The 57,265-nt window shown below is 69.7% G+C and carries 51 protein-coding genes, 1 tRNA gene, 1 other RNA gene and 1 riboswitch (2 of these 54 running past the window's edge); of the genes, 32 read left to right on the plus strand and 21 right to left on the minus strand.

What is annotated here, in order from left to right:
• The 4 genes from ACIRJR_RS01575 to ACIRJR_RS01590 form a co-directional block, all read left to right on the plus strand.
• Positions 1–628 carry the 3' portion of an amino acid ABC transporter ATP-binding protein gene (locus ACIRJR_RS01575; protein WP_365887535.1) on the plus strand. It extends 158 nt beyond the left edge of the window, so the window shows 628 of its 786 coding nt (coding positions 159–786); its start codon lies off the left edge, out of view; its stop codon occupies positions 626–628.
• A gap of 62 nt (positions 629–690) precedes the next feature.
• Positions 691–1,533 carry a glutamate ABC transporter substrate-binding protein gene (locus ACIRJR_RS01580; protein ID WP_403772156.1) on the plus strand — a complete coding sequence of 281 codons (843 nt, stop codon included), beginning with the start codon at positions 691–693 and terminating at the stop codon, positions 1,531–1,533.
• A 98-nt stretch (positions 1,534–1,631) separates the two neighbouring features.
• The gene (locus ACIRJR_RS01585) at positions 1,632–2,300 is read left to right on the plus strand and encodes an amino acid ABC transporter permease (protein WP_403772158.1); all 669 of its coding nucleotides are present in this window, start codon (positions 1,632–1,634) and stop codon (positions 2,298–2,300) included.
• On the plus strand, positions 2,297–3,211 hold the full coding sequence (locus tag ACIRJR_RS01590; RefSeq protein WP_403772161.1) for an amino acid ABC transporter permease: 915 nt from the start codon (positions 2,297–2,299) through the stop codon (positions 3,209–3,211). Before ACIRJR_RS01585 ends, ACIRJR_RS01590 begins: the two co-directional genes overlap by 4 nt.
• Positions 3,212–4,149: 938 nt before the next feature.
• On the opposite strand, the gene purD is transcribed toward ACIRJR_RS01590, so the two are convergent.
• The 3 genes from purD to ffs form a co-directional block, all read right to left on the minus strand.
• Positions 4,150–5,403: a phosphoribosylamine--glycine ligase gene (gene purD / locus ACIRJR_RS01595; protein ID WP_403772164.1), complete on the minus strand. Its 1,254-nt coding sequence runs from the start codon at positions 5,401–5,403 to the stop codon at positions 4,150–4,152.
• Between the two features lie 138 nt (positions 5,404–5,541).
• Positions 5,542–7,794 carry a DNA polymerase III subunit gamma and tau gene (locus ACIRJR_RS01600; protein WP_403772167.1) on the minus strand — a complete coding sequence of 751 codons (2,253 nt, stop codon included), beginning with the start codon at positions 7,792–7,794 and terminating at the stop codon, positions 5,542–5,544.
• Between the two features lie 78 nt (positions 7,795–7,872).
• An RNA gene (ffs, locus tag ACIRJR_RS01605) (signal recognition particle sRNA small type) lies at positions 7,873–7,969 on the minus strand.
• A gap of 131 nt (positions 7,970–8,100) precedes the next feature.
• On the opposite strand from ffs, the gene ACIRJR_RS01610 reads away from it, so the two are divergent.
• From ACIRJR_RS01610 to ACIRJR_RS01620, 3 genes are all read left to right on the plus strand, one after another.
• Positions 8,101–8,188: transfer RNA gene (locus tag ACIRJR_RS01610), tRNA-Ser, on the plus strand.
• 506 nt (positions 8,189–8,694) lie between these two features.
• The gene (locus ACIRJR_RS01615) at positions 8,695–10,326 is read left to right on the plus strand and encodes an Eco57I restriction-modification methylase domain-containing protein (protein ID WP_403772169.1); all 1,632 of its coding nucleotides are present in this window, start codon (positions 8,695–8,697) and stop codon (positions 10,324–10,326) included.
• Positions 10,327–10,352: 26 nt separating this feature from the next.
• Entirely contained in the window at positions 10,353–11,102 is a 750-nt protein-coding gene (locus ACIRJR_RS01620; RefSeq protein WP_403772172.1) for a PaeR7I family type II restriction endonuclease, read from the plus strand.
• A 26-nt stretch (positions 11,103–11,128) separates the two neighbouring features.
• On the opposite strand, the gene ACIRJR_RS01625 is transcribed toward ACIRJR_RS01620, so the two are convergent.
• The 7 genes from ACIRJR_RS01625 to ACIRJR_RS01655 form a co-directional block, all read right to left on the minus strand.
• Positions 11,129–11,719, minus strand: coding sequence for a hypothetical protein (locus ACIRJR_RS01625; RefSeq protein WP_403772175.1), 591 nt, complete (start codon positions 11,717–11,719; stop codon positions 11,129–11,131).
• Positions 11,712–12,185, minus strand: a complete 474-nt coding sequence (locus ACIRJR_RS01630) for a hypothetical protein (protein WP_403772178.1) — start codon at positions 12,183–12,185, stop codon at positions 11,712–11,714. Before ACIRJR_RS01630 ends, ACIRJR_RS01625 begins: the two co-directional genes overlap by 8 nt.
• Positions 12,175–13,227, minus strand: a complete 1,053-nt coding sequence (locus ACIRJR_RS01635; protein WP_403772181.1) for a hypothetical protein — start codon at positions 13,225–13,227, stop codon at positions 12,175–12,177. Before ACIRJR_RS01635 ends, ACIRJR_RS01630 begins: the two co-directional genes overlap by 11 nt.
• Before the next feature lie 182 nt (positions 13,228–13,409).
• Positions 13,410–13,922, minus strand: a complete 513-nt coding sequence (locus ACIRJR_RS01640) for a hypothetical protein (protein ID WP_403772184.1) — start codon at positions 13,920–13,922, stop codon at positions 13,410–13,412.
• A gap of 55 nt (positions 13,923–13,977) precedes the next feature.
• Positions 13,978–15,744, minus strand: coding sequence for a tyrosine-type recombinase/integrase (locus ACIRJR_RS01645; RefSeq protein WP_403772187.1), 1,767 nt, complete (start codon positions 15,742–15,744; stop codon positions 13,978–13,980).
• Positions 15,741–16,037 carry a helix-turn-helix domain-containing protein gene (locus ACIRJR_RS01650; protein ID WP_403772190.1) on the minus strand — a complete coding sequence of 99 codons (297 nt, stop codon included), beginning with the start codon at positions 16,035–16,037 and terminating at the stop codon, positions 15,741–15,743. Before ACIRJR_RS01650 ends, ACIRJR_RS01645 begins: the two co-directional genes overlap by 4 nt.
• 171 nt (positions 16,038–16,208) lie before the next feature.
• Positions 16,209–16,703, minus strand: a complete 495-nt coding sequence (locus tag ACIRJR_RS01655) for a helix-turn-helix domain-containing protein (RefSeq protein ID WP_403773744.1) — start codon at positions 16,701–16,703, stop codon at positions 16,209–16,211.
• A gap of 321 nt (positions 16,704–17,024) precedes the next feature.
• Here ACIRJR_RS01655 and ACIRJR_RS01660 point away from each other — a divergent pair, with 321 nt between their 5' ends.
• From ACIRJR_RS01660 to ACIRJR_RS01675, 4 genes are all read left to right on the plus strand, one after another.
• Positions 17,025–18,542: a DnaB-like helicase N-terminal domain-containing protein gene (locus ACIRJR_RS01660; protein WP_403772193.1), complete on the plus strand. Its 1,518-nt coding sequence runs from the start codon at positions 17,025–17,027 to the stop codon at positions 18,540–18,542.
• Between the two features lie 252 nt (positions 18,543–18,794).
• Complete coding sequence (locus ACIRJR_RS01665; RefSeq protein ID WP_403772196.1) at positions 18,795–20,123, plus strand: hypothetical protein; 1,329 nt, start codon at positions 18,795–18,797, stop codon at positions 20,121–20,123.
• A gap of 165 nt (positions 20,124–20,288) precedes the next feature.
• Positions 20,289–20,783, plus strand: coding sequence for a plasmid mobilization relaxosome protein MobC (mobC, locus tag ACIRJR_RS01670; RefSeq protein ID WP_403772199.1), 495 nt, complete (start codon positions 20,289–20,291; stop codon positions 20,781–20,783).
• Positions 20,784–22,433, plus strand: coding sequence for a relaxase/mobilization nuclease domain-containing protein (locus ACIRJR_RS01675; RefSeq protein WP_403772202.1), 1,650 nt, complete (start codon positions 20,784–20,786; stop codon positions 22,431–22,433). It begins immediately after the preceding gene.
• Positions 22,434–22,590: 157 nt separating this feature from the next.
• On the opposite strand, the gene ACIRJR_RS01680 is transcribed toward ACIRJR_RS01675, so the two are convergent.
• Positions 22,591–22,716, minus strand: a complete 126-nt coding sequence (locus tag ACIRJR_RS01680; RefSeq protein ID WP_382986971.1) for a hypothetical protein — start codon at positions 22,714–22,716, stop codon at positions 22,591–22,593.
• A gap of 82 nt (positions 22,717–22,798) precedes the next feature.
• On the opposite strand from ACIRJR_RS01680, the gene ACIRJR_RS01685 reads away from it, so the two are divergent.
• Positions 22,799–24,871, plus strand: a complete 2,073-nt coding sequence (locus ACIRJR_RS01685; protein ID WP_403772206.1) for a PaeR7I family type II restriction endonuclease — start codon at positions 22,799–22,801, stop codon at positions 24,869–24,871.
• Between the two features lie 73 nt (positions 24,872–24,944).
• Here ACIRJR_RS01685 and ACIRJR_RS01690 read toward each other — a convergent pair whose 3' ends face one another.
• The 3 genes from ACIRJR_RS01690 to ACIRJR_RS01700 are packed head-to-tail and all read right to left on the minus strand — an operon-like array spanning position 24,945 to position 27,589.
• Complete coding sequence (locus ACIRJR_RS01690; RefSeq protein ID WP_403772209.1) at positions 24,945–25,859, minus strand: FAD-dependent oxidoreductase; 915 nt, start codon at positions 25,857–25,859, stop codon at positions 24,945–24,947.
• A gap of 4 nt (positions 25,860–25,863) precedes the next feature.
• Positions 25,864–26,433, minus strand: coding sequence for an isochorismatase family cysteine hydrolase (locus ACIRJR_RS01695; protein WP_403772212.1), 570 nt, complete (start codon positions 26,431–26,433; stop codon positions 25,864–25,866).
• 22 nt (positions 26,434–26,455) lie between these two features.
• The gene (locus ACIRJR_RS01700; protein WP_403772215.1) at positions 26,456–27,589 is read right to left on the minus strand and encodes a helix-turn-helix domain-containing protein; all 1,134 of its coding nucleotides are present in this window, start codon (positions 27,587–27,589) and stop codon (positions 26,456–26,458) included.
• A 210-nt stretch (positions 27,590–27,799) separates the two neighbouring features.
• Here ACIRJR_RS01700 and ACIRJR_RS01705 point away from each other — a divergent pair, with 210 nt between their 5' ends.
• Genes ACIRJR_RS01705 through ACIRJR_RS01740 form a run of 8 tightly spaced genes read left to right on the plus strand, consistent with a single transcriptional unit; the run spans position 27,800 to position 34,959 of the window.
• Positions 27,800–28,267, plus strand: coding sequence for an NUDIX domain-containing protein (locus tag ACIRJR_RS01705; RefSeq protein WP_403772218.1), 468 nt, complete (start codon positions 27,800–27,802; stop codon positions 28,265–28,267).
• Positions 28,268–28,270: 3 nt separating this feature from the next.
• Positions 28,271–28,918: a hypothetical protein gene (locus tag ACIRJR_RS01710; protein ID WP_403772221.1), complete on the plus strand. Its 648-nt coding sequence runs from the start codon at positions 28,271–28,273 to the stop codon at positions 28,916–28,918.
• Positions 28,915–30,714, plus strand: coding sequence for a DUF4254 domain-containing protein (locus ACIRJR_RS01715; protein ID WP_403772223.1), 1,800 nt, complete (start codon positions 28,915–28,917; stop codon positions 30,712–30,714). Before ACIRJR_RS01710 ends, ACIRJR_RS01715 begins: the two co-directional genes overlap by 4 nt.
• Positions 30,715–30,761: 47 nt before the next feature.
• Positions 30,762–31,337 (plus strand): phosphoribosyltransferase domain-containing protein, encoded by a 576-nt coding sequence (locus ACIRJR_RS01720; RefSeq protein ID WP_403772225.1) that lies wholly within the window; start codon positions 30,762–30,764, stop codon positions 31,335–31,337.
• The gene (locus ACIRJR_RS01725; RefSeq protein WP_403772228.1) at positions 31,334–32,494 is read left to right on the plus strand and encodes a glycosyltransferase family 9 protein; all 1,161 of its coding nucleotides are present in this window, start codon (positions 31,334–31,336) and stop codon (positions 32,492–32,494) included. Before ACIRJR_RS01720 ends, ACIRJR_RS01725 begins: the two co-directional genes overlap by 4 nt.
• Positions 32,491–33,627 carry a hypothetical protein gene (locus ACIRJR_RS01730; RefSeq protein WP_403772231.1) on the plus strand — a complete coding sequence of 379 codons (1,137 nt, stop codon included), beginning with the start codon at positions 32,491–32,493 and terminating at the stop codon, positions 33,625–33,627. Before ACIRJR_RS01725 ends, ACIRJR_RS01730 begins: the two co-directional genes overlap by 4 nt.
• The gene (locus ACIRJR_RS01735; RefSeq protein ID WP_403772234.1) at positions 33,612–34,373 is read left to right on the plus strand and encodes an SDR family NAD(P)-dependent oxidoreductase; all 762 of its coding nucleotides are present in this window, start codon (positions 33,612–33,614) and stop codon (positions 34,371–34,373) included. Before ACIRJR_RS01730 ends, ACIRJR_RS01735 begins: the two co-directional genes overlap by 16 nt.
• Positions 34,366–34,959, plus strand: a complete 594-nt coding sequence (locus tag ACIRJR_RS01740; protein ID WP_403772237.1) for a histidine phosphatase family protein — start codon at positions 34,366–34,368, stop codon at positions 34,957–34,959. The genes ACIRJR_RS01735 and ACIRJR_RS01740 overlap by 8 nt, the downstream gene beginning before the upstream one ends.
• Positions 34,960–34,999: 40 nt before the next feature.
• Here the strand turns inward: ACIRJR_RS01740 and ACIRJR_RS01745 are convergent, their stop codons facing one another.
• The gene (locus tag ACIRJR_RS01745) at positions 35,000–35,704 is read right to left on the minus strand and encodes a restriction endonuclease (protein WP_403772240.1); all 705 of its coding nucleotides are present in this window, start codon (positions 35,702–35,704) and stop codon (positions 35,000–35,002) included.
• Positions 35,705–36,344: 640 nt separating this feature from the next.
• Here ACIRJR_RS01745 and ACIRJR_RS01750 point away from each other — a divergent pair.
• From ACIRJR_RS01750 to ACIRJR_RS01790, 9 genes are all read left to right on the plus strand, one after another.
• A complete protein-coding gene (locus tag ACIRJR_RS01750; protein WP_403772243.1) occupies positions 36,345–38,624 on the plus strand; it encodes an NACHT domain-containing protein in 2,280 nt (759 codons plus the stop codon).
• A gap of 726 nt (positions 38,625–39,350) precedes the next feature.
• On the plus strand, positions 39,351–39,566 hold the full coding sequence (locus ACIRJR_RS01755; RefSeq protein ID WP_403772246.1) for a type II toxin-antitoxin system VapB family antitoxin: 216 nt from the start codon (positions 39,351–39,353) through the stop codon (positions 39,564–39,566).
• A complete protein-coding gene (locus tag ACIRJR_RS01760) occupies positions 39,563–39,985 on the plus strand; it encodes a PIN domain nuclease (protein ID WP_403772249.1) in 423 nt (140 codons plus the stop codon). The genes ACIRJR_RS01755 and ACIRJR_RS01760 overlap by 4 nt, the downstream gene beginning before the upstream one ends.
• 419 nt (positions 39,986–40,404) lie before the next feature.
• Positions 40,405–42,756: a helicase-associated domain-containing protein gene (locus ACIRJR_RS01765; RefSeq protein WP_403772252.1), complete on the plus strand. Its 2,352-nt coding sequence runs from the start codon at positions 40,405–40,407 to the stop codon at positions 42,754–42,756.
• Between the two features lie 94 nt (positions 42,757–42,850).
• Positions 42,851–43,756 carry a phosphorothioated DNA-binding restriction endonuclease gene (locus ACIRJR_RS01770; RefSeq protein WP_403772255.1) on the plus strand — a complete coding sequence of 302 codons (906 nt, stop codon included), beginning with the start codon at positions 42,851–42,853 and terminating at the stop codon, positions 43,754–43,756.
• A gap of 64 nt (positions 43,757–43,820) precedes the next feature.
• Entirely contained in the window at positions 43,821–44,099 is a 279-nt protein-coding gene (locus tag ACIRJR_RS01775) for a CopG family transcriptional regulator (protein ID WP_306103807.1), read from the plus strand.
• Positions 44,096–44,521, plus strand: coding sequence for a PIN domain-containing protein (locus tag ACIRJR_RS01780; RefSeq protein WP_403772258.1), 426 nt, complete (start codon positions 44,096–44,098; stop codon positions 44,519–44,521). The genes ACIRJR_RS01775 and ACIRJR_RS01780 overlap by 4 nt, the downstream gene beginning before the upstream one ends.
• A gap of 96 nt (positions 44,522–44,617) precedes the next feature.
• Positions 44,618–44,791, plus strand: coding sequence for a hypothetical protein (locus ACIRJR_RS01785; protein ID WP_403772261.1), 174 nt, complete (start codon positions 44,618–44,620; stop codon positions 44,789–44,791).
• 598 nt (positions 44,792–45,389) lie between these two features.
• The gene (locus ACIRJR_RS01790; protein ID WP_403773747.1) at positions 45,390–46,622 is read left to right on the plus strand and encodes a metallophosphoesterase; all 1,233 of its coding nucleotides are present in this window, start codon (positions 45,390–45,392) and stop codon (positions 46,620–46,622) included.
• Positions 46,623–46,797: 175 nt separating this feature from the next.
• Here ACIRJR_RS01790 and ACIRJR_RS01795 read toward each other — a convergent pair whose 3' ends face one another.
• Positions 46,798–47,298 (minus strand): DUF4234 domain-containing protein, encoded by a 501-nt coding sequence (locus ACIRJR_RS01795; protein ID WP_403772264.1) that lies wholly within the window; start codon positions 47,296–47,298, stop codon positions 46,798–46,800.
• A gap of 293 nt (positions 47,299–47,591) precedes the next feature.
• Here ACIRJR_RS01795 and ACIRJR_RS01800 point away from each other — a divergent pair, with 293 nt between their 5' ends.
• Complete coding sequence (locus ACIRJR_RS01800) at positions 47,592–48,716, plus strand: hypothetical protein (RefSeq protein ID WP_403772267.1); 1,125 nt, start codon at positions 47,592–47,594, stop codon at positions 48,714–48,716.
• 198 nt (positions 48,717–48,914) lie between these two features.
• On the opposite strand, the gene ACIRJR_RS01805 is transcribed toward ACIRJR_RS01800, so the two are convergent.
• The 5 genes from ACIRJR_RS01805 to cobN all read right to left on the minus strand — a co-directional run bounded on the left by ACIRJR_RS01805 (position 48,915) and on the right by cobN (position 55,154).
• Positions 48,915–49,325: a VOC family protein gene (locus tag ACIRJR_RS01805; protein WP_403772270.1), complete on the minus strand. Its 411-nt coding sequence runs from the start codon at positions 49,323–49,325 to the stop codon at positions 48,915–48,917.
• 5 nt (positions 49,326–49,330) lie between these two features.
• Positions 49,331–49,780: a helix-turn-helix transcriptional regulator gene (locus ACIRJR_RS01810; RefSeq protein WP_403772273.1), complete on the minus strand. Its 450-nt coding sequence runs from the start codon at positions 49,778–49,780 to the stop codon at positions 49,331–49,333.
• 73 nt (positions 49,781–49,853) lie between these two features.
• Positions 49,854–50,468 (minus strand): glyoxalase, encoded by a 615-nt coding sequence (locus tag ACIRJR_RS01815; protein WP_403772276.1) that lies wholly within the window; start codon positions 50,466–50,468, stop codon positions 49,854–49,856.
• 259 nt (positions 50,469–50,727) lie between these two features.
• Positions 50,728–51,471, minus strand: coding sequence for an IclR family transcriptional regulator (locus ACIRJR_RS01820; RefSeq protein ID WP_403772279.1), 744 nt, complete (start codon positions 51,469–51,471; stop codon positions 50,728–50,730).
• Between the two features lie 83 nt (positions 51,472–51,554).
• Positions 51,555–55,154, minus strand: a complete 3,600-nt coding sequence (gene cobN, locus ACIRJR_RS01825; protein WP_403772282.1) for a cobaltochelatase subunit CobN — start codon at positions 55,152–55,154, stop codon at positions 51,555–51,557.
• 54 nt (positions 55,155–55,208) lie between these two features.
• Positions 55,209–55,282: riboswitch (cobalamin riboswitch) on the minus strand.
• A 156-nt stretch (positions 55,283–55,438) separates the two neighbouring features.
• Here cobN and ACIRJR_RS01830 point away from each other — a divergent pair.
• A complete protein-coding gene (locus tag ACIRJR_RS01830) occupies positions 55,439–56,755 on the plus strand; it encodes a cobalamin biosynthesis protein CobG (RefSeq protein WP_403772285.1) in 1,317 nt (438 codons plus the stop codon).
• Positions 56,756–56,815: 60 nt separating this feature from the next.
• A protein-coding gene (locus tag ACIRJR_RS01835; protein ID WP_403772288.1) for a precorrin-8X methylmutase crosses the window boundary here: on the plus strand, positions 56,816–57,265 show its 5' portion. It continues 177 nt past the right edge of the window; the window shows 450 of its 627 coding nt (coding positions 1–450); the start codon lies at positions 56,816–56,818; the stop codon falls past the right edge of the window.

Here is a 57,265-nt window from a genome sequence, read left to right on the forward strand (position 1 = left end):
GCCCTCCGGGTCCGGGAAGTCCACGCTGTGCCGCACGATCAACCGCTTGGAGACGATCGACTCGGGCGCGATCTCGATCGACGGGAAGCCGCTGCCCCAGGAGGGCAAGGAGCTCGCCAGGCTGCGTGCCGATGTCGGCATGGTCTTCCAGTCGTTCAATCTCTTCGCGCACAAGACGGTGCTCGAGAACGTGATGCTGGGCCAGCTCAAGGTCCGCAGGACGGAGAAGAAGCTCGCCGAGGAGAAGGCGCGGGCCCTGCTCGACCGCGTGGGTGTGGGCGCCCAGGCGGACAAGTACCCGGCGCAGCTCTCCGGTGGCCAGCAGCAGCGCGTCGCGATCGCCCGGGCACTGGCCATGGACCCCAAGGTCATGCTCTTCGACGAGCCCACGTCGGCGCTCGACCCGGAGATGATCAACGAGGTGCTCGAGGTCATGCAGCAGCTGGCCCGGGAGGGAATGACGATGGTCGTCGTCACCCACGAGATGGGCTTCGCCCGCTCGGCGGCCAACCGGGTCGTCTTCATGGCCGACGGAAAGATCGTCGAAGAGGCCACGCCGGACCAGTTCTTCAGCAACCCGCGCAGCGACCGGGCCAAGGACTTCCTGTCGAAGATCCTTCACCACTGATCCGCACGGCTGGTCCCGTGCCGGCTGAACACTCACATCGCGTCAACCCGAGGAATCCCAACATGCAGCTTCGCAAGGTCACCGCCGCGTCCGCCGCCGTGCTCGCTCTCGCCCTCACCGCCACCGCCTGTGGCTCCGAAGACAAGGACGACGCCGCCGGCTCCGGCGGCGGCGGGAAGATCACGATCGGCATCAAGATCGACCAGCCCGGTCTCGGTCTGAAGACGCCCGACGGCAAGTTCACCGGCTTCGACGTCGACGTCGCCACGTACGTCGCCAAGGAGCTCGGTTACGACGCCAAGAACATCGAGTTCGTCGAGACGAAGAGCGCCGACCGCGAGACCGCGATCGAGCGCGGCGACGTGAAGTTCATCGCCGCGACGTACTCCATCAACGACGAGCGCCTGCAGAAGGTCGACTTCGCGGGCCCGTACCTCCTCGCGCACCAGGACGTCCTCGTCCGCGCCGACGACGCCTCCATCAAGTCGCCCGAGGACCTGAACAACAAGAAGCTCTGCTCGGTCACCGGCTCGACCTCCGCGAAGAACGTCAAGGAGAAGCTGGCCCCGAAGGCTCAGCTGCAGAACTACGGCGGCTACTCCGAGTGCCTCACCGGCCTCGAGAACAAGGCCGTCGACGCCCTGACGACGGACGACTCGATCCTCGCCGGATACGCGGCGCAGGAGGCCCACAAGGGCAAGTTCAAGCTGGCCGGCTTCAAGATGACCAACGAGAACTACGGCATCGGCCTGAAGAAGGGCGACGCCGACCTCAAGAAGAAGATCGACGCCGCGCTCACCAAGATGGTCTCGGACGGCTCGTGGGACAAGGCGGTCGAGACCAACTTCGGCCCCGCCAACTACAAGAACGACCCCGCGCCGAAGATCGGCGACGTCGTCAAGTAGGGCTCCCCACTCCGGACGGTCCGAAGCCGGGCTGACGAGGTGCGCCGCCGCCGAGGCGGCGCACCGAGCCCTCCCCACACGTGGAAGCACGGGAGATCGTGTTCGACTTTCTTGAAGGTTACGACCTACTGGGGGCCTTCTGGGTGACGGTGAAGCTCACCGTCTACTCCGCCCTCGGTTCCCTCATATGGGGAACGCTGCTGGCCGGTATGCGGGTCGGCCCGGTCCCCCTGATGCGCGGTTTCGGAACCGCCTATGTCAACGTCATCCGTAACATCCCGCTGACCGTCATCATCGTCTTCGCGTCGCTGGGCCTCTTCCAGACCCTGCAGGTCACGCTCGGAGGCGGAGACAACTTCGAGGTCATCAACTTCCGCCTCGCCGTGCTCGCGCTGACCCTCTACACCGCCGCCTTCGTGTGCGAGGCGCTGCGCTCGGGCATCAACACGGTGCCGGCCGGTCAGGCCGAGGCCGCGCGTGCGCTGGGTCTCAGCTTCACCCAGGTCCTCCGGCTGGTCATCCTCCCGCAGGCCTTCCGCGCGGTCGTCAACCCGCTGGCCAACGTGCTGATCGCGCTGACCAAGAACACCACGGTCGCCGCGGCGATCGGCGTCCTCGAAGCGGCGACCCTGATGAAGTCGATGATCGAAGCAGAAGCCCAACTGATCCTCATATCCGCCGTCTTCGCGTTCGGATTCATCTGCCTCACCCTCCCGACCGGCCTCCTCCTCGGCTGGGTGAGCAAGAAGGTGGCGGTGAAGCGATGACGACGTCCGTCCTCTTCGACGCTCAGGGCCCCCGTGCCAAGCAGCGCAACGTTCTGTACACCGTCGTCTTCGTGGTGGCACTCGCGGCCGCGGCGTGGTGGGTGTTCAGCAGCCTCCAGGAGAAGCGCCAGCTCGACTGGGTCAAGTGGGAGCCGTTCTTCACGAGCCCGCAGCCGTGGGAGACGTACATCTGGCCCGGGCTCCAGAACACGCTCAAGGCCGCGTTCTTCGCCCTGCTGATCGCCCTGCCGCTCGGCGCCCTCTTCGGGATCGGCCGTCTCTCCGACCACCGGTGGATGCGCATGCCGTCCGGCGTCGTCGTGGAGTTCTTCCGCGCGATCCCGGTCCTGATCCTGATGATCACGGCGAACGCCGCGTACGCCGAGTTCACGACCCTCGCCACGGAGGACCGGCTGCTGTACGCGGTCGTCACGGGCCTGGTGCTGTACAACGCCTCGGTTCTCGCCGAGATCGTGCGGGCCGGGATCCTCTCCCTCCCCAGCGGTCAGACCGACGCCGCGAAGGCGATCGGCATGCGCAAGGGCCAGACGATGCGGTACGTGCTGCTGCCGCAGTCGGTCACCGCGATGCTGCCCGCGATCGTCAGCCAGATCGTCGTCATCGTGAAGGACACCGCACTCGGCGGCGCGGTGCTCACCTTCCCCGAACTGCTGGCGTCGGTCCGCCCGATGAGCGCGAACTACGGGGCGAACACCATCGCGTGCTTCACGATCGTCGCGCTGATCTACATGGCACTGAACTTCGCGCTGACGTCGTTCGCGAGCTGGCTCGAGGGCCGGCTGCGGCGCGGTAAGAAGAGCACGGGCGCCGTGGTCGGTGGGGGCCCCGACGGAGGCCTCACGACCATCGGCGAAGCACCGCTCGTCATCCAGGACGGGCACGGGGTCTGACGGTCCGTCGATGACTGACCCACGCGGGGGGGGGGGGGGGGGGGGGGGGGCCCCCCCCCCCCCCCCCCCCCGGCGCGGGCCCCCCCCCCCCCCCCCCGGGGGGGGGGGGGCGGGGGGGCCCCCCCCCCCCCCCCCCCCCCCCCCCGCACCCCCCCCCCCCCCCCCCCCCCCCCCCCCCCCCCGCCCCCCCCCCCCCCCCCCCCGCCCCCCCCCCCCCCCCCCGGGGCCCCCCCCCCCGCCCCCCCCCCCCCCCCCCCCCCCCCCCCCACGGCCCTGGCCCGCGCTGCGTGCGCACCCAGCTCCTCAACCGAACCGGTACCGGACACGGCTGGACGTCACCCCCTCTGCCCCCGCGACGGTGTTGGTCACTCCCCCACTGTGGCACCCGTCACCGACATCGCAATGCCGGTGGGCCAAGTGCCGGAACGCTTGCGCCGCACCCTAGTTGGGGCCTCGGCGGACGTCATCCGGATGGCCGAGCCGTCACCCGATGGAATGGCTTTGGGTAAAGCTGCTGACGGGTGGGCCCACAGGCGTTCGGTGATACCGCGGCCGGATCGTCCCGGCGTGGGGACGATCTCGGCGTGGGGGCGATCCGGGCGTCGGGACGATCCCGGCGTGGGGGCGAACCGGGCGCCGGGGCGAACCGGGCGTGGGGGCGAACCGGGCGCCGGGGCGATCCCGGCGTGGGGGCGAACCGGGCGCCGGGGCGATCCCGGCGTGGGGGCGAACCGGGCGCCGGGACGATCTCGGCGTGGGGGCGATCCAGGCGTCGGGACGATCCCGGCGTGGGGGCGAACCGGGCGCCGGGGCGAACCGGGCGCCGGGGCGAACCGGGCGCCGTGACCCCCAGGCGCCCTTCCCGGGGCTCGGAGGCCGCCCGGACGCACCTGTGCCCGGCGCCTCCGTGGAGGGCCGGGCACAGGGACGAGCGGGTGTCAGGCCTCTTCGGCGGCCTTGCGGGCGATGTCCGTACGGTGCTGGGACCCGTCGAGGCGGATCCGGCCGACCGCGGCGTAGGCACGCTCCCGTGCCTGCCCGAGGTCCTCGCCGGTGGCCGTCACGGAGAGCACACGCCCTCCGGCGCTGACGACCGCGTCGCCGTCCTGCCGGGTGCCGGCGTGCAGGACGAACGCGTGCGGCGCATCCTGTGCCTCGACATCCGCGAGGCCCTCGATCGGGTCGCCCGTGCGCGGCGTACCCGGATAGTTGTGGGAGGCGATGACCACGGTGACGGCGGCGTCGTCGCGCCAGTTCAGCGCGGGGACGGTGTCCAGGGTGCCGTTGGCCGCGCCGAGCAGGACACCGGCGAGCGGCGTCTTCAGCCGTGCCAGGACCACCTGCGTCTCCGGGTCGCCGAAGCGGGCGTTGAACTCGATGACCCGCACACCGCGCGAGGTGATCGCGAGGCCCGCGTACAGCAGGCCGGAGAAGGGGGTGCCGCGTCGGCGGAGTTCGTCGACGGTCGGCTGCAGGACGGTCTGCATGACCTCGTCCACCAGCTTCGGGTCGGCCCACGGGAGCGGCGAGTAGGCACCCATGCCACCGGTGTTCGGGCCCTCGTCGCCGTCCAGGGCCCGCTTGAAGTCCTGAGCCGGCTGCAGGGGCAGCACCGTGGTGCCGTCGGTGATCGCGAAGAGGCTCACCTCGGGGCCGTCGAGGAACTCCTCGATGACCACGCGGTCGCAGGCCAGGGCGTGTGCGCGCGCGGCCTCGACGTCGTCCGTGACGACGACGCCCTTCCCGGCGGCGAGGCCGTCGTCCTTCACGACGTACGGGGCGCCGAAGGCGTCCAGGGCCTCGTCGATCTCGGCGGGGGCCGTGCAGACGTAGCTGCGGGCGGTCGGGACGTTGGCACCGGCCATGACGTCCTTGGCGAACGCCTTGGAGCCCTCCAGCCGAGCGGCCTCGCGCGAGGGCCCGAAGCAGGGGATGCCCGCCGCGCGCACGGCGTCGGCGACACCGGCGACAAGCGGTGCCTCCGGGCCGACGACCACCAACTCGGCGCCCAGTTCGGTGGAGAGGCGCGCGACGGCTTCGCCGTCGAGTGCGTCGACCGGGTGCAGTTCGGCCACCTCTGCGATTCCGGCGTTACCGGGGGCGCAGTACAGAGCGGTGACATCGGGGTCGAGGGAGAGAGAGCGGCACAGGGCGTGTTCGCGGGCGCCGCCGCCGATGACGAGGACCTTCACGGGGTGCAGCCTAGCCGCCGGGCGCCGGGCGCCTCGACGGGCGCCGCTCCGTGGACAGCTGCGGGCGGTCCCGGCCTGTGCGTGCCCCGGGCCGTCCCGGCTCCTTCGTGCCCGGTGCGGGGCGGGACACGGAGCCCGCTACTCGTTGGTGAATTCCTCGACGACCGTGGCACCGAGCTCGCGGACGATCAGGTCGTGGCCGGAGAGCGCCGAGTCGACCAGGTCGGGATCGTCGGCCTCAGCGGTGTCGTCCTCGGGCGCGACGGACCGCGGGGGCTCGGGGGCCGCGCGGTCGTACGAGGACGGCTCGGGCCGCCCGGGCTGCTCCGGCGGGGGCTGCTGGGCGGGCGCCGGCTGGTGGGCCGGGGCTGCGGGCCGCGGCTCGTACGACGGCGGGGACGGCGGCGCGGACGTCGGCTGGTACGGCGCGGCGGGAGGCCTGCCGCCACCGCCACCGCCGGTCTGCGGGGGCTGGCCGCCGCCTCCCGACGGGTCGACGATCGATTCGACCCGCCACTTGGCGTTGAACTGCTCGGCGAGGGCCTGCTTGAGCACCTCCTCGCTGCCGCTGCTCGCGAACGTGTCGCGGGCCCCGGCGTTGAGGAAGCCGATCTGCAGGGTGCTGCCGTCGAAGCCGGTGACCTGGGCGTTCTGGCTGAGCAGGATCCAGGTGAACCGGCGCCGGTTCTTCACGGCCTCCAGGATGTCGGGCCACATGTTCCGCACCTGGGCGGCGCCCTGCGCCATCCCCGGCCCGCCCTGCGCCGGTGCCTGCGCGGCGGGTGCCTGCGCGGCAGGGGCCGGTGCGGCCTGGACTGGAGTGGGCGCGGGTGCCTGCGGTACGCCGCTGCCGGGCGCGGACGCGGTCGGCCAGCCGCCAGGCCGGCGGGCCGGCTCGGCACCGCCCGCGCCGCTGCCGGCTCCGGCCGCCGCGGGCCAGGCTCCGGGACGCTGGCCGGCGGGCGCCTGGGGCTGCTGCGCCTGCGGCGCTTCCTGCGGCGCTGCCGGCTGAGGCTGCTGGACGGCCGGGGGAGCCGCGGTCTCCGCGGCCACGGGCACGGCCGGGGTCACGTCGGCGGGGGCGCCGCCGCCCGGGGCCTCTCCCCGGACCGCCGCGCGGGCCGCGGCAGGGCCTCCGTACCCGCCGGCGGGCATCCCGGCACCGGCCCCGTGGGCCTCCGGACCCGGCACGTATCCCACGGCGGGCCCGGGCCCGGCCGCGGTGAAGGACGCCGCCCCGCGCTCCAGCCGGTCGAGCCTGGCCTGGAGCGACCGCTCGTCGTCGAAGGCGGCGGGCAGCAGCACCCGGGCGCAGATCAGCTCGACCTGGAGCCGGGGTGAGGTCGCCCCGCGCATCTCGGTGAGCCCTTCGTTGACCAGGTCGGCGGCGCGGCTCAGCTCCGCGGCCCCGAAGACGGACGCCTGGGCCTGCATCCGCTCCACCACGTCGGCGGGGGCGTCGATGAGCCCCTTCTCCCCGGCGTCCGGCACGGCGGCCAGGATCACCAGGTCGCGCAGCCGCTCCAGCAGGTCGGCGACGAACCGGCGCGGGTCGTTGCCACCCTCGATCACCTGGTCCACGACCTCGAAGGCCGCCGCCCCGTCGCCCGCCGCGAAGGCGTCCACGACGGAATCCAGCAGCGAGCCGTCCGTATAGCCGAGGAGCGACGTCGCCATGGCGTATGTCACACCGTCGTCGCCCGCGCCGGCCAGCAGCTGGTCCATGACGGACATGGAGTCACGCACGGAGCCCGCGCCGGCCCGTACGACGAGCGGCAGCACACCGTCCTCGACCGAGCTGTCCTCCTTGCCGCACACCTCGGCGAGATAGCCGCGGAGGGTCCCGGGGGGAACGAGCCTGAAGGGGTAGTGGTGCGTACGCGACCTGATCGTGCCGATGACCTTCTCGGGCTCGGTGGTCGCGAAGATGAACTTGAGATGCTCCGGCGGCTCCTCGACCACCTTCAGCAGGGCGTTGAACCCGGCCGGGGTGACCATGTGCGCCTCGTCGATGATGTAGATCTTGTACCGGCTCGACGCGGGCCCGAAGAAGGCCTTCTCCCGCAGGTCACGGGCGTCGTCCACGCCACCGTGCGACGCGGCGTCGATCTCGATGACATCGATCGACCCCGGCCCGTTGCGTGCCAGGTCCTGGCAGGACTGGCACACACCACAGGGGGTCGGCGTGGGCCCCTGCTCGCAGTTCAGACAGCGGGCGAGGATGCGCGCGCTGGTCGTCTTCCCGCAGCCTCGCGGCCCGCTGAACAGATACGCGTGATTGACCCGGTTGTTCCGCAGGGCCTGCTGCAGCGGGTCAGTGACATGCTCCTGCCCGATGACCTCGGCGAAGGACTCGGGGCGATAGCGGCGGTACAGCGCAAGGGACGACACACATACGAGGTTATCGGGGCGGACCGACAACCGGTCCCGCCCGGGACCGCCGCCCGGCGGGACACCACACCCCGGACACGCAAGGGCCCCCCACGCACCCGCCAGAGCCAACCTACCCTTGCTGCCTTCCGGCCCTGGGGGAGTTCAGTCAGATAGCGCCACGTGAGGGGCTGACGCCCACCTTAGCCGATCCCCGCCCCCCGCCGTCCACCCTCTCCCTCCCCCGCCCTCCCCCGAGAAGGATCAGGAACGACCTCCGGGGAACGTGTTCGCGAGCACCCCTCAACGTCTTGTATTGTTTGCGGCGGAGGATTCGCCTAGTGGCCTAGGGCGCACGCTTGGAAAGCGTGTTGGGGGCAACCCCTCACGAGTTCGAATCTCGTATCCTCCGCCATTGCTCTCACCGGGCAATACGTCGAAGGGCCCCACCGCTTGCGGTGGGGCCCTTCGACGTGCGTGGTCTCAGTTTTGGTCTCAGTTGGCGCGACCGAGAGTGGGCACCATCCGCAACGAGCGAGAGCTTTGCTCAGCGCCTGACCCCACGTGTCACACTCCGGGCCGTCGCCAAGCCATCTGCTACCACGACGTACAGGCCGCAGGTCTCCTGCGGCGGCTCCAGAGGGACGGGCGAGAGTTGAGGCGCAGCGCGCATGCAGTGGCGGGCGGAAGCTGAGCGAACCTCCCAAGGAGCTTGCTGGAGTGGCGGGGCTTCGGGGCCCTGCTGCGACACGTGCCTGCTGCCGGAGGCACACGGGAACTTCGCTCATCACGAAAGAGAGCTTCGACGAGCCGCCGCGGTGACGAATCCGAGTAGCGAGGTGCGAGAAGTGCTCTGGCGGTCGCACCCACCGATAGCCTTGGAGCGAGGGCTCGTGCAGTGAGCCGTGACGAGAGGAACCCATGGCTGCAGCTGCCCCAGACGAGATCGAGTACGGCGAGGTCTTCACCCGACGATGGGTCGTCGAGACGATTCTTGATCTGGTCGGCTATACGCCAAACAAGGACCTCACCCAGATGAGGGTCGTTGAACCATCGCTCGGGTCCGGAGCGTTTTTCGTCCCAGCGTTGGAGCGACTGCTCGAGTCTGCAAAGGTCCATGGCGCCGAACTGTCGGCACTGGCTGACTGCCTGTACGGCCTCGATCTCCAGCACGATCATGTCGCGACCTGCCGGAAGAAGTCAGAGGACATGCTCCAAGCCGCTGGGGCAAGTCCGACAGAAGCCCGAACCCTGTCCGCTGGCTGGCTGCATCACGGCGACTTCCTTCTCGACGCGGTACCGACCGATGCCGACTTCGTGATCGGCAACCCGCCCTACATCCGCACCGAGGATCTCGATGACGAGACCGAGGCTACCTACCGCAAGACATGGCGGACGATGCGTGGACGAGCGGACATCTACGTCGGGTTCTACGAGCGTTCGCTGTCCATCCTCGCAAGCGGAGGGAAGGTTGGGTTCATCTGCGCGGACCGTTGGATGCGAAACGCCTACGGGAAGCACCTACGGGGCCTTGTGACCTCACGCTACGCGGTCGAGTCGGTGTGGCAGATGCACGATGTGGACACATTTGAAGCGGAGGTATCCGCCTATCCGGCGATCACGATCCTGACCAACTCCGAGCAGGGCAGCGCCACGTTCATCGACACCACTGCCGCATTCGGAGCAGCCTCCGCTAGCGAAGCCCTGTCGTTCGTGCGGGGCGAGGCAGAGGAGGCTTCAGGCCAGGGCTGGGAAGGCGCGCGCCTCCCCAGCTGGTTCGAGACCGACGACTTCTGGCCCGCAGGACCCCCTCGCACCATCAAGCTGCTCGAGCACCTACAGGAGACGTTCCCGACGCTCGAAGCAGACGGCTCGACGAGGATCAGCATCGGGGTCGCAACCGGAGCCGACAAGGCTTACATCATCAGCCCAGAAGCCGGCATCGACGTCGAGCCAGATCGGCTGACGCCCATCGTCATGGCCGACGACATCCGTACAGGTCGCCTCACGACGCCATCGCAGATGCTGCTGAACCCGTGGGACGACGAGGGCAGGCTCGTGAGTCCCGGGGACTACCCGAAGTTCGTGGCCGCCCTCGCATCACACCCGAACGTCAAGCAGCGCTTCGTCGCGAAGAAGAACCCAAGCACCTGGCACCGCACCATCGACAAGGTCTACCCCGGCCTCGCCGAACGGCCAAAGCTGCTTCTCCAGGACATGAAAGCCCAGATCACGCCGGTACTGGAGCCAGGCGGCTACTACCCGCACCACAACCTGTACTACATCGTCTCGTCGACGTGGGACATGGAAGTGCTCGGCGGGCTACTGCTGTCTCGGATCGCAGAGGCTTTCGTGAGCGCCTACGGGGTGAAGATGCGCGGCGGCACGCTGCGATTCCAGGCACAGTACCTGCGGAAGATCGCCGTTCCGCGCCCCGAAACGATCCCTGACGACATCGCCTCCAGGCTCCGTGACGCGTTCCGCGCCGGCGACAGGGCGGCTGCAACGCGTGCGGCCGAAGAAGCGTACGGGCTGCCCGTCGGCAGCATCTGAATATCCAGATAGAAGAAGAGGGGGCCATGAGCGACCTGACACCTGTCGAGACCTGGCGCGCCGCTGTTCTCGGTTACTGGAAGGGCCTGGACCTACAGGCCGCGAAGCAGGGGCAAGCGACCGGGGTGAAGGACACCGGCAATCGCGCAGCCGTCACCGGCGGCAAGCAGATGGACGCGATGCAGGAAGTCGTGGCGAAGATCTGGCGCGCCGATCCTGACATCAGCCTTGAGGTGCGCACGACCGGTCACAACCATCTGCCGGCGTACTTTCGACCGGCGAAGAACTGGGATCTCCTGGTGCTCTACCGCGGCTCCCTGATCGCGGCGCTGGAGTTCAAGTCCCAGCGAGGCCCCTCGTTCAGCAACAACTTCAACAACCGGACGGAGGAAGCCCTCGGGCTCGCGGCCGACTCCAAGATGGCCGCAGAGCGCGGCCTATTCGGCAAGTTGAAGCCCTGGTTCGGTTTCATCATGCTCGTAGAACGCGCGCCGAAATCATTGACAAAGGTCGAGTTGCCCAAGAACATGCCGTTTCCGCCGGACCCAATCTTCGAGGGAGCGTCGTACATAGGACGGTACAAGATCTTCTTCGAACGCATGGTCAAAGAGGGCAACTACGACGCTGCTGCGCTACTCACCGCCGAGGCGGGCAGCGAACACTTCATCGAGCCGTCGGTGGGCTTGTCGTTGGCCAATCTCGAGGCAGCCATCCGTGCACGCATCGCGTACATCAAGACGCTGCCGGACGATGTATTCGACGAATTGACACTCTGAATCGAGCCGTCCGAGGGCGTCGGTGATCACGTGGGTCCAGGGCCAGTACCGGGCGGGGGAGCGGGCACGGGAGAAGGCGGCAGGGCGCGGCGCGGGCGCGGGAGGAGGCGGCGGGACCGGCCCCGGGGGCGAAGGTGCGCTTCCACTGCGGTCATGTATCGCTCGCGGACATCCGCCAGCGCCCGCAGGTCGACGACCGACGTCGGGATCACCATCGCCGTGTCGTCCGCTGCTGGGGCCGAGCGCCACGCGTCCTTCATGCTCTGCCCGGCCACCGTCCGGGTACGGGCGACGAGTTCGTCATACGCTGCGCCCACCTCCGGAGCCTCGAAACGGACCCACGCCTCGTGCCAGGTCAGTCTGGACTGGATCTCCCGCAGCTGCTCCGACAGACGGACCCGCTCCTCGGCGGCGGCGTCCGCTCGGCGACGACGCACGGCATAGGCCATCTCCGCGTACTGGATGCTCACTTCATACGCGCTCGCGAACAGTTCCTGCTTCCGCTCACGCAGTTGGGCGCGGCGGATAATTCGCGCCTGGACGCCGAGGACGAGGCCGGTCACGATTGCGGCCAGAACGGCGGCGTAGGGGCCGAATGCCTTGATCGCGTCAGCCAATGATGTGGTCCTGTTCGTCGAGACCCGGCGAACCGTGGCCGTGGGGTGCTTCGAAGCCCGGCCAGATGTTAGTGGCGCGATAGGCGGACTCCCAGCGCAGATGACGGACGATGATCGCGATGAGGAGCCGCCCGCCGTCCCCGGGCGACCAGCGGCGCGAGGGGGCGTCCTTCGGGTACCAGAGGCAAAGGGAGCCGTCGGAGTTGCGGTGGGCGGGACAGTCGGGTCCGCGTGCGTGGACGCGGGGGAATGCCGGATCGCCGGGAGCGAAGACGATGCGGAGACTGTGCGAGGGCAGGATCTGCACGTGCGGGTAGACCTGGACAGTGAAACCGGACGCGAAGTCGGCGGGCCTGTCCACCTCGCGCACGTCGAGCCCCGTTGAGCGCATCCCGGTCAACAGCTTGGCGCGGGCCACGGGACGGGCGAACCAAGGACGGCGCGCGGGACGCCGGTCACCGCTCAACGGCCACATCCTCCCTCCACGAACGCGTCTTCGGGAGGAGCAGGCTCGCGCCGGCGAGACCGAGGCTGGCGGTGGTGCTCAGGGGAGTAGAGGCGGCGGAGAAGGCGCGCTCTCGTTCACGCATCGTCTTGGGGAAGAGCTGCTCCAAGACCTCCGCCACCGTGTCGATGTCGTCGGAGTCGGCTATGGCCTTCGCGAGCTTGTCGGCGGCGACCCGCAGCCGCCGCTCCGCGTCCGCGTCGGGGATCAGCGGCTTGAGGTCGGGCGAGACGGAGCGCGGATCCTTGGTCTGCTCGCCACGCTGGAGGCGCAGGGCGGCCTCCCGCAGCACCGCGTGGACCGCGCCGACGAGGCCCATTCGAGGCTCGACGAACTCATATGCCCACACGGAGAGTTGGTGCGAGGAAAAGCCTGGCTTCGTGGCCTGAGCATTCCACGCCTTGAGGATGCGGATGGCGCGGCGCCGGGTGCGCCGCAGGGCGTCGGCGCCGGATGTCAACAGCTCCACGTGGCCTTGGGGGTCGCTGGCACTCCATGCCTTCTTGGAGCCCTGGGCCCGCTCCAGGTCGGGGATCCATAGTCCGCGCCCATCGCGGCGGCGCAGCGCCACGATGAGATCAACCGTGACATCCGTGCCGTTAACCGGAGCACCGAAATGAATCTTGAGGCCCCGCCGGGACTTGCACACTCGCGCTTTGGGGTAAGACGGGGTGCGCTCCGGGTCGCGGAGCTTCGGACCGATGAACGCGACGAGTTCGTCGGTGACGGCGTGCGGGGCCTCCCCTTCGCCGTCAGGACCAAGCTCCGGGTGCCGGACACGGTCCAGGATGATCCCGCCGTCCCCGTCGCTGACGGCTCCCCCGTGCGGCTGAACGTGGGTGCCAACGGGGATAGAACCCGAGCTGTAGGACGTACGGCCCTCGGGGTGCTTCTCAGCCAACGCGCGTGCCAACACGAGACGTTCGCGCGTCGCCGCGAGGACGTCGGGCTCTACGTTGATCAGGGTGAGCAGGTCGTCGAACTGCTTGTGCAGATGTGCCATGACCGTTCCTTGCGGGTGCAGAGGAGTGAGAGGCGTGGACAGACGGCCGACACGGGTGTGTGCCGTGTTCCGAGTCTGACGCACACCACTGACAATGCCCCCGCGCACAGCAGGGGCATAGCCCAGCGCGGCCCAGTCGATGAGATGGTCACCGAGATCACGGACCGGCGCCGCCCACCGGGTCACGACTCCCCGGAGTCATCGGGTTCTTCCTTGCCCTGCGCCAGGATCCGGCCTCCGACGAAAACCACACCCAGAGCGAGCGCGGATCCGACACCGAGCATGGTCTTCTTCAGCAGACCATCCACGTGGCGCTTGTGCTCAGTGTCCTTCTGAGAAGCAAGTCTTGCCGTTTCCTGGATGAGTTCGAGGAGGTGCTTCCTCTGCTCCCAGGTCAGGTCGCCTCTGTGGAGTTCTCGCTCGAAGATCACCCGGTTCTCCCGGAGGGCCTGGTAGACCTGATCCAGGCTATGCCTGCCGTCCGCGAGAGTGGCCTCGTGGGCCTTCTCGATGGCTCCGAAGGCATCCGTGGCGAACTTCCTGAACTCGGGGAACTGTTCGACGATCTTCATGGCCACTTCGGTGTCCATGTCAGGCATCATGGCCGCGAACTTGACCGCTTTCTCCTTGGAGAGATGCCTCCAGGTGTCGATCCCGAGCGCGCGCATGATCTCGGCTTCGTTCTTGTACTTCATGCCGTGGGGCCTCCATCGCTCTCCTTCGCAGCGCGTTCTTCTGCGCTGCGGGCCGCTAACTGTGCCCATCGCCGTACGTGGCGGGATTACGCGCCCGGTCCACAGCCTGTGCGCACGCCTCCCCGTAGGCCGACGAGACCGCATTCTCGTCCGTGCCACGCACGTGGGCCTCGATCTCCTGGCCTGGCCGACGAGAAGTGTGCCAGCGGACTGGCAGGTCCGTGTATAGATCGGGCTCGAAGTCCCAGGCCCATGTCGACCATCGGGCAGGACTCCCGACGTTGAGCCGTTCACCTCCCGTCAGGAACACGGCATGAGCGTGGTGCACCATTCGGCGGTCGGGAACCTCATGGCGGATGAGCTGGGCTCCGCCTCCCGCCTCGGCCTCCCAGTGTTCCCGCCCCATCTCCTCGACCTGTGCCGCCTGGCCTGGCCGGTCCTCGCACCACTGGGCAATCACTTGCTCCGCGTGCTCGCGGGCGGCGAAGGCCAGGCGTCGACCGCCAAGGTCAGCGAGGTAGACAGCTGAGTCGACCGAGGCAGGGCCGGAGCGCACGGCGGCAGGGGAGCCAACCTCCTCCGCGCCGTCCGCAGGCACGGCCCAGAGCAGGGCTCCGATCTTGGCAGCAGTCTGCTGCAGGACGGGGCCGGTCATGTGCTGGTAGCGGCGGCGCATCCGTGCGGACTTGCCGGGCTCCCAGCCCATGATGCTGTCGACGACGGCGTCGGAGATCCCGAGGATGAGCAGGACCGTGGCCGCCGTGTGGCGGGCGTCGTGAAGGCGGCCGTCGCGAACCCCCGCAGCCTTCAGCAGGTCCTTCCACCGGTGGAAGTCGGTGTTCGGGTTCAGGGGTTCGCCGACCGGCGAGGTGAAGACGTACTCCTTCTCCGTCCAGAGGTCACGAGCGAGAGCGCGCTCTCGGCCCTGCTCCTCCTTGTGCCGTCGGAGCAGGGCCATCAGCTCGTCCGGAACGCCGATGGGCCGCTGACCGGCTCGTGACTTCACGCTCTTGGTCTCGCGCCGGACGTTGATCTTCTGCGGGCAGTAGCCGGGCTTGCGCCCGCAGCGGTTACCGCAGCCGTGCTCGTAGCGGGGCCGGAGGCGGCCTCGTCGGACGCGGATGACTCCGAGCTCGAAGTCGATGTCGGTCCACTGCATGCCGAGGACCTCGCCCTGACGGAGTCCGAGCGCCAAGGCGATGACCCAGCGGGCCGCGTTGCGGTGCTTCCCCGCCTCCGCCAGGAGGCGTTGGACCTCCTCGACCGAGTACGGCTCGACTTCGTCCTCTTCGAGGCGCGGGGCCTTCGCGATCGTCGCCGGATTCCGGACGGCGTGCCCACGACGCACGGCTTCGTTGAGCGCGGTACGGAGGGTGCGGTGCACCTGGTGGGCAGTGCCGGCGGCGCTGCCAGTCTCCTGCATCTTCTTGTAGAAGCGCTCCAGGTGCTCCGGCTCCAGCTTCTCCAGGCGGTGGGCGCCAAGGCCGGGGACGAGGTGGTAGGTCACCGCAACCCGGTAGCCGTCGATGGTGTTCTCGGAGACGTTCGGCGTTGCGATGTTCTCGACCCAGTGGGTGAGCCAGGTCGCAAGCGTCCAGCTCTGGCCGGCCTTGCGCACCGCGCCCTTGTCCCGCTGGCGCTCCAGCTCGCGGACGACCTTGGTGACCTCGGATCGGGTCTTGCGGCTGACGTGGCGCCGGTCCGGGGTGCCGTCGTCTTTCACGCCGACGGTGACACGGCCGTGCCAGCGTCCGTCCTTGCCGAGGTAGATGGAGGAGTTGCCGTTGGGCTGGCGAGACTTCGGTGCGGAGGCGCGAGTCACGCGGCAGCCCCGAAGTCGGTCGCCGACAGGCGGCGGGCCAGGAAGTCGTTCACCGCCTCCGCTGGGATGCGGCGCAGGCTCCCGATCTTGACGGATGCGATCTCGCCGGAGGAGACGTACTCGTAGAGCTTGGTTCGGCCGATGCCGATTCGACGGGCGGCCTCGGTGACGGTGAGAGCGACAAGGGTCGTGTCGCCAGTGGAGCGGCGCTCGGCCATCAGAGTGCGCAGGGCGTCTTCGGGGACATCCAGAAGCTGGGCTATCTGGGAAATGGGCAGGACGGGCTGCGGCATGGCAGTGCTCCTCGCGTCGGCCTCGCGGCGTCGCGGGAGCGGCAACTCCCGTCGACCTGGCCTGTGGCGTCGTTCAGGGATGGATGGAGCGGTGGATGATCGTCGGCGATGGCAGTCGCCGTGCGTGGGGCTTTTCGGCGTTCGTAGCGCCGCAGAAAGGACAGTGGTCGGCTACTCGCCGGCTGGTGGCTGGTTCTGGTTTCTCAGGTGTGCCCGGGACGGGTGCAGATTTCTCTGCTGGGTCCGTTCTTCGAGCCGGAGGAGTTCGTCGACCTGTCCTCTCTGCTCAGGACCCTTGTCACCGTAGGCGTTGAGTTCGACATCGATCTCACGCAGGTGCATCTGGTTCCGGTCGATCGCCGCTCGCAGTTGGCGGTACTCCAGCGTTACCTGGACGTACTCATGTGCGAGCTGGCGGATGCGGGGCGTGGCCAGCTCGTCCGGCGGTCCGGTCAGGTCCTGCATGGTGAGGTCGAAAACCTTGCAGAAGCCGAGCGCTTCATCGAGGTTGACCCTGCGACGGGGCTTGCCGCTTTCGATACGCCAGATCGCGGATTGGTTGATCGGATGGCCGACGGCGGCCATCTCCTCGGCGAGCTTCACCGTGCTCCAACCGCGGACCTCGCGTTCCAGCTTGACGCGCGCGGCGACGTGATCTTCCGGCACCGGCCGACCTGGGCCGGCGCGCTCCGCGCTTTCCTCACCGCTCACTCGCGCCTCCCTTCACACGACGACAGATCCGATCGATCCAGCATCCACAACTAAACATCGTTACGGATTGAAATGCAAGGCATTGCGCTTCCGAAAATCTCGGCTATGGTCGTAGTCCGCCGTACAGCGACGGACGGAACCGCACACGCAGGCGGCCCCGGTGCTACGAACACCGGGGCCGAAGTAGAGGCTCCACCGCACAACCATCCATCCCTGAACGATCGAAACCGGAGGCCGGGGTTGCCGCCCCGTATGGCCTGCCGGGTGAGGAGCTCCGTGAACCAGGGTACGACCCTGCCATCCCAGACGCCATCCCGCTTCGACGAAGGCTCCACCCCGACAGAGCATCCGTTCAATCTGGACGCCGAGTGCGCGGTCCTCGGCGCCTGCATGCACGAACCCGGCATCATCGCCGCGGTCAGGCCCATTCTCGGTGACGACGCCTTCTACCGGCCCGCGCACGAGACCATCTGGCGCGCGCTCCTCGCGCAGCATCGCGAGGACAAGCCGACCGACCCGATCGTTCTCACCGAGCTGCTCCAGCAGCAGGGCGACCTACAGCGCGTTGGCGGCCCCGTATACGTGTCCCAGCTCGCCGACGCCCCCTACGGCACCAGCAGCGCGGAGTACCACGCGGAGATCGTCCGCGCCAAGGCGGACCTGCGCCGCCTGGTGACCTCAGCCGTGCGCACTCTCCAGCAGATCCGGGAGCCCGGAGCTGATCCCGAGGCGATCCGCAGCGAGATCGAAACGGAAGTACGCGCCGAACGCGAGCGCGCGCTCGCGTCGGGACAGGGTCGACTGTCCCGCTTCGCCACCGATGGATGGTCGTTTGTCAAAGAGAGCGGCGCGAACGCCGAGCCCTTGTGGGGCACGGGCGAGAAGACCGTCTGGGCACCCGGCGAGAGTCTGATGATCGTCGGCGCTCCGGGCGTCGGGAAGACGACGCTGGCCCATCAGGTGATCTTCGCTCGCCTCGGCCTGACGGAGACCGTCCTGGAGATGCCCGTCGCTCCCAGCAGGCGCGTGCTCTACCTGGCGATGGACCGCCCGAAACAGATCGCCAAGGCTATGGCCCGCCGTGTCTTCTCCACCGACGAGAGGATCCTGCGCGAGCGGCTCGTGGTCTGGGAGGGCCCGCTGCCCGCCACCCTCGACAAGGAGCCCGACCTCCTGGCCGACCTTGCCGCCGCCCACCAGGCCGACACCATCGTGATCGACAGCCTCAAGGACGCGGTCAGCACGATGGTCGACGACAGCCTCGCGGTCGCCTTCCACAACGCCCGCATGCGCGCCCTGCGCAACGGGGTGGAGATCATGGAGCTGCATCACCAGCGCAAGGCAACCGCCGACGCGCCACGCGGCCAGCGCCCCAGCCTGGACCAGGTGTACGGCTCCACCTGGTTCACCGCCGGCGCCGGCAGCGTCCTGTTCATCACCGGCAGGGCAGGCGACCCCGCAGTCACCCTGCACCACCTCAAGACGCCCACCGGCGAAGTCGGCCCCCTGGACGTCACCCACAACCATGCACGTGGGACCACCACCGTCGACCCCACCAAGGACCCCGCCGTCCTGCTGCGGAACGCCCCTGGCGGGCTGACCGCACGCGAACTGGCCACCATCCTCGTCGGTGGCGATCCCGAGCGAGCCGACGTCGAGAAGGCGCGACGCCATCTCGGCCGCCTCGTCGACAGCAGTCTTGCCACCAAGACCGACGGCATCGCTGGAGGGGCCGGAGGCGGCCAGCAGGCCCGCTATTACGCCTCCGCTCGCCACCTCATCTCCGTGGGCTGATCTTCGCTCCGGCCCTCTCGGAGCGTTCACGCGACCGTACACGCGGCCTTCGCAGCCGCAGACCGTCGCGAACCGCTCACAGCGCACACGCTCACAGAAAATCCGCAGGTCAAGCGATCACACGGGCGTTCACGCCGCTCACACGCCTGAGCGATCACGCGCGGGCCCCCCTTTAGAAGGGGGCCCGCGTGTACGCCCCCTCCGTGAACGCCGTGATCGTCTTTCCTGCCCTGTCTCGGAGTAGCCCCGCACATGCCCCCCGCGATATCCGAAACGCTCGCCACCATCTCGCTCCCGAACGCCGACAGCCCGCTCCTGGCCGTGATCGTCTTGGCCGTCGCCGCCTCGGCGCTTCTTGCGGGCCTGAAGACCCGGCGCAGCCGTCGTCCCGCCCGTGATCCGAAGCGGAAGCCTTCGGCAGCAGTCGTCACAGCTACCGTGGCGGCGCTCGTGTGCACTGCCTACAGTGCCGACACGAGCTGGCGGTTCGCCGCCCACCACCTCGGCATGCGCGACACCACCGAACGTGCCGTGATGTTCGCAGCCGCTGAGCTCGCGCTGTTCTCGGTGGCGCTGATGGCCCGCCAGAACCTGCACGGGCCAAGGAGCGCGGCCGGCCTGCCCGGAGTCCTGGTCTGGGTCATCACCACGGTGCAGGCCATCCCCGCGTACGCCGAGTCCGGCCCGGTCGGGGGCACCGTGCGCGCCTTCACAGGCCCCGTAATGGCCGCAGTGCTGTGGCACCTGGCCATGGGCATCGAGCTGCGCCAGCACACACCCGACTCCGCCTCCCGCGGGCTCGCAGCCGTCCTCACCCGGCAAGCCCGCGAGCGGCTGCTCGCCCGCCTCGGGATCGCCGAGCGAGACCAAGGCGCCGCCCAGATCATCCATGACCGGGCCGCGCGCCGGGCCGTCGCACTGGCCGCCCGTCTCGCCGAGATGCCGCCCGCGCAACGCACCGGGCGGAGGGGCCGTCGCACCGTGCGTCGTCTGTCCACGGCCCTCGCCCGCTCGGGTGTCGATGCCGACCCGCTCCGCAACGAGCGGCTGCTCCGCCAGCTCGCCACCCGCCGTCAGGCAGCCGATCTGGCCACCATCGACCTGCCCAGGCGTTGGACCCCGCCCTCCGGGCAGCCCGCCAGCCCGCCCGCAGCACAGCCCGACCGCTCGCGGGCGGAGGTCGTCGAGCGGGCGAATGTTGGCGGCGAGCGGGTGCAGAAGCAGCCCTGCCCGCACCCTTCCGAGCCGGGCGACGAGGCACCCGGCTCTGGCGCTCGCCCGGGTCTCACCGCCCGCTCCAGCTCGGATCCTGCCCGCCCGCAAATGGCGGCTTCTCCTCCCACGGGCAGCCGCTCAGGAGCCACCACGGGCAAGTACTCCACACCGAAGCCGAAACGGCCCGGCCAGAAGCTCCGTGCTACCGACGAGATTCTTCGCGGCTACGCCCAAAGGCTCTTCGATGCGCACGGCCGGCTGTCTCGCGACCTCCTGGAGCAGGCCGTACGCGACGACGGATACAGCGTCGCTAGCGACCACGCCGGAGCCATGGTTCGGGCGGTCAAGAGCGAACGCCACGGCTGACGGCCATCGGCCCCCTCCAGACCGACAAGGAGACCCATGCCCCACTCCCTTCGCGAACCCACCACGCCCCAGCTTCAGTCGACCACCCACCCAGCCCCGGGCGGAGCAAGGTATGGCGTTGGACCGTCCAAGGGCCGGTCCAACGCAGAAGCCTCCGCCCCGGGAGTGGCGGAGACTGGTCCCCGGCGCGAGGGCGCACCGGGGACAGCAGGCGGGCGAGCCGCCGACGAGGCCGCGCTGCGTCGTGTCTCCCACCGTCGCGCCCGCCAGAACGTGCAACGCAAGGAGCGCGTCGATGTTCGCTACAGCGTCGACGAGAAGCGAGCGATCCTGGCCGAAGCCCGTCGCCTAGGTCTGGCCGGTGCGCACCTGGTCGGTGCGATCGTCATGGCTCACCTGGGCAACGACCTCGTCCTGCCTGGCGATCGGACCGCAACCGACGACCTGATCGACGAGCTCGCCGCTTTGCGCGCGCAGGTCGCCAAGATCGGTACGAACGTGAACCAGGTTGCCCACCGCCTCAACTCCGGTGGTGATACCCACCCGGTGGACGCTGCCGTGCTCGCCGAGGCCGGACGGGTCCTGGTCACGGTCAAGCGGGCGGCCACCGCGGTCGACACCGCCGCCGACGTGGCGGCCACAAAGCAACAGGCGGCCTAGTTGATCGCGAACATCGTCAAGCCGGGGCACAAGACCCGGGGCGTCCTGAACTACCTCTACGGTCCCGGCCGCGCCAACGAACACACCGACCCCCACCTCGTGGCCTCGTTCGACGGTTTCGCCCCCGACCCCGGCCGCGACCCGGACGCGACACTCGCCCAGCTCGCCGTCGTCCTCGACCTGAGGGTCAAGCAGGCTAGCCACAAGGCGCCGGAGAACCACGTCTGGCACTGCTCCATCCGCTCCGCCCCCGAGGACCGCCACCTGTCCGACGACGAGTGGGCAACCATCGCCCGCCGCGTCCTCGACGCCACCGGCATCGCACCCGCCGGTGACCCCGACGCCTGCCGCTGGGTCGCCGTCCGCCACGCCGACGACCACATCCACATCGTCGCCACCAAGGTCCGAGGTGACCTCCGCCCGCCCCGGAACTGGAACGACTTCCTGCGCGCCGACAAGGAACTCGAAGCGATCGAGAAGGAGTACGGGCTACGACAGGTCCAACGGGGCGACCGCACCGCCGCCAAGCGCCCCACCCGCGCCGAGCAGGAGAAAGCCCGCCGCACGGGGAACGCCCGAACCTCCCGTGAGCACCTTCGTACCGTCGTCCGCACCGCGCTCTCAGCTGCCATGGACACCGAGGAGTTCTTCCGGCTCGTCGAAGGTGCCGGAGCCCTCATCGACGTCCAGTACTTCCCGTCCGGGGACGTCCGCGGCTACAAGGTCGCCCTCGACGGCGACACCAACGCCCACGGCCAACCGGTGTGGTTCTCCGGCTCGACCCTCGCCCCCGACCTCTCCTATCCCAAGATCGCCGAACGCCTTACGGCTCCCGAGGCGGCACCGAAGGAAGGCACCGGCTTCCCGACCTGGCGGCGCCTCACCGCCGCCATTGACCAGATCCCCGACCACCTCAGGAACGACGATGCCGAAGCCGGGCAGGCCCACGTCACCGTCCTCGCCGAAGCCCTCGATGTCCTGCCCCTCGCCGTCCCCGCGAGCCTGCGGCCCGAACTCCTGCAAGCAGCCACCGCCTTCGAGCGGGCGAGCCGCTCCCGAATCCGCGCGCAGCACCAACAGACCCAGGCCACCCGGCGAGCGGTCAAAGCGATCCTGCGTGAACCCGCCCCGAAAGACGGAGTCCTCCTCGCGGTCCTTCTCGACGCCCTCCTCCTGGCAGCCGTGGCCGCGCAGCACTGGCACCGCACTCGCGGCCACACCCAACAGGCCAAGGCCGCATCACAGGCCACCGTGCATCTCCGCACCGCGTATCAGGCCGCCGCGACCGCGCCGCTGGCCGTGATCCGCCAGCGAGGAACCCAGCTGCCCGAATGGCTTCACCACCAGCAAGCGAACGCCGTGCGGCGAGCCCTACCTGAGCAGGCCGAGCAGATCCTCACCGAGGCCGGCTGGCCCGCCCTGGCAGCCACCCTCGCCCAGGCCGGCACCGCCGGCCACAATCCAGCCGCCCTCCTCACCCAAGCCGCGCACGAGCGAGAACTCGACACCGTGACCAGCGTCAGCGAAGTCCTCACCTGGCGGCTGCACCGTCTCGCCGACCTGAACCAACGAACCACCAGCCGTGGCCCGGCACCGCGGCAGGCCCCCTACCGCCCCGTCCACACCGACCAGCACCGCCGTATGCGCTGACCCCAGCCTTGCCGTCCGACAGCAGAACGGCTCTCAGACCGTCTACCGGCCAGCCCACAGAACGGTTGACACCATTGCCTTCTCACGCCCCGGAGCGGTACGCGGGACTGGGGCCCGACGACTGCATGGAGTGAGTTTGCCCGATGCGGGGCCCGCGTCAGACAGCCTGGCAGGCAGCCATATCGGTCTCGATGTCGCCGAGCGGAGTCCACTCGTGGCCCGATATCGGGCTGGCGATCGAATCGCGCCAGGCTATGTGGACCCTCACGATGTCGATGCTCATGACGGGGGACTGCCCAGCTCTCTGTCAGACCTGATCTGTAGCCTCATCGACGGTAGCCACGATCAATACTGAGCGGGGAACGATGGCCGAGCCGGTAAGGGAAGCAGCTCGCACTTTCTGGTCTACGCGTGAGAGACGCGACGCTCAACAAGCAAGAGCCAGCAATGCGTACGACACGCTGGTGACGACTACAGTCGACTCTCTTGTCGCACGCGGCATTGACCCGACCTGGATCCGGGTCGGCCGGGCTGCGGAATTCCCGGGCTCCTATGGTCTCGGCCGTTCCGCATGGGACATAGCAATATTCAGGGATGACACCCCCCTCGCCGCTGTCACCTTCAAATCACTCGGCGGACCAACCTACGGAAACAATTTCAATAACCGAATTCAGGAGCTCACAGGGAACGCCTTCGCAGTCAGGCAGCTTGACGGCCAGAGCATTGAAAGATTCCGTCCCTACCTTGGCCTATTTTTCATCCTCCAGGAGAGCGAAGGCGCAAATAAGCCAACCAGAAGGCCGCGAAGCTCCTCCGCAGAATCCTCCTGGGGCCCCTCGTATAAGGATCGACTGGGCGACACTTTTACACAGTTCCGCAGCGATGGGCTCTACGATGGAATCGCCTACGTATCCACAAGCAAGGCTGAAGATCCGTCACTTGAAGAGCCCCGCTCAGACATGTCAGTAAGCGGGCTCGTCGATTCCCTCGCCACGCGAGTGCTCTCGTACATTGCCGCAATGTCTGCACTCACTCCGGTCGCGACCACAATATCTGCGCACGCGCCATATGCCCTATCTGAAGTCGCAACAGAAGACCTCTACCACTACAAAGAAGTACTTCGCAATGCGCGTGGAGATCGTAGCGCTTATGCGCTCGACCGACTACCCATAGGAGAGGGTGCCCAGGCGCAGGTATTTCGCGCCGTTCACAAATCCTCACAGACTGAGGTCGCCTTCAAGCGCCGTCGCTCCAAGCGAGATCTCGCTGTCGCTCGAATGCAGCGCGAGATCGAGATATCCCGCCTGCTAAGCAACCATCCAAACGCCATGCCTGTGCTAGATGCCGAGCCAGATGGTGCATGGTTCGTAATGCCTATGGCTGATGCGACAGCAGAGGACCATCACGAACATCTCCAAGACCCTGAGCGGCTCCGAGACCTGGTTTATGCGATGGCGTCCGTGTTGGGAGAAGCACATAAGCAGGATTGGGTGCATCGCGACATCAAGCCCTCTAATATCCTCCGCCTACAGGGTCGCTGGGTCCTCGCTGACTGGGGAATCGGACGTCGCCCTCGGGGGCAAACGACTATGCCCGGTCGAACAGGTCACTACATTGGCACCGAAGGCTTCTCCGCCCCCGAACTTTCCATGAACCCTCACGAGACCACCACTCAATCCAGCGATATCTACAGCCTTGGGCGAGTAATCGCTTGGGCGCTCACTGGAAAGGCGCCCCAGGCAAACGTGCTCTTGCTCCCACCCGTCGGCCCGTGGCGCAGCATTGTCAGGGCCGCTACACAGCCGGAGCCCACGCTCAGGCCCCAGAGCATCGAAGAACTATTGACTCTGATCGCGCGGGAGTTCAATGTGCCCCAAGGCCCACCCACCGAGCAGGCGGTGCCACTACTCGCCGCTGCCAGGGCAGGTAACTCCGCCTCCATCGACGCACTGCTTGTACTCATCTCTGACTACCCCGACGACTATGATTTGCATCTGGATGTTCTGACTCAACTCCCCTCCGAACTGGCAGCGCCACCCCTCTCTCGCAACCCCGAACAGGCAAACGCACTCATGCACGCATTCGCGGAACATGTGGGTGGGGTCGGCACGAGACAAGTGCAGTTCGGTGAGGCAGCGCGTGCCGCCTCCTGGCTCCATGCTGTATCCACCTATGCGGCTGAGCGGAGTGAGTGGGATCTGCTAGACGAGGCCGTTCGCACCATGTGCAAATGGGATGGGGCCTGGAACCAGTGGGGCCCGCAGGATGCGATACGGCCCTGGTTGCGTTTGCTGGACGGAGACGCCGCCAGCATCGTGGCATCCGCGTTGCGAGACCATCCAGACTCGGCACGCCACTTTGCGGAACTAGCCGACGACCAAACTGTCGACTTGGGCATACGGCAGGCCGTCCGGGCTGCTGCCGGGAGACCGTTCTAAAGGGAACAGCGGTTCGGTGAGACAGGGATGTCCCCCGGATGCATGAATCGTTGCGTATCCCGCCGCTGTGGTCTCAGCCCTTGGTGGGCACGTCCCTGGCCGCGTAGTAGGCGTGTAGTGCGGCCTCGCTGCCTGATCCCAGGGCGGTCATGATCCGTTGGAAGCGGACGGAGCGAAGGTCGCCGGCCACGATGACGCGGGGGTGCTGGTCGGTCGGCGGGCAGTATCCGTCCCGGCCCCGGGTCAAATCGCCGGGCGGGGCGGTCGGGGCGTTGCCGATACTGAGGTAGGCGGAATCCGCTGTGATCATTCGCCTCGTGCCGTCATGGCCCACTGCTTCCGCCGACACCGGGGTGCCCTCTGCGGCCTTCAGCGTCAGGTGTTCGACGGGAACGAGGGCGACGCGGGGATCGTCCCGGATTTCCTCGATCTTGTACGCGTCGGCTGCCGGGTACACCACGAGCAGGTGGGTGTCTGTGGTCGGGTGGGCGCGCAGGAACGTGCCGATCGGGCGGTCACCGCCCAGGACGAGGAGGGTGCGCCCCTGAGCGTCGTCGGCTTCGGCCTCCCAGAGCGGAGGCAGGGTGAGGAAGCCGGGGGCGGTGATCCAGGTGACGTCGTGGGGCTGGAGAGGGCCGACGCCGGTGGCGACGACAGCGTACGGAGCCGTGAGACGCGCACCGGTGTCGACCGTGACGGTCACCTGGTCGTCATCGGCGCGGAGTTCGGTGACGCGCCTGCCGAGTTCGAGGCGGCACAGCTCGGTGCCCTTCAGTTCCGCCACGATGGCGTCGGCCAGATCGGGGCCGTTGGTGTGGCCGCCGAGGACGTTGTTCAGGGCCGGGATCCGGTAGAGATTACGGCACAGCCGGTCCGGCTCGACCAGGATCGAGCGCATGCCCACGCCGGCGGCCATGCGGGCGGCGGCGCAGCCGGCCGGCCCTCCGCCGATGATGATCAGGTCGGTGTCGAGCGGTGTGTCGGCCATGGGACTATTCCAGCACCGGGTCGGCCACACGCGTATCGAGTTGGCCCATCACATGCTCGGCGTCCACGAGTTGGCCTGTTCCGATCAGGCGCCGGGCGACAAGCAGACCGGCGTCGTGGACCTCCGGGCCGGCGTCGCTGGCACAGGCGTCCGTGACGATCCAGGGCGCGTATCCGTGCTCGAAGGCGTCTGCGGCGGACTTCAGAACGCAGCTCTCGGTGGCGATTCCGCAGAAGACGAGGTCGGTCCAGCCGGCCCGTCGAATCAGTTCTGCGGCCTCGGGTGTGAACAGCGTGTATCCGGTCTTGTCGACGCCTGCGTGCGCGTGGCCCGCCACCTCGGCGAGCTCGGGAACGATGTCGGTCTCGGGTGGTTCCTGGAGTCGGCGCCATTGGAAGAAGCGCTCGTAGGGGCTGTCGGGATAGTTGAAGTACCGGGTGAAGACGACAGGGCGCCCGGCGGCGGACCATCTGGCGACGAGGTCGGCGACTGCGGGCACCACGTGGCGACTGTGGTGGTTCACGAAGCCGTTCTGCATGTCGATCACGACCAGTGCGGCACTGCTGATGTCCATCGGCTCTCACTCCTGCCCGTTCTCAGCCGGCGCTCTCGCGCAGAGCTTCCTGCGCGGCGCGCAGCCGTTCGGCCAATCCGCTGGTCTTCATGATGGCCTCCCGCATCAGGACGTGTTGCGCGGTCTCCTGAGCACGGGCGGTGGTGAGCCGCGAGGCGGCGGCGCGCAGGAATCGCCAGCCGTACCGCTCCGGCATGGAGGGGTCCTGGCCGTCCTCGACCATCTGTTGGATGTGGCGAGTGAAACACCACAGGGCCTGGACGGTCAGCTCACAGGCGACCAGCTCGTCGGTGGTGAGGCTGCGCTCGCTGGAGTGGGAGGCGTAGGCGACGCCTGACCAGCCGGCGTAGGCGGTGGACACTCCCCGTACACCGAAGGAAACGATGTCCGGGTGGTCGAAGCCGGTGGCAAGAAGTGACTCCTCGACCGTGCAGGCCAGGGGCGCGGGACCACCCGGCGCCCCGCGGTCGACCAGAACCGAGGGAGTGGAGAGCAGGCGCAGCGCGGTGTCGTAGGCGTCTCCGGCCCAGGGGCCGGAGGTGAGGCAGTAGAGGGAAAGGACGTATTCGGGGTTGGGGGCCCCGGCGTGGTCCCCTTCGAGGAGTTCGCGGATCTTGTCCCGGGCCCAGGGAAGGTCGGACGCGTAGGAGCGGTAGCGCCAGACGGCCAGGTCGGTCAGCGCAGCAGGTTCGTGCGGCTGGACAAGGTGGAAGACGGCCACCCCGCATGCGAAGACGTGCAGGACACAGCTCTGCGCCTCGGGGTGGTCCAGTCGGGTCGAGGAGGACTCCAGCCACTGAGCGCCCTCATTCGGTGTCAGATGCTCGCGAAGTCGGCTGGCGTGCTCGACACCGATGAAGACCGGCAGGAACTTGTGGGAGTCGACTTCTATCCGTCCCGTGACAGGTGTAGCCGCGTCACTCATTCCCAGCGCTTCGGCGAACCGGGTTCTCGCGTCGTCGGGTGCGCGACCGAGCGCGGTGTCGAGAATTCCCTGAGACTCGGCGCGAGGCTGGTAGCCGGCACCGCCTGCCTCCCAGTTCGACACAGTGCGGTCGCTGACCCCCAGGTACGCGGCGAAGTCCCGCAGGCTCATGCGCAGGGCGTCGCGTAGCAGCCGGGCCTCCCGACCGGACCATCTCTGCACCGTGACCACCGCGGCACCCCCTGTCCGTCGCCCGGTGAAACGACCGAACGACCAGCGTAGCCAGCCTTGTTCAGCAGTGCTGCGGCATTGCTGCAGCGTCCGTACATCACACTCCGCAACCGTCTTGCTGCATGCTGAATCCACTGCGCCGGGGCCGGCCACCACCAGGCAGCCCCTCCGCCGTTCCCTCCTGTACCACCACCAGAAGGAGCAACCGGCATGACCGACATCGTCAAGCGCAACGCCCGCGCCATCCTCCTCGACGGCGACGAACTGGTCCTGATCAAGCGCACCAAGCCGGGCAGGGAGCCGTACTGGGTGACGGTCGGCGGAGGGGTCGAGGCGGATGACGCGACCATCGGGTCGGCTCTGCACCGCGAGGTGTTCGAGGAGCTCGGCGGCAAGCTGGCGCGCGTCGAACTGGTCCACCTGATCACCGATCAGTTGGAGGGCGGCGTCGGTGTCCAGCACATCTTCGCCGCGCGCCTGGAGTCGATGGACCTGGCCGCGCGTACGGGAACGGAGTTCGCGAAGCCGGAACGGGGCGAGTACGAGGTGGTACGCGTCCCGTTCACCGGCGAGGCGGTCCGCGAACTGAACCTGATGCCCCCGGGGCTCGCCGAGTTCATCGCCGCCAACACCTACGCGATCACCTCCGTCCTCGACACCCCGATCCGCGAGGCGTGAGCGATGACGCAAGCCCCGGACTTCGTCAGCCTCAACGGCCCTGACAACGTCGGCAAGACGACCCACTTGGTGCGGCTGGCCGAACGGTGGAACGCCTTCCAGCCGCTGGGCGCGGTCCACGAGCACGATCCCGAGCCCTGGGCACGGGTGGCCACCGGCGACTACGCCCGGTGGTGGTTCGAGACGTCCACGACCGTCGAGCTGACCGAGATGCTGCTCGCCGGTCATGCCAAGCGGGCCGCCGCACGCGAGACCGGGCGTACGGGTCTGCTGGACCGGGGCCTGCCCATGCTTCTCGCCGTGGCCGCTGCGACCTGCGTGGTCAAGGACAGGCTGACCGTCGGCGAGGCGTTCAGGACCGTGACGGGAATCGCCGGTTCGCGGGCTGCCACACCCGAGACGTCCATCCTCCTGCTCCCGTCATCCGACGCCGAGCGCAGCTACGCCATCACCAGCGCCCGCGAGGGCCGCCCCTGGACCGGGATCTACCCGGAGTACCAGAAGACGCTGCATGCGGTTCTGCTCCACCAGGTCGACCATGGTGCGTTCACCGCGGTCGTCGACTGCGAGGACCGCCCCTTGGACGCCGTGCACAGCGACGTGCTCGATCGCCTCGGCCTCAGCCGACCCACCGACGGGAGTCCCCGATGACGCAGAACTCCCCGCCCCTGGTGCTACCACCCAGTTTGTCCCGCACCGTGGCAGCGCTCCCGGACAAGGACAGGAACCGCCTGGACGACACCATCACCCGGCTCCACACCGTCAACGGGCGCCTGTGGGACACCGAGGACCGGGTCCGCGGCGCCTTACTCTCCGCCGCCCAGGTCGCCGACTGCAAGCGGGAGATCGACCAGCTCAACGCCGAACGGAACCTGCTCGCCGAGCGGGCTGACGAGGTCCTCGGCTCGCTGGCCGACGCAGGCCGCGCCGACGCACCGCTGCACACCGAGACGCTCGCCTCCGTCGTCGACCGCCTCTCGGTGCTGACACTGAGGATCTGGCACAGCGAACGGGCAGCTGCCCGGGACGAGCTGGCCCGCCGACGTGTCCCCGCCCTTCACGGCCAACGGGAGGAACTGTGCGCCGCCCTCGACGCGCTGGTCTCCGACGTCGTCGCAGGCCGCCGCCGGCTCCCCGTACCGGCTCGCTTCAAGCTGTACGGCCGGGACGACGCCGCCCCCGCAGAGATCAAGCCGAGTCGGCGTCTGCGCCGGGTCCTCGCCTTCGGTGGACTGAGCGAGTGCGGCAAGAGCACCAGCGCCGAGTTCGTCCAGCGCACCTGCGGTGCGCAACGCTTCAAGATCGGCTTCCTGTTGCGGCAGGCGGCCCACCGGGAGGGTCTCGCAGACCCGTACGCCCTGTCGCCCCGTCGGCAGGCCGAGCTGCTGCTCGGTGAGCTGAACCGTTTCGCGGACGCGCACGTCGACACGGAGCTGTTCACCATCGAGTCCGTCCACGACGACGCCTCGATCGCCGAGCTCAAGCGACTCATGGGCGACGCACTCCAGATCGTCTACCTGGACGCCTCCTTCGCCGTTCGCGTCGAGCGGTCCGGCACTCCGGCACAGGCCGTCGCCGCGAAGGACGAGATCAAGATAAGCCGTGGCGCCCACCAGGTAGCCGCGCTCGCCGACCACGTCATCGACAACACCGGCAGCATCGCCGCCCTCCGCGCCCGGCTCCGGCGCATCGCCGCCCCGCCCGCATCCACGCCGCTGCGCGCGGCCACTCCGTACGGGCTGGGACTGCCTGCCGCCATAGCCTCGGCGACGGCCGACTTCACCGACGCGGTACGGGCCTACGGCCCCGGCGTTCGGCTCGCCGCCCTGACCGGCAGCCCCGGCGAGGGCAGCTGGATCGCCGGCTGGTCCGACCTGGACCTCCTCGTGATCGCCGAACACGAGGCCATCGGCCGGGTCCACGAAGCCCTGGAGCAGTACCGGACGGCCCTCGGCGGTGCGGCCTCCCTCGGCCCCACCCTCGTCACCCCCGGCGAACTGACCGCCCGACGCCTCACCCCGCGCCTGGCGTTCGCCCTCCACCAGCTCCAGCAGGGCAGCCCTGTCCTGCATGCCGCACCCGGCCTCGAACTGCCGAAGATCAGCAGAGGCGAGCTGGCGTACGCCGCTGTCCGGGAACTCCCCCAGGTCATCCTGACCATGCGCCGTCTGCGCGCCGACGCGGGGCCGACCGCGCTGCGGCAGCTCTACAAGCACCTCGTGCTCGCCTGCCGCCTCCTCCTGCGCGAGCACAACCAGTGGGAGTCCGGCCCCGATCGGATCCTCGCCGTGGCCTCCCGCGTGCCGGGCCTGACGGCCCTCTCGGTGCCCTCCCTGGCCGAGATCTCCAGCGCTTGGCGCGACGGCGAGGTCGAGCTCGTCCTCAAGCCCGTCACCGTGGCCGTCGACCAGCTCCTCACCTGGTACGCCGCCCAGCTCGCCGCCTGAACAGTCTCCCTCTCCTTCCTCGTTCTCCGTCCGACAGGAGCTTCGCCATGCCCGAAACCATCGCCGTACCGCCCTTCACCGCCCGGATCGTCGAACGGCTCAGCGTTGGAGCCACGAGCCGCCGCGAGCGCGTCATCCATTCCCTGGACGGCCTGGAGAACCCTGTCCACCCCGACACCCTCGCCACCACCGGAGCCGATCTGTGGCGTCTGCTCCAGGAGCAGGTGCCGGAAGGGCTCGGCTCCGTGGACTTCCTCCTCGGCCTGGACGCCGGCGGCATCCTGCCAACCGTCTCCCTCGCCGGCGCCGCTCAGCTCCCGTACAAGATCGCCTGGAAGCTGCACCTCCCCCTCGACGGCGCGGTCCGCTTCAGCGAGCCCCACGCCATGCGCACCGACGTCTTCGCGTACGGCATCACCCACGGCCAGCGCATCATCATCGTGGACGACGAGATCACAACCGGCCGGACCTTGGCCAACCTCACCCGCCGGCTCCGCGAGGCCGGCGCCGTCCCACTGGCGGCGGCCTGCCTGGTGGAGGACACGACCCGCGGAGCCCGCGACCTGCTCACCGACCTCGGTGTGCCGCTCGTCTCGCTCACCACGATCGAGGGCGCGGAATGACAGCTGTGGCCCCGGCGGGGATCCGGTTCCACCACGGTTCCCTCGTCATCCCCGCCGGGGCCGTCCACACCACCCCGCTCGGGTACGACCGGGACAGCGTTCCCATCGGCGCACCGCTCCCGCTGGCTGCCTCCGCCGAGCTTGTCCACCGCCTGAGCGGGTGCGGCGAGATCGTAGTGGCCTTCGAGGGGAAGCTCGGTGACACGCTCCTCGCACTGTCGGGGGTCCGCGCGGTCCTCGACTGGCTGCGGCTGCGGTCGGTACGCGTGGCCGTCCGGGCGGTGGGTCCGTACGCGGGGCTGATCGCCCGCACTGGGCTGATCACGCAGCCCCAGGCCACCGCTCCCAGCGGCTGGCGGGCCGTGATCGGCGACCGCACGGGCATTGAGGCGCACGGCTCGGAGGCGGCGGTGAGCCTGGTGCTCGACCCAGCCGCCCCGCCGTGCTGGTCGAGCGACGGCCGCGCCCACCCGGACCTGCCCGCCCGCCACTACCTGGCTCTGGAGCGCCGCCTAGGCATCCGCCTGCCCGGCACGGCTCCTTTCGCTCCCACCCTCGCGACCGGGCCGAACAACCTCGTGGAGGAGCTGCGCTCGGTGGGCTGGCTGGGCGGTCTGACCATCGCCGCCATCACCGCCACCAGTTGGCCGGAGCGCAAGGACTACACCGCCCAGCGCTACATCGCCCTTGCCGAGCACATCGCCGAGGCACAACAGGCCCAGGCCCGGCTGCTGCTCATCGGCGGCAACCCGGGCGACGGCCTCCGCGTCACGACGGAGGCTCCCCGCCGCCACGTGCAAGCCCTCCACATCGACGGGATGCCAGCCGACGGCCTCGTCGACCTCTTCCCGCACTGCCACCTGATCGTCGGCAACGACACCGGCCTCACCCACCTCGCCGCGATGGCGCGCGGCGGCCGGGATGGCGGTGGCCCGCCGGTCATCGGCCTGTACGCGCGCCACAGCCACAGCAAATGGCGCACCGGCCTGCCGCACCACCACGCCCTCGCCACCAACCTGTCCGACCGCATGCACCAGGGCGACCTCTGCCCCGTCCGCGACGCCATCGCCCCGGACACAGACATGCACATGGACGCCTTCCCGCCCGCCGCGCTGGCCCAGGTCGGCCTCGAACTACTCAACGAGGTGGGGCGATGACCATCCAGCCTCTCTTTCGGGTCGGGCCGGTGCGACGCTTCACCCGCAACCTGCTCTGCCCGGTCGCCCTCTTCGGCCACTCGCTGCTCCTGAAGTACACCCGCAACCCGGCCGAGGCCAGCGAGGAGATCAACGGCCACGCCCGCCTGGCCCGGCACTACCGTGTCCCCAACCTCCACGCCCACCTGCGCGTGCCGGGCGGACACCTCCTCGCGTACGAACGCCTGCCCGGCGGCACCGACCAGGGACTTCTGCTCGACCTCCTCAACACGGACGAGCCGACCGGCGACCTCCACACCTACATGGACCAGCTCACAGCCGCGTATCAGGAGGTCATCCTCACAACGGCATGGCCGGCCGATCCGGCGTACGTCGTCCGCAAGCTGTACTGGGACCGCGCGGCCCCCGGCGGCCGACTCGACACGTATTACGCCGGCAGGGACTTCCTGATCGCCGACAGCCTCATCGACATCCCGGTCTCCCGCCTCGACACCTACACCCTGAGCATCAACGGCCGCCGACACCACCTCGACTGGGCGGCCACCCTCCGCTGGCTCCGCGCCCACTTCGCCGCGGCCGAGCCGGTCTGGGCGGCCCTCACCCAGGGTGACCCCACCGACGTCAACCTCGCCCATCCGCTCGCCTGGTTCGACTACGACACCGCAGGGATGAACAGCATCCCCGGCGAGTTCGCCAACTTTCTCTGGTACGCCTCCGCTCTCGGCGGCTGGCTCGTACCCACCTACAACCCGACCGCCTTCGCCGACCACCCCGCCACCTTCACCTACGTCCCGGCCAACACCCCCGAGATCCGACGAGCGGCAGTCGACCACACCACCAGCACCATCCACATCGACTACACGCCGCGCCTCTCTGCACCCCGGCGAGCCGCCGTGACCGCGTACTGGAACAAGCTCGTAAGACCAGTCGCGGACCGTCTCTGGCCCGGCGAGGACCTGGCGAACCTGCTCCGCCCCTACCTCGCCATGCGCATCCTCGGCGTCTACAACCTGGCCGACCTGGCCTCTGAGGACCGGCTCGTCCTCCTCGCCCGGCTCGCCGAGGCCATGAGCCCCACCTTCGACCCGACCACCTACTTCTGCCCGCTGGAGTCGCCATGCCCGGCCCTCTGAACGGCCGCACCGCCTTGGTCAGCGGAGCCACCGGCGGCCTCGGCCCGGCCATCGCCCGCCGTCTCGCTGCCGACGGCGCCACCGTCGCCCTCGCGCACCTCGACCACGACCTGGCCGCAGCCGAGCTGGCCGCCCACATCACCGGCAGCGGCGGCGCCGCAATCTCCCTGGCAGCCGACCTCCGAGACGCCGAGGCCGCGCGCGCCCTATGCCACCAGGCCCACGACCAGCTCGGCCCGATCGGCATCCTGGTCAGCAACGCCGGCGCCTACCCCCGCCGCCCGTGGACGGAGACAACGCCAGCTCACTGGGACGAGGCTCTGGCCTCTAACCTGACCAGCCACTACCTCCTCGCCCACGAGCTGACCCCTGCCATGACGGCCGCCGGCTGGGGCCGGATCATCACCATCGGCTCAGTCCTCGCCACGGCGGGCCGTCACGACCTCGCCGGCTACATCAGTGCCAAGGCCGGCCTCGAAGGACTCACCCGTGCCCTCGCACGCGAACTCGGTCCCGTCGGCATCACAGCGAACTGTGTCGCCCCAGGTTCCATCCGCGTCCCCGCTGAGGACACCGTCGTCGATGACCCGGAAGCCATGACCGCCCGGCAGCTCGCCCGCCAGTGCGTCCAGCGCCGGGGCCGCCCGGAGGACATCGCCGCGGTCGTCGCCTTCCTCGCAGCCGACGACGCTGGATTCATCACCGGCCAGACCCTGCGCGTCGACGGAGGCTGGATCCTTGGCTGACATCTGGCTCATGCGCCACGGCGCCTACGAAGGTCACCGCCCCGGCTACCACGCCCCGCACGAAGCCGCCCTCACGCAGGAGGGCCGCGAGCAGGTACGCCGCTCCCTCCCCTTGCCCGAGGGCATCACCGGGATCGTCACCAGCCCGATCCCCCGTGCACGCCAGACCGCCACCCTCGTCTCGCACCTCACGGCCCTGCCGATCGTGGCCACCTCCGGCCTCCTCGCCGAATGGCGTGCCCCGAGCATCGTCCTCGGCCGCACGGCCGAGACCTACCCGCCGGCCTACCGCGCCTGGCGAGCTCGGCGCATCGCCAGCCCCTCCCTACGCTGCGAAGACGGCGAAAGCCTCACCGACCTCCACACCCGCGCCCGCCACTGCGCCGCGTTCCTCCACCACACCGCTGGACGCCACGGCCCCCTCCTGGCCGTCTCCCACACCCTCCTCCTCGGCGTCCTCACCCACCTCCCAGAAGGCCCCGCCGCCTTCATCACGGCCGCGAAGACCCCATGGCAGTTCGCCGAACTCCGACTTCTGCCTGCCCATCAACGAGCGGCACCCAACCTTCAGCGACCTGCCCGGTAATTGGCTGGCCCCCAGCCACTACGCCCGTCGGGAGAACCCCCTACTCGTACGTCTCCTTCCAGCGCACCCGATGCCGCCGGTCCCCTTGCCCCAGCCCGTTCACCGCACCGAGCGACAACAGCGAGGCCCCGTTGTTCCACAGCCCGAGGTGATCGCGATGGACGGCCAGGATGTCGTTCTCCGTGGCGAACTTCTCAGCCGGCCCGCTGAAGTACGTGGTGGCCACGAAGATCGCTACGTCAACCTTGAAGTGCACCCTCGCGCCGAGCAGGTCCCGGACCTCTCGGCTAGGGATCTTGCTCTTGGGCGTGTACCGCTTGCACTGGATCACCATGCTCCGCCCATCGGGAAGGACCCCCAGAACGTCGGCCCCGTTGTCGTGGGAGCCGCCGACCCTCCGCACGTCGGTGCCCCCGTCTCTTCGGCACAGGCCCACGACGAAGTCCTCGAACTCCGTCCCCGTCATCGCATCGACCTCGGCGAGCGTCCGATGCCCCGCCTTTACGGCCTCGTCATGCCTCCATTGCCGATCGCCGACCTTGATGAACCGATCGGTGCGCCACAGCCACCACCCGCCGCTGACGGCGCCGCCAAGCACGAGCGCACCCACCAGATAGGGCCAGACCTCGCTCCAGAAGGCCACCAGCACGACAACGCTCACGCCCCCAGCAAGGGATCCGATCTTGAGCCGCTGCTGGCGACGCTTGCGCGCAGCCGATACCCGCCGCTTCCGTGCCGCCGCCATGACCCTCCCTTTAGTCCAACACAGCAGGATCAAGTAGGAGGCACCGAACCGTAAGGGCGCCGATCAGCCAATGGCTGACAACCGGTGCTCCGCCCATCCCGCCTATGAGGGACGGCTCGTCCGCCCGGTAACGGCGACCGATAACGCGACGGGTCACGCCGACTTCCGCTCGTTCCCGGTCACTGTTGGCGTCCATCCGACGCAAGTTGGGCAGCTGGGCGACATGGGCGCCCGATGTTGATATCTCCCGTTTCCCAGGACTCGCCAGGGGTCGGACGTTGCCCCGGCCCGACGGCAAGGGCACGGTCTCCTAGCGCAAGCCGGGCGGTTGTAGCAACCAGCGGGCGGCTGGCCAGCCGCCCTTCGAAGAGGTCGGCGAGGATGTCGCACGAGTGCCACAGATACTCGTCTAACGCCGACCAGGGTAGTCGTGGTGCGTTCTGCGGCGGCGGCGCGAAGGGGTTGGCCACTGTCACTCCGGCATGTCCGTCAGAGGTCCATCGATTACGTAGCGCAATCAAGCGTACTCACGTCGCCCCCGCACGCGTGAACTTGACGGTAGCTGAACTAGCGAGAGCCCCAATCGGCCAGCATTTCGCCCATATGATGCGACGCCAGACGTGACTTGGAGGGGGTCCTCGTGCAAGCGAACGAGAAGCAGCAGGAAGAGTCAGCGTTCGAGGCCGAGGTACTGCGGATCTCCCGCGCGCTCTTCGCGCCAGAGAACGAATTCCAGGGTTCCACATACATCGGCACCGCTGAACGAGATGGTGTCTTCATCGGACCGGACTCAGTCACGATCGTCGAGTGCACGGTCTCGCGGCGCAAGGACAAGGCGGAGAAGGACGGCAAGAAGCTCCACGATGCATGCCTGGCCATGGCCCGGAAGTACCCGTTCAAGTCCGTCAAGGGCTTCTTTGTCACGCACCACGAACCCACCGCCGACCAGCGCACGGTCATCAAGGGCTTCGGGCCACCCCTCATCGCCTGCAGCTTCGCCCAACTGCGGGGGCAACTTGTCGACTCCCTGAAGTACCTCGAACTGCGCGGCTCCTACCCTTTCGGCAGCGCACGCGAGCCGAGTAGCGGCGATCACGAGGACCTGAAGCCGTATGTCGCCGTTGATCCGGTGGAGAGCAGCACTGGTGAGCCGTTTTCGGTAGCCCGTGTGGCCGAGGAGGTCAAGAGCGGCAAGTCCGTCCTCCTGTACGGGGATTACGGGGCCGGCAAGAGCATGTTCCTGCGCGAGCTGTACCGACGTCTGGCAACGGCCCACCGCGCAGACAGCTTCGGTCCCTTCCCTATCCTCCTTAACCTGCGTGACCATCAAGGCCAGGTTCACCCAGTGGAGGCACTGGAGCGACACGCTCGCGAGATCGGGTTCCCGGCGCCCGCGCAGCTGGTTCGCGCATGGCGTTCGGGCGATGTAACCCTCATCTTGGACGGCTTCGACGAGATCGCGACGCCTGGCTGGATCGGTAAGACATCGGCCATGCGCGACATCCGCCGCCGCTCCGTGGAACTTGTGCGCCGATTCTGCCGCGACTCGCGCGCATCGGCTTCCGTCGTCCTCGCGGGCAGGGCGCACTTCTTCGACAGTGAACTCGAGATGCGCAACGCTCTGGGTGCTCGCGACGGATCCCTGTCCCTGATGGCGGGCGAACCAACGGAAGAGCAAACGAAGAAGATCCTGGACGCCTACGGCTGGCACGATGCGCTTCCCGACTGGCTGCCTTCGCGTCCCCTGCTGCTCAGCTACTTGGGCTCGTCGGGGGCACTTCAGGACTCCGTCGAAGGGACGTTCGGCCGTTCGGCGGGTGAAGGCTGGCACATGATGCTCGATCGCATCGCCGAGCGGGAAGCCAGCATGGAGGTGGGCGTGGACGGGTTCACCATCCGCAAGGTGCTAGAACGGCTCGCCACCCAGGCGCGACGCTCTACAGATGGGCTTGGCCCCATCTCGCAAGACGAGCTGACGTCCGTCTTCCAGTCAGTGTGCGGCTACGCCCCGGATGAGGGCTCGTATCAGCTTCTACAGCGGCTTCCGGGGCTTGGTGCTATGGACAGCGTCGACGGCTCCAGGCGCTTCGTCGACGTCTCCCTTGCCGATGCCGCCCGCGCCGGCGACGTCGTAACCTGCATCCTCGAACCGAACACAGAAAGCCCGCTGTTGGAGATGACGGGCAGCATCGCTTGCCTGGACGAGGTCGGCATCGACGTGGCAGCTGTGCGCTTGGAAGGGGAGAACACCGCGAGCCCAGGGCGCGCTTACTCATCCGCCAACGCTCTCCAGCGCCAGGGAGTCTCAGATGCCATCATCGCGGATATCGTTCGTGTCGCCGCGCGCCTGTGGCCTGGGGACGAGTCTCACACTCCACTCTCCATCCACGAGGTCGAGTTTCGCAGCTTCTCGCTGACAGCTGACGCCAAGGGCTACGACTGGCTGAGTTTCCACGACTGTGTGATCCAGGAGCTCGACCTCACCGACCACGACGGATACGCGCTCCCGCACTTCCAGAGTTGCCTCATCGGGCAGATGACCGGCGTGGCCAGCTGGTCGGCGCTTCAGCCAGACCGGTTCGTCGATTGCGAAGTTGCCCAGTTCGACGCACAGATGTCGACGGCCAAGGGCATCCTCGCCCTGAAGACGACGCCGCTGAACAAGGTCCTGCTCACGATATTGAAGAAGATCTACGCTCAGCGAGGCACGGGAAGGAAGGAGTCCGCGCTCTTCCGCGGACTGGATGCCAAGCACCGCGAGCTCGTCCCCGAGGCATTGCAGCGGCTCACCACAGAGGGATTCGTCACCACAGCCCGATCCAACAGCACCCAGATCTACCTCCCGGTCAGGGGTATGGCGAGCCGGGTCCGGCGCATCCTCCAGGCCCCCCAGTCGAGTGCCGATAGCCTCCTCGAATAATTCCGACCCCAGAGTCGCAGCTGGCATCCTCACGAGACATCGGCAACTGGTCTCAGTTCTGGTCTCATTCACCCCCGTCCGGCCCCGTCCAGACGAAGCCACCCTGAACTCTCCACCGCAGGTCAGGACGGGTACGGCCCCCGCCGTACCCCCATACGAACATTTGGAAAGCGTGTTGGGGGCAACCCCTCACGAGTTCGAATCTCGTATCCTCCGCCATTGCTCTCACCGGGCAATACGTCGAAGGCCCCCGCAGCTTGCTGCGGGGGCCTTCGACGTTCCCGATCTCTTCGGACCCTCCGGCCCGCTCCCCTCGGCGCCCCGAGCTACTTCCACCCGGCCCACTCCACGACGTCGTCGACAGCACCAGGAGCACGCGGGCTTCGTGCCACACGCGAAGCTCGTCCCTTGAGTCCAGCAAGCAGCGATCAGCCCTGAGCCGTGGCCGATGGCGTCGTCACCCTGTGGGCGAAGATCACAAAAAGCCTCATTTCTGGTGCAGACAGCGGACCTTCGGGCGGCGAGCATGGTGATGCACGGAGTAGCACTCACCCTCGGCGCCACAGTGCCGCCCGCAACCGGCCGCGAGGGCTACCCCACGTGGCGGTTCACCGCAGCTTCCCGGGAGACGGCTGCCGTGGGGGTGTTCGCCAGATGTTCGTCGAGGCGTCTGGACATCCTGAGAGATATACTTGTTGTACGGGCTGATATCACCGGAGGTGCTCGATGAGTCGCACAGTGATCGATCTCGACGACGAGCTGCTGGCCGACGTGGCTCAGGCGCTGGGGACCGGCACCAAGAAGGAGACGGTCAACACCGCTCTGCGCGAGGTGCTCGACAACCGCCGGCGGGCTCTCGCTCTCACTCGGCTGCGGGCCGCAGCGGGCGAGGGCGCGTTCGATCTGAATGTCTTCGAGGAGAAAGGGGACTACCGGCGGTGAGCGCGGCACAGTTCCTGATCGACACCAGTGCGCTCGCCCGATTCTTCCGCGACGACGCCGAACAGTACGGATGGGATCAGGCCGCCACAGCGGGGCTCATCGCGACCTGCCCCGTCACCGAGCTGGAGTTCTTCTACAGCGCCCGCTCCGCCGCGGACCGTGCGCGCGGCATCGAGGACGTGCGGCTGCTGTTCGGCTGGGTGCCCGTCGATGACCGCGCGTACGACCGCGCCTGGCGGGTTCAGGAGCTGCTGACCCAACGCGGTCAGCACCGCAGTGCAGGAGCTGTTGACCTCGTCGTCGCCGCCACAGCGGAACTCCAGGGGTTGACCCTCCTGCACCGCGACCACGACTTCGAATGTATCGCCGCAATCACCGGTCAGGCCATGCAGTGGTACGGCCCGGTGTCCGGTAAGTGAACGAGCGCCTGGCCTCAGTTCCGGTCTCATTCAAAGGTGTTCACCACAGTTCATCGAGCCTGTAGCCGCCGGCTCCGCCACAGGTCCAGACGCCCGCGACTGTTGCCGAACGGCCGAGCGAAGACTTGGAAAGCGTGTTGGGGGCGACCCCTCACGAGTTCGGATCTCGTATCCTCCGCCATTGCTCTCACCGGGCATCGCCTTCACTCAGAAGCGGGGTTTCTGCCGACTCAGGACGCAGGCGTCCCCCGCGATCCGCCATTCTGGTCTGTGCAGGACCGATTCCGGTCGAAGACCACCGGCACTCGTCTTTGTGAGGTGTCCCCATCGGCAAGCCCAGCGGATCGACTCTGGCCACGTGGCTGAGTGGTCTGGAAGTCGACCGGCTTGAGCGGGTCCTGGCAGCTCGCCCGGATGCCGTGTCCCCGCCGGAACCACGGTCGTTCGGCGAACTCGCGGACCGCCTTCAGCGCCCGGCGTCGGTGGCCCCGGTGCTGCCCGGACTCGCGCTGCCACACCTGCAGGTAGCCGAGGCACTGGCAGCATGGGGACCCGTTCCCGGGGCCGCCCTGGCCGATCTGCTGGATGCGTCCGGAACGGAGCGCACTCGCGGGCTGGACGCGGCCCTGGAGGCGCTGGCCGACCACGCACTCGTCTGGCCGGACGGCGAAGGACTGCTGCGCATGGCGACGCCGTTGCGGCAGGCGTGGGACTCGCCGCTGGGGCTGGACGCTCCGCTCACCCGGCTACTGGCGAACACGACCTCCGAGGAGCTGCGCCACATGCTGGTGGCCCTGGGCATCCCGTCGCCCGGCACCACCAAGAAGCATCGGCTGACAGCCCTGCTGGAACACCACAGCAATCCGGAGCGGGTGGCCGCGGTGATCACTTCGGCACCTGCGTCCACCCGGAAGCTGCTTGAGCGGCGAGCCTCTCACCAGGGTGGACAGGCTCGATCACCGGCGCGTTCGATCACGTTCAGGGCCCCGTCGGCCGACTCCGAGCCGGGTGCGCGCTGGGCACTGGAGCGGGGACTGCTGGTCCAGGACCGGTACTCGGGGTACGGATCCACACGCATGCCCGCCGAGGTGACGCTCGCCCTGCGCGGAGTCGGCTGGCACGCCCCCTTCGATCCCGTCCCGCCCGTCGTGAGGACGGCGTCCGTCACCTCGGCGGAAGTGGACCGGGAGGCGGCAGCAGCCGCCACGGCGTTCGCCGCACATGCCGCGTCGGTTCTGGCGACGTGCTCCGCTGCTCCGCCGGTCCTGCTGAAGTCCGGCGGGGTCGGAACACGTGAGCTGTCCCGGATCAGCAAGGCGGCGCAGTGCGACGACATCGTCCTACGCCTCGTTCTGGAGACGGCGTACGACGCCGGGCTGCTGGCCCAGGACGGCGACCGGGTCGCGGCGACGGACGCATACGACACCTGGGCGGAACGAGAACCAGCGGAGCAGCTCACCGCGCTTCTCCACACCTGGCGGACGCTCCCGCTGACTCCGGCCCAGGCCCGCGACGAGGACGGCAAGGTACTGCCCGCGCTCGCCGGAGCACCACCCTGCGGCGGCTGTGTACAGGCCCGGGAGGGGCTCCTCGCCGCCGCAGCGGAGTTCCCGGCGCACCGGGGAGTGCACAGCCCCGCGGAACTGGGGCCGATGGTGGCCTGGCATCGCCCGCTCGCCGAACAACTCCCCCAGGACGCCACGCCCTTCGCCACCGCAATCCGGGAAGCGGAACTGCTCGGGGTCGTCGCCCGCGGCTGCCTGTCCCCCATCGGTGCCGCTCTGCGGGCCGAGGACACCGAAGCCGCCGAAACGCTCGCCTCTGCCTGTGAGCGGCTGCTGCCGGCAGCCACCAGGGCCGCCCGTTTCGGCGCGGACCTCACCGCCGTTGTCACCGGCACACCGTCCGCCCGCCTCGCCGCACTGCTGGACACCGTCGCGGACAAGGAAGTCGGTGGCACGGCATCGGTGTGGCGGTTCAGCTCCACAACAGTGCGCCGTGCCCTGGACACGGGCCGCACGGCGGATGCCATCGCGGCCGACCTGGGCGCCGTCGCGGTCGGCGCCCTCCCCCAGCCGCTGTTGTACCTGATCAACGACTCCGCACGCACTCACGGCCGTGTGCGCATCGCCCCCGCCGCCTGTGTGATCCATGGCGAAGAAGCCGCCCTCCTCGCCGAACTCGTCACTCACCGAAGGCTCGCCGACCTCGGCCTACGCGTGTTGGCACCGACCGTGCTGGTCAGCCGGACCCCACTCGACAAGACTCTCGCCGCGCTCCGGGCCGCCGGCTACGCCCCCGTCGCCGAGAGGGCCGACGGAACCGTACGCGTCGAGAAGACCCGGCACCGACGTGCCGCCGCCCCGGTCCCCGCACTCCCTGGCCAGCGGCAGCGGTCCGTGCCGACGGTGACTCAGATGATTCCGGTGACCGTCGACCTGAGCACGCTGGCCGCCAGGCTGCGGGCCGCCCCGCCGACACTCCCGGCTCCCGACCCGTTCGGCACCGGGGTCCCCTACGGCACGGACACCGAGGAGATCGTCGCCGCGTACGCGAAGAACCTGGCGTACAGCGATGTCCGCCAGCTCGCCCATGCCGTCGACGTCGGCACAGCCATCACGGTCGAGTACGTCGCCGCGTCGGGCAACCCGACCGTACGCATCCTCAGCGAGCTCGTGCTCGACCCGCCCTACTTGTACGCCTGGTGCCACCTGCGCGACGACCAACGGGTCTTCGCCCTCTCCCGCATCCACGGCATCATGCCCGGGTAGCCGGGATCCGCGTCGTGGCTCGGTGTTCGGCCGGTCACTGCGGCCATGCCCCGCCACCGAGCACTGCGACGAGCGGCCATTACGATCGCCGACCATGGACTGGGTCGAGCGCACCGCGCGGTTGAGGCAGTGGACCAGGAGCGGGGCGCGGGCTCCGCACAAGCCGTTGCTGTTCCTTTACGCGCTCAGCCGGTTCCAGCAGGACGCCGACGACGAGCTGCGGTACAGCACGGTGGAGCAGGACCTGCGGCGGCTGCTCGCCGAGTACGGTCCTGGGAACCGGACGACGCCCGCCTATCCCTTCCACCATCTGGTGAGTGACGGCGTGTGGGAGGTACGCACCGAGCGCGGTCCGGGCAGCCCCGGGACCGGGGTCAGGGAGCTGCGCGCAACCGGCGCCGCCGGGCGGCTGACGCCGGAGCTACGGGCGGCGTTGCGGCGGGATCCGCCCCTGCTCGGCCGGATGACACGCGTGCTCCTCGATCTGAACTTCCCGCCCTCCCTCCACGGCGAGCTGTGCGAAGCCGTCGGCCTGGAACTGGAGGAGGCCGAGACCGGACCGGTCTCGGCCAAGCGCAGGCAGCGGGACCGGCGCATGCGGGAGATGGTCCTGACGGCGTACGAGTACCAGTGCGCCTTCTGTGGGTACGACGGCACGATCGGCACGGTGCCGGTCGGACTTGAGGCCGCCCATGTCCGCTGGTGGGCGTTCGACGGACCGGACGACATCGAGAACGGGCTGTGTCTGTGCTCGCTGCACCACAAGCTGTTCGACAAAGGCGTACTCGGTCTCGGCGAGGGCCGTGGCGGGGCTCACCGCATCCTGGTCTCACAGAGCTTCGTCGGCCGCAGCACCGCCGCCCGCGAGCACGTCATCACGCTCGCCGGCCGTCCGGTCATCGGCCCTCAGTCGGGCGTCCGCCCCATCGCCGCCGCCCATCGCTCCTGGCACACCAGCCAGGTCTTCCGAGGCAGCCCACGTCCCGCCACGACCGCCTGAACGCCTACCTTGCGGTCACGCGAGCGCTGGTACGGGGTGTGATACCAAGAGTATGGTCTCTTGTATGGCCACGAAGAAGGTAACTGTGACGATTCCCGAGGATCTCCTGGACGAGATCCGCGCGGAGGCGGCAGAACGGGGACTGTCGGCGTACGTCGCCGAGGCGCTGCGCTTCAAGCGCGACCGGGACCGGCTGCGGGAACTGTCCGACTGGCTGCAGGAGGAATACGGCCCCCTCACCGAGGAGGAGCGCACAGCAGCGTTCGAGGAACTGGAGGACCTCGACGCCGAACACGAGCGCCGCCGCGCCGCTGGAAAGCACAACGCCGGAGAGGCCGCGTGAAGAGGCGTGCCACTGAGCACAAGCAGCGGCCATTGCGCGTCTTCGTGCTCGACTGCGAAGCCCTGTCCCTGGCTGTGCGCGGCGACCGGAAGATGATCGCCTGGCTCGACCTCGCGGCCCGGGGTGAAGCCGAGGTGGTGACGTCTCCGCTGACGCTGGTCGAGGCGTACGACGGCAGAACCACCGAGCAGCGCTGGGACTGGGTGCTCTCCCGGCTCAAGGTCGCCGACATCGGAAAGGACGAGGCCCGCCACGCCCGCCGGCTCCTGGCCGACACCAAGCTGCACGGCCACAAGTACGCGATCGACGCGGTGCTCGCCGTCATCGCGCGACAGCAGCAGGGTCAGGTCACCGTCTTCACCTCGGACGTGGACGACCTGGAGAAGCTGGTCCCGGAGTCGATCATCGTCAAAAAGGTCTGACCCGGCTCCCAGCTCGTCATCCGGGGCAGTTGCCAGGGCATGAGGTTGTCGAAACGGGTCGGCGGGGTGACCGGACGAAGCCGTTGGCGTCACCTGTTGGCGTTGATCGGCTTCGCGCTGCTGATCGGCGCAGCCGGTGCGGTTGTCCGGCACCTGTGGACCGGCGAGTCGTGGGCGGAGTCGTCCTGGTTCGGAGCGGTCCTGGCCACGTGCTGGGCCGCGTACGCCTGTGTGGTGCGGGTCGACGAGCGCGGGCGTGCGGGCCGATGAGACGGGAGCCGAGGTGAGGTGCTGGGGCTCGGGTGTTGAAGAAGGGCGGAGAAAGAGGGGGGTGGATGCCACGGCCTTAGGCTCACAGTCCCGAGGCGGACCCGGGGACCTTTGTGCCCACCCCCCTTAGCCGCGGGCCACAAGGGCTCTCCGACCGGCCTATGACGAGCAAGCTACCAACTGGCTCTGACAGTGCGCCTTTGACCGGGAGGTGGCATCAGCGGCTGACAGCAGCAGCCCTGAGCAGACTGCCGGCCACAGGGCGACTTCACCCGGCCCCGAAGCGCAGGCAGCAGGCAGCAGGCCGCCGGATCCACGGACGCCCCTGCAGAGCAGGCGTACAGGAGCGCGGAACCGCGACCACGGCAACCGCCCCGTCCTCGTCGATGGGCCCACCGTCTGCGGGGCACCCCTGCCGCGGGTGACACCCTCGCCCGCAGTCCGGCGCCGCCCCCGGGCGGCCTCGCCCTGGCCCGACGGCCACCGCGTGCCGGATGATGGGGGTGCAGCGGACGTGAGGGGCAGCGCAGTGACAGACAACGAACCCATCGGGTCGCAGCCGGACGTCCGGCCGGGCTCCGGCGGACCGGAGACCGTCGTGGCAACCGCTCGGCCCGAGGCCGCGGCGCCGTCCGCGCCGGATGCCGGGGCCCCCGGCGAGCGCGAACGGGCTCGGGGCTCCCTGGTCAGGCGGCTGGCTGTGCCCCTTCTCGCGCTCCTCGTCCTGTGCGTCCCGCCATGGTGGACGCTCTTCGCCTCCGGCGCCGAGTGGCCGCTCCCGGTCTTCCTGGCGGGCACGGTCGTCCTGGCCGCCTGGCTGGTCTCCTTTCCCTTCCTGATGGTCGCGGGCCACGGGCCACGGCGCTCCGACCGGGCCGCTCGCGTCGCGGACACCAGCCTCGGGGTGGTCTGGGTGCTCTTCACCTGGTCGGTGCTGGGCGGCCTGGTGAACCTCGTACTGACAGGGTTCGACATCGGCGGTGCCGACCGGGCCAGGACCGTCGCGGTGGCCGTGGCCGCGGTCTCGGCAGGGCTGCTGGCCTGGGGGCATTACGAGGCCATGCGCGTGCCCCGGGTGAAGCGGCTGGACGTCCACCTCCCGCGGCTCGGCGCCGGCCTGGACGGTACGCGCGTCGTCGTGCTCGCCGATACGCACTACGGGCCGATCGACCGCGCGAAGTGGTCCGCGCGGGTCACCGAGGCGGTGAACGCCCTCGACGCGGACGTCGTGGTCCACGCCGGCGACATCGCCGACGGCACCCCGTCCCAGCGCCTGGAGCAGTCCGCGCCGCTCGGTACGGTCCGGTCGCGGCTGGCCAAGGTCTACGTCACGGGGAACCACGAGTACTCCGGGGAGGCCCAGGGCTGGCTGGACCGCATGGCGGAGCTCGGCTGGGAACCTCTGCACAACCGCCATGTCGTGGTGGAGCGCGGAGGGGACACCCTCGTGCTGGCGGGCGTGGACGACGTGACCGCGGAGTCCTCCGGCCTGGCCGGACACCGGGCGAACCTGCTCGGCGCGCTTGCGGGCACGGACCCGGGCCAACCGGTCCTGCTCGTCGCCCACCAGCCGAAGTTCGTCCCGCAGGCCGCTGCCGCCGGTATCGACCTGCAGGTCTCCGGGCACACCCACGGCGGCCAGATCTGGCCGTTCAACTTCCTCGTCCGGATCGACCAGCCCGTGGTGAGCGGCCTGAGCCGGCACGGGGAGCGGACCCAGCTCTACACCAGCCGGGGTACCGGCTTCTGGGGTCCGCCCTTCCGGGTCTTCGCGCCGAGCGAGATCACGCTCCTGACGCTGCGGCCGGGCAACGGGCCGGCCTCCGTGTAGCGCACCGGGAATCCCACCGCGCGCTCGCGTGACAGCGGCCGCGGGTGCGGGCACACGTCACGGCGGTGACGGACACGGCACCGGCAGGGACGACGAGTGAGCGCCCGCGGTGCCGGTCCGCGCCCGAGTGGCATGGACCAGCACCGCCGCGCCCTGGCCGGACGTTCTTCGGGACTCAGGCCGCGAGCGACACCTCGGTGCCCGGCTCGACGCCCGGGTAGGCCTCGACGACCAGGTTGAGCTGGCGCTGCATGTACCAGGTGTTCAGGCCGAAGACGAAGGCCAGCCACATGCTCGCGGCGGGGCTGCACGTCACCGGCAGGCCGGCCGCGCGCTGGGCGTTGGCTATGGCCTTCCCCGTGTTGTGGAAGGAGATCAGGGGAGCGATCAGGGTCCAGCCCAGGAATATCAGGACCAGCACACTGCCCCCGGGGCTCAGGGGCCTGCGCCGGTCGAACTGCTGCAGCTCGTTGTGGATCTTGAAGTACCAGACCAGCTGGTAGATCCCGAGAGTGACGAGGGGCAGGCCGAGCCACACGGCGACGGTGCCGCGGCGCTTCATGGCCAGACCGGACAGCCGGACGGCGGGTGCGCTGCCGGCGCCGGGTGCGACGACGCCGTCGGCCTGGCCCGTCATGCTCGGACCGGACGCGGTGGTGGGCTGAATGTCAGCCATGTGAGGTGCTCCATCTGCGGGTTCTGGTTTCAGCCGGAGCAGCATGACATCAAGTGAAGATCCCGTGAAGGCAATTGGGGTTTCGTGAGTGCCTCGTCATGATTTCGTGACCAGGGGCGGCTCCTCCGCCCGTGCGACCGGTCGCGGTCGCGACGCCCCCGGCCGCGCGGCCGACATCGCGACCAGCCGCTACAACCATCGGACGTGACCGCGAGTCTGGCACCTGACGGGCGGGCACAGCTCCAGCCCTGCGATAGGCGAAGCACCAACTCAGCGCGAAGGAAAGCCTCCTGATGCTCGAACGGCACCTCATACGCTCTGCGGCCGTCCCGTTGGCCCTCGCGTCCGCCCTGCTCATGGCAGGCGGAGCGGGCGCCGCCGAGGCACCCGGCTGGGAGATCTCCCTCTCCGGGAACAGCCCTGCCGAATCCCTGATGTCCGTCTCCTCCGTCGACGACGACCACGCGTGGGCGGTCGGGAGGAAGGACGGCGCCGGCGTCATCATGCGCTGGGACGGCGAGCGGTGGGTCGAGGACACCGCTCCCGGGCTTCCTGAGGTCTGGGAGTGGTCGGCGGTGAGCGCGGTCTCCGCGGACGACGTCTGGGCCTACGGCTCGGTGGGCAGGGGGCAGGCGCTCGTGCACTTCGACGGCGAGCGCTGGAACAGCGTCACCGCGGCCGGGCCCCCCGACGACTCCTGGCCCGAGGTGCCGATCGACGCCGTCCCCGGGCGGCTCTTCAAGGGGGGGAACGCGCTCTACACGTACACCGCCGGCACCTGGAAGACCTTCGCGCTGCCCGCCCGCGTGGACATCAGGGGCATCGACGCGATCTCGGCGGACGAGGCCTACGCCACCGGAATGAAGTACCCGGTCGACGGCGGACACCCGGTGACGTACCGCTGGGACGGCACCACCTGGACGCTGATGGACCAGCCACCGGTGCGCACCGGAACGGACACCGCGGAGATCGCCGCCGAGTCCTCCGACAGCGTCTATGTCGCCGGCTGGGCCGACGCTCCCGACGCCGCCCCGGCGATACCGGGCGTCGCCCACTGGGACGGCTCCGCCTGGGAGGACATCACCGGGACGCTCACCGCCCTCTACGTCCACGCCATCGCGCCCGACGGCCATGGCGGTCTGTGGGTCACCGGGAACGACCGGTCCGAACCCGCCCACGCCGATCCGGTCTTCTGGCACTACGACGGCGCCACCTGGACGAAGGAGGCCGGGGTGCCGGCACCCGACGGCGACACCCGGTGGCCCTCCTACTCGTTCTACGACCTGGCCCCGGCGGGCGCCTCCGGCGGGTTCTGGGCCGTCGGTGACTACTCCACGCCGATGGACGCCAACGGCGACGACACGGTCAACGGCCTGATCGAGCGGTCCACGGCGTCCCCGGAGGCGGCGGACCGCTGAGGACACCCGCCCCGTCGCCCGGGGGCGAGGCCCTCCACCCCAGGCGAGGGCCGTCGCACCGGGCGACGGGGCGACGGGGCGACGGGGCGACGGGCCAGGGAGCAACGGAGCAACGGCACGGGGCCCGGAGCCCGGGGGCGCGGGGCCCCGGCCGCTCACGGCCGTATCCGGCCGTGAGCGGTCACTACCGTGGAGTGCTCAGCTCACTTCCTTGATGCGGATCAGGTTGCCGGCCGGGTCACGGAAGGCGCAGTCCCGCACCCCGTACGGCTGCTCGGTCGGCTCCTGGACGACCTCGGCGTCGCCGGCCTGCAGCTTCTCGAAGGTGGCGTCCAGGTCCTGGGTGGCGAGGAGGATCCAGCCGTAGGTCCCCTTGGCCATCATCTCGACGAGGGTGCGGCGCTCGTCCTCGGTGATGCCCGGGTCGACGGCCGGCGGCGCCAGGAGGATGGATGTGTCCGGCTGCCCTGCGGGACCGACCGTGATCCAGCGCATCGCGCCTGACCCGACGTCGCTGCGGACCTCGAACCCGAGGGTGTCGCGGTAGAACGCGAGGGCTGCGTCCGGGTCGTCGTGCGGAAGGACGCTGGTGTTGATGGTGATGTCCATGGACATCACGCTAGCGGCGGCTCGGCGGGGCGTGCTTCTCGATTCCTGACCGGTCTGGTCACCTGCTTCGCCACGCACGGCGGCACTCCCGCCGCCCCGCTCGCCGCCTGGCGCCGGTACGTGCTGGGAGGCATGCCGACCAGTTCGGTGAAACGCGTGCTGAAGGTGCCCAGCGACGAGCAGCCGACCGCCCAGCAGACATCGGTGACGCTGAGGTCTCCTCGGCGCAGCAACGCCATCGCGCGCTCGATGCGGCGCGTCATGAGATATCCGTACGGCGACTCGCCGTAGGCGAGCCGGAACTGGCGGCTGAGGTGGCCCGCCGACATGTTCACGCCCCGGGCGAGCGCCTCGACGTCCAGCGGCTGCGCGTACTCCCGGTCCATCCGGTCACGGACGCGGCGCAGCCGCGCCAGGTCGCGCAGGTGCTGTACTTCGGCGGGTCTGCTGGTCACGTACGCGATCGTGCCACGCGCCCCGGGGCCGTGCGGCGCATTCGGAACGGCCGGCGGACAGAGCCCGCCCGTCTCAGTCCGACGTCTTCTCCCACGCGAAGCCGTCCGGGTCAGTGAAGGGCCCGAGGTCGCTGCCGAGCGCGATCCGGTGCGATCCGGTGCCGTCGGGCGCCACTCCGGCGTCCTTGGCCAGGGCGCCGCGGCCGTAGAGCGCCAGGGTGGCGGGGCTCGACTGCGCCTCGAACTCGACGTACTTGCGGCCGAAGCTCTTGCCCACGGTGAGGCCGCGCTCCACGTAGAACCGCTTGGTCGCGAGCACATCCTCGACGCCCAGCAGGAGCACGAAGCGGTCGATCCGCCGGGTGGCGGGGCCCTTGTCCTTCTTCGCCGAGGAGGCGATCTTCCAGAGGGTTCCGTCAGGGGCCTGCACGACACCGCCGTAGCCCCAGAGCGACTTGGCGGCCGGTTTCACGGACGTGGCGCCGGCTTCCAGAGCGGAGTCGACGAGGCTGTTGACGGTGGACGGCTGGGAGACCGTGAGCGACAGCGTGAAGCCGCGGAAGCCGCTCGTCGGAGCCTCCGAGGCCCGTACGCGCAGCTGGGTGCCCAGGCCGAAGGCCTCGGCGTAGAAGCGTTCGGCGGCGGCGGGGTCGGCCACCTCGAGGGTGACGGATGCGATGGAGGTCATGGAACGAAGTTATGGCCGTCGCGAGCCGTGCGCTTCTTGATTCCTGACCGGTCCGACGGGCACTCCGGCGGGGCCTGGGGCCCCGGGTCGCCGCACCGGTCCGCTCCGGTGAACCCCTCCACCCGGGAAGTGAGGCAGATCGGCGCCGGGGCCGTCCTCGTCGTACGCCGGCGCAGGTCAGGGTCCGCCTCCTGGGCGTACGGGCCGCGCGCGTCGGCGCCGGGGTGCCTCCTGGGCACCCCGGGCGGCGCTTGCGCGGTCAGCCGCCGAGGGCGAGGCTCCTGGTCACCCGGTCCGCCGAGGACAGCAGGCTCTCGCGGACCTGGCTGGTGCGGTACATCCGGTCCGCGCGGAAGGAGACGCCGAGCGAGCCGAGCTTGTCGCCGCTGCGCACGGGCACCGCGATGCACACCGTGCCGAGGTCGTACTCCTCCCGGTCCATGACCACCGGTGCCGACGACTCGAGCTGCCGGATCAGCTCCTCCCGGTGCGTGATCGTGCGGGGGGTGAGATCGGGCAGTGCGTGCCGCGAGAGGTACTCACCGCGTGCGTCCTCGTCCAGTTCACGCAGCACGCACTTGCCGAGCGCCGTGGCGTGCCCCGCGTCCTTGAAGCCCACCCAGAGGTCCACCCTGGGCGTCTGCGGGCTGTCGACGATCTCGGCGATCCGGATCTCGCCGTCCTCGTAGAAGGTGAGGTAGGCGGCGGCCGACACGTCGTTGCGCAGCGAGGCGAGGGCGGGGCGGAAGCGGCTCACCAGATCCTGCGCGGAGTGCCCGGCGTGCAGCTTGTCCCCCAGGACGAACCCGCCGTCCTCGAGCCTGCGGAGGTAGCCGTCCTGGGTGAGCGCCCACAGCACTTCCTGGGCCGTGTCCGGACTCAGCCCGGTCCTCCGCGCCAGCTCGTGCGCGGGCGCACCGCCTTCGTGCGCCGCCACGGCCTCCATCAAGCGGAACGCGTGCTGCACGGAACGGGTGGGCGCGTGGCCCGCTCGGTCACCCATTCCTCCAGCTTGGACCCACCGCCCTGAGGCAGCAAGGCAGGGACGGCGTGCACCGGCCGGGGGTACCCGGCCGGTGCACGGGCTCAGTCCTCGCCCTCCAGGTCGCCCTCGGTCTCCAGGAACACCTGGCGCAGTGCTTCGAGCACCGCCGGGTCGGGCTTGGCCCACATGCCCCGCGACTCGGCCTCCAGGAGGCGCTCGGCGATGCCGTGGAGGGCCCAGGGATTGGCCTGCTGGAGGAATTCGCGGTTCGTGGGGTCGAGGACGTACGTCTCGGTCAGCTTGTCGTACATCCAGTCCGCGACGACGCCGGTCGTCGCGTCGTACCCGAACAGGTAGTCGACCGTCGCGGCGAGCTCGAAGGCGCCCTTGTAACCGTGGCGGCGCATCGCCTCGATCCACTTCGGGTTGACCACACGGGCCCGGAAGACCCGGGACGTCTCCTCGACGAGGGTGCGCGTGCGGACCGTCTCGGGGCGGGTCGAGTCACCGATGTACGCCTCGGGGGCGGTGCCCTTCAGCGCGCGCACGGTCGCGACCATGCCGCCGTGGTACTGGAAGTAGTCGTCCGAGTCCGCGATGTCGTGCTCACGGGTGTCGGTGTTCTTCGCCGCCACCGCGATCCGCTTGTACGCGGTCTCCATCTCGTCCCGAGCCGGGCGTCCGTCCAGCTCACGGCCGTAGGCGTAGCCGCCCCACACCGTGTACACCTCGGCGAGGTCGGCGTCGGTGCGCCAGTCGCGGGAGTCGATGAGCTGGAGCAGCCCGGCGCCGTACGTCCCCGGCCGGGAGCCGAAGATACGGGTGGTGGCGCGCCGCTCGTCCCCGTGTTCGGCCAGGTCGGCCTGGGTGTGGGCACGGACGAAGTTCCGCTCGGCCGGCTCGTCGAGGGAGGCCGCGAGGCGTACGGCGTCGTCGAGGAGGCCGATGGTGTGCGGGAACGCGTCGCGGAAGAAGCCGGAGATGCGCAGCGTGACGTCGATACGGGGGCGCCCCAGCTCCTCGTACGGGATCGGCTCCAGACCCGTGACCCGGCGGGAGGCGTCGTCCCACACCGGGCGGACGCCGAGCAGGGCGAACGCCTCGGCGATGTCGTCGCCGGCGGTGCGCATGGCGCTGGTGCCCCACAGGGACAGGCCGACGGAGGTGGGCCACTCGCCGTTGTCGGCGCGGTAGCGCTCCAGGAGCGAGTCGGCGAGCGCCTGACCTGTCTCCCAGGCGAGGCGGGAGGGGACGGCCTTCGGGTCGACCGAGTAGAAGTTGCGGCCCGTCGGCAGGACGTTGACGAGGCCCCGGAGCGGGGATCCGGACGGGCCGGCGGGGACGAAGCCGCCGTTCAGCGCGTGCACCGCGTGGTCGAGTTCGTCGGTCGTCGCGGCGAGCCGGGGGACGACCTCGCGCGCGGCGAAGTCGAGGATGTCGGCCACGGCACCCGGGTGTCCGGCGGCGACCCCGGCGACGGCGGCCGGGTCCCAGTCCGCGTCGTCCATCGCCTGGACGAGGGCGCGGGCCTGCTCCTCGGTCTCGTCCGCGGCGGTCCGGGTTGCCGCCGACTCGTCGAGGCCGAGCGCCTCGCGCAGGCCGGGCAGCGAGGCCGTGCCGCCCCAGATCTGGCGGGCACGCAGGACGGCGAGGACCAGGTTGACGCGGTCCTTGCCGGCCGGCGCGCTGCCCAGGACGTGCAGGCCGTCGCGGATCTGGACGTCCTTGATCTCACAGAGCCAGCCGTCGAGGTGCATGATGAACTCGTCGAAGCCCTCGTCCTCCGGCCTGTCCTGCAGGCCCAGGTCGTGGTCGAGCTTCGCGGCCTGGATGAGGGTCCAGATCTGGGCGCGGACCGCCGGCAGCTTGGCCGGGTCCATCGCGGCGATCTGCGCGTGCTCGTCCAGGAGTTGTTCGAGGCGGGCGATGTCGCCGTAGCTGTCCGCGCGGGCCATCGGCGGCACGAGGTGGTCCACCAGGGTGGCGTGCACACGGCGCTTGGCCTGGGTGCCCTCGCCCGGGTCGTTGACCAGGAACGGGTACACCAGCGGCAGGTCGCCGAGGGCGGCGTCGGGGCCGCAGGCGGCGGAGAGGCCCGCGTTCTTGCCGGGCAGCCACTCCAGGTTGCCGTGCTTGCCGAGATGGATCATCGCGTCGGCGCCGAAGCCGTTGTCGTCGGCGGACGCGGCGATCCAGCGGTAGGCGGCCAGGTAGTGGTGCGAGGGCGGCAGATCGGGGTCGTGGTAGATCGCGATCGGGTTCTCGCCGAAGCCGCGCGGCGGCTGGATGAGGATCAGCAGATTGCCGCGGCGCAGGGCGGCGAGCACGATGTCGCCCTCGGGGTTGCGGGACCGGTCGAGGAACATCTCGCCGGGGGGCGGGCCCCAGTGCTGCTCGACGGCCTCGGTGAGTTCGGCGGGCAGCGTGGCGAACCAGCGGCGGTAGTCGGCGGCGGGTATACGGACCGGGTTGCGGGCCAACTGCTCCTCTGTCAGCCACTCCTGGTCGTGGCCGCCCGCCTCGATGAGGGCGTAGATCAGCTCGTCGCCGTCGCCGGAGACCAGGCCCGGGATCTCCTCCTCGGGGCCGAAGTCGTAGCCCTCCGCCCGGAGCCTGCGCAGCAGGGCGACCGCGCTGGCGGGGGTGTCGAGGCCGACGGCGTTGCCGATGCGGGAGTGCTTGGTCGGGTACGCGGACAGGACGAGCGCGATCCGCTTCTCGGCGGCCGGGATGTGGCGGAGCCTGGCGTGGCGTACGGCGATCCCGGCGACCCGGGCGGCGCGCTCGGGGTCGGCGACGTAGGCGGGCAGGCCGTCCTCGTCGATCTCCTTGAAGGAGAACGGCACGGTGATCAGGCGGCCGTCGAACTCGGGGACGGCGATCTGCGTGGCCGCGTCCAGCGGCGAGACGCCCTCGTCGTTCTCCTCCCAGGCCGCGCGCGGGCTGGTCAGGCAGAGCGCCTGGAGCACGGGCACGTCGAGGCCGGTGAGGGCGCCCGCGTCCCAGGACTCGTCGTCCCCGCCCGCCGAGGCCGTGGCGGGCTTGGTGCCGCCCGCGGCGAGGACGGTCGTCACGATGGCGTCGGCGGCGCGGAGTTCGTCGATCAGCTCCGGTTCGGGCGTGCGGAGCGAGGCGACGTACAGCGGGAGGGGGCGGGCGCCCGCGTCCTCCACCGCCGTGCACAGGGCCTCGACGAACGCGGTGTTCCCGCTCATGTGGTGGGCGCGGTAGTAGAGCACCGCGACCGTCGGGCCGGTGACGTCACGGGCGGTCCGCTCCAGCGGGCCCCACGCGGGGGCCGGGGCGGGCGGTTCGAAACCGTGGCCGGTGAGCAGCACGGTGTCGGAGAGGAAGCGGGCCAGCTGCTCCAGGTTGGCGGGGCCGCCGTGCGCGAGGTAGGCGTGCGCCTCGGCCGCGATGCCGATGGGCACGGTCGACGCGGCCATCAGCTGGGCGTCGGGGGCCTGTTCGCCGGTCAGGACGACGACCGGGCGGCCGGTGGCCAGCACCTGGTCCAGCCCTTCCTGCCAGGCGCGTACGCCGCCGAGAAGGCGTACGACGACGAGGTCGGTGCCCTCCAGGAGCTGCGGCAGGTCGTCGGCGGAGAGGCGGGACGGATTCGCGTAGCGGAAGCCGACCGGGCCGCCGGAGGCGCGGGCGCTGAGCAGGTCGGTGTCGGACGTCGACAGGAGCAGGATCATGCGGCGTCAGGCCTTCCTCGGGGTGTCCACGCCCCGGGCGGTGTCGGACGGCTGGAGTTCCTGACTCGCACGGCCGGTGGCCGGGCTCACAGTGGCGGGACCGCGCCGGGTTCTCACCGGGCTTCCTCCGTGTCGCCGTCTGGCGGTGGCGGACCGAACGGACCGCCGCTAGGCATAGTAGGCAGAGGGTGGGGGAGTCTGACCAGACGGCCCCCGCCTGGTCAGACGGCCGGGTGTCCCACAGGTCACAGTGATCGCAGGCGTCCGCCGCGGTCACGGTCGGTATGCTCGCCGCCATGTCCGCCTCCCCCCTTTCGCCCCGGTCTCCGGGCGATGCCTGTGCCAGGAGCAGCGGTGACGCCTGCCCCGGTGCGCTGCGTCTGCACGAGGCGGACGACGGCGCGCTCGCGCGGATCCGCATACCCGGCGGGGTGCTGACACCCCATCAGGCCGATGCCCTGGGGCTGGCCGCCCGGCGCTTCGGTGACGGCGAGCTTCATCTCACCTCCCGTGGGAACGTGCAGCTGCGCGGGCTCGGCGCGGACTGCGGCGCCGAGCTGGCCCGGCTGCTGGACGAGGCCGGACTGCTGCCCTCCGCACGCCATGAGCGCGTGCGCAACGTGGTCGCCTCCCCGCTCTCCGGGCTCGACGGGCTCGGGGCGGCCGACGTCCGGCCCTGGCTGACCGGGCTGGACGACCTTCTCTGCACGAGTGACGGCGCGACGGCGCTCTCCGGACGCTTCCTCTTCGCGCTCGACGACGGCCGCGGCGACGTGGACGCCCTCGGTGCCGACCTCACGCTCCTCGGCCACGATGACGGCGGCCACGGTGACGGCAGCGCGCTCCTGCGCGTCGGGGACGGTGACGACGTCCTGCGGGTCCCCGCCTCCGGTGGTCCCCGGGCCGCGCTGATCGCCGCCGAAGCCTTCCTGGACGCGGCCCGGGACACCGGCGCCTGGCGGGTGAGGGACCTGCCGGACGGCGAGGCGGCGGCGCTCCCCGCCCAGGTGGAACGACGGCTGCGGGAGGCCGGCTTCCCCGTCACCCCGGACCGGCGCCCGCGCCCCCTCGAAGCGCTGCCCCCGGCACACGGCCCCGTCCACGGCCCCCACCGCGAGGCCGCGCTGTCCGTCGGCGTTCCCCTGGGACGGCTGGACCCGGCTCAGTGGGGGCTGCTGTCAGGCGCGGGCGGACTGCGGCTCACTCCGTGGCGCGGGGCAGTCGTCACCGGCGTCGCGCCCGACCGCGCGGACGCCCTTCTCCATGAACTCTCCGGAGCCGGGCTGATCACCGGGCCCGGTTCCCCGTGGGCCGGCGTCGGGGCCTGCATCGGGCAGCCCGGCTGCGCGAAGTCCCTGGCCGACGTGCGGGCCGAGGCGGGGGCCGCCGTCGGACCGCCCGGGCGGCTCCCTGTGTACTGGTCCGGGTGCGAACGCCGGTGCGGCCACCCGCACGGGGAGTGGATCGACGTGGTCGCCACCTCCGACGGACACCGGATCTCCCATGTGCGGGGAGACCGGACGACCGGGACGGTGACGGTCCGGGACGACCCGCCGGCGCTCGCCGCCGCCGTGGCGACGGCCCGGGGCACGCACCCCTGACCAGCACGCGTCACACCCTGTTCGACCCACTCCCCGTTCGATGAAGAAAGCGACAGCACTGTGCATCAGTACGAGAAGGACGGACCGGCGATCTACCGCCAGTCCTTCGCCACCATCCGCGCGGAGGCGGATCTGGCAGGGCTGCCCGCCGATGTGAGCCAGGTGGCCGTCCGCATGATCCACGCCTGCGGCATGGTCGATCTCGTACGCGATCTCGCCTTCTCACCGAACGTGGTCGCCGACGCCCGCGCCGCCCTGCGCTCCGGCGCGCCGATCCTCTGCGACGTGGCCATGGTCGCCAGCGGGGTCACCCGCAAGCGGCTGCCGGCGGACAACGAGGTGGTCTGCACCCTCTCCGACCCCTCCGTACCCGAGCTGGCCGCGAAGCTCGGCACCACCCGCAGCGCCGCCGCCCTGGAGCTGTGGCGGGACCGGATGGAGGGTGCGGTCGTCGCCGTCGGCAACGCGCCCACCGCGCTCTTCCGGCTGCTGGAGATGATCGAGGAGGGC

Origin of the sequence: Streptomyces sp. NPDC102402 (genome assembly GCF_044765765.1) — a bacterium.
GTDB lineage: Bacteria > Actinomycetota > Actinomycetes > Streptomycetales > Streptomycetaceae > Streptomyces.

Coding starts and splice junctions, on each gene's coding strand:
- ACIRJR_RS01580 (WP_403772156.1), top strand. CDS start 691: ATGCAGCTTCGCAAGGTCACCGCCGCGTCCGCCGCCGTGCTCGCTCTC.
- ACIRJR_RS01590 (WP_403772161.1), top strand. CDS start 2,297: ATGACGACGTCCGTCCTCTTCGACGCTCAGGGCCCCCGTGCCAAGCAG.
- ACIRJR_RS01615 (WP_403772169.1), top strand. CDS start 8,695: ATGGCTGCAGCTGCCCCAGACGAGATCGAGTACGGCGAGGTCTTCACC.
- ACIRJR_RS01620 (WP_403772172.1), top strand. CDS start 10,353: ATGAGCGACCTGACACCTGTCGAGACCTGGCGCGCCGCTGTTCTCGGT.
- ACIRJR_RS01635 (WP_403772181.1), bottom strand. CDS start 13,227: ATGGCACATCTGCACAAGCAGTTCGACGACCTGCTCACCCTGATCAAC.
- ACIRJR_RS01640 (WP_403772184.1), bottom strand. CDS start 13,922: ATGAAGTACAAGAACGAAGCCGAGATCATGCGCGCGCTCGGGATCGAC.
- ACIRJR_RS01650 (WP_403772190.1), bottom strand. CDS start 16,037: ATGCCGCAGCCCGTCCTGCCCATTTCCCAGATAGCCCAGCTTCTGGAT.
- ACIRJR_RS01665 (WP_403772196.1), top strand. CDS start 18,795: ATGCCCCCCGCGATATCCGAAACGCTCGCCACCATCTCGCTCCCGAAC.
- ACIRJR_RS01680 (WP_382986971.1), bottom strand. CDS start 22,716: ATGAGCATCGACATCGTGAGGGTCCACATAGCCTGGCGCGATTCGATC.
- ACIRJR_RS01685 (WP_403772206.1), top strand. CDS start 22,799: ATGGCCGAGCCGGTAAGGGAAGCAGCTCGCACTTTCTGGTCTACGCGT.
- ACIRJR_RS01690 (WP_403772209.1), bottom strand. CDS start 25,859: ATGGCCGACACACCGCTCGACACCGACCTGATCATCATCGGCGGAGGG.
- ACIRJR_RS01695 (WP_403772212.1), bottom strand. CDS start 26,433: ATGGACATCAGCAGTGCCGCACTGGTCGTGATCGACATGCAGAACGGC.
- ACIRJR_RS01705 (WP_403772218.1), top strand. CDS start 27,800: ATGACCGACATCGTCAAGCGCAACGCCCGCGCCATCCTCCTCGACGGC.
- ACIRJR_RS01710 (WP_403772221.1), top strand. CDS start 28,271: ATGACGCAAGCCCCGGACTTCGTCAGCCTCAACGGCCCTGACAACGTC.
- ACIRJR_RS01715 (WP_403772223.1), top strand. CDS start 28,915: ATGACGCAGAACTCCCCGCCCCTGGTGCTACCACCCAGTTTGTCCCGC.
- ACIRJR_RS01720 (WP_403772225.1), top strand. CDS start 30,762: ATGCCCGAAACCATCGCCGTACCGCCCTTCACCGCCCGGATCGTCGAA.
- ACIRJR_RS01725 (WP_403772228.1), top strand. CDS start 31,334: ATGACAGCTGTGGCCCCGGCGGGGATCCGGTTCCACCACGGTTCCCTC.
- ACIRJR_RS01730 (WP_403772231.1), top strand. CDS start 32,491: ATGACCATCCAGCCTCTCTTTCGGGTCGGGCCGGTGCGACGCTTCACC.
- ACIRJR_RS01735 (WP_403772234.1), top strand. CDS start 33,612: ATGCCCGGCCCTCTGAACGGCCGCACCGCCTTGGTCAGCGGAGCCACC.
- ACIRJR_RS01745 (WP_403772240.1), bottom strand. CDS start 35,704: ATGGCGGCGGCACGGAAGCGGCGGGTATCGGCTGCGCGCAAGCGTCGC.
- ACIRJR_RS01755 (WP_403772246.1), top strand. CDS start 39,351: ATGAGTCGCACAGTGATCGATCTCGACGACGAGCTGCTGGCCGACGTG.
- ACIRJR_RS01770 (WP_403772255.1), top strand. CDS start 42,851: ATGGACTGGGTCGAGCGCACCGCGCGGTTGAGGCAGTGGACCAGGAGC.
- ACIRJR_RS01775 (WP_306103807.1), top strand. CDS start 43,821: ATGGCCACGAAGAAGGTAACTGTGACGATTCCCGAGGATCTCCTGGAC.
- ACIRJR_RS01795 (WP_403772264.1), bottom strand. CDS start 47,298: ATGGCTGACATTCAGCCCACCACCGCGTCCGGTCCGAGCATGACGGGC.
- ACIRJR_RS01800 (WP_403772267.1), top strand. CDS start 47,592: ATGCTCGAACGGCACCTCATACGCTCTGCGGCCGTCCCGTTGGCCCTC.
- ACIRJR_RS01805 (WP_403772270.1), bottom strand. CDS start 49,325: ATGGACATCACCATCAACACCAGCGTCCTTCCGCACGACGACCCGGAC.
- ACIRJR_RS01815 (WP_403772276.1), bottom strand. CDS start 50,468: ATGACCTCCATCGCATCCGTCACCCTCGAGGTGGCCGACCCCGCCGCC.
- ACIRJR_RS01820 (WP_403772279.1), bottom strand. CDS start 51,471: ATGGGTGACCGAGCGGGCCACGCGCCCACCCGTTCCGTGCAGCACGCG.
- cobN (WP_403772282.1), bottom strand. CDS start 55,154: ATGATCCTGCTCCTGTCGACGTCCGACACCGACCTGCTCAGCGCCCGC.
- ACIRJR_RS01830 (WP_403772285.1), top strand. CDS start 55,439: ATGCTCGCCGCCATGTCCGCCTCCCCCCTTTCGCCCCGGTCTCCGGGC.